This is a genomic window from Geodermatophilus sp. SYSU D00742, from assembly GCF_054049935.1.
On sequence record NZ_JBJGYJ010000007.1, the window covers coordinates 1 to 56,381 of the forward strand.

The window sequence follows — 56,381 nt, forward strand, 5'->3', positions numbered from 1 at the left end:
AGCACGCCGCCAGCGTTCGTCCTGAGCCAGGATCAAACTCTCCGTAGATGAATTTGCATCCATGGCCGAGAACCAAGAGCTAGCACTCTTGATGTCAATCAACCAAAGGAATCCCTCACCACACAAACCTGTGCAGTGCGGGGGAAATAAAACTTGGCACTGACTTTCGGCACGCTGTTGAGTTCTCAAGGAGCGGACGCGCAGGGAGTCGACCCTCGCGGGCTTCGTCCCTGGCGGCTTGTTCCTACCGTACGCCGTGCACGGCTCGCTGTCACACCCGGAGGTCTGACCGGCGGCTCCCGGGTCTCGGACCCGGTCTCGCTCGGCGCACAGAGAAAGTTACGCGGCCCGTGCGGCCGCGTCAAACCGCTCCAGGGGGCAACAGGGTCCGAAGACCCTTCCGCGCGGGACGTGGCGGGCAAACGCGCAGGTCAGCGTCGTTCGGGCGACGCGGTCTGCGACCGAGGTCACGGTTCGGATCGCCCCACCAGCCCCATGGGGACGTCCGGAACGTCGCGCGGGGCGCTCAGAGACCCAGGAGGCTCTCGATCCCGACGGTGAGACCGGGACGCCGGGCGATCTCCCGGACGGCCAGCAGGACGCCGGGCATGAAGCTCGCCCGGTCGTAGGAGTCGTGCCGCAGCGTGAGGGTCTCCCCGGGTGCGCCCATCAGCACCTCCTGGTGCGCGACCAGTCCGCTCAGACGGACGGCGTGGACCGCCACCCCCTCGACGTCCGCCCCCCGGGCTCCGGGCAGGGCGTCGGTGGTCGCGTCGGGCGAGGGCGGGAGGCCGGCGGCCCGCCGGGCGGCGGCGACCAGGCGGGCCGTGCGGACCGCCGTCCCGGACGGGGCGTCCACCTTGCCGGGGTGGTGCAGCTCGACCACCTCGGTCGAGGGGAAGAACCGCGCCGCCTCCTGGGCGAAGCGCATGAGCAGGATCGCCCCGATGCCGAAGTTCGGTGCGATCACGACGCCGACGTCCGGCTTGGGCTCCAGCCACTCCGCGACGGTGGCGAGCCGGGCCTCGTCGAAGCCGGTCGTGCCGACGACGCAGTGGATGTTGTTGTCGATGCAGAACCGGATGTTGTCCATGACGACGTCCGGTCGCGTGAAGTCGACGGCGACCTGCGCGCCGGTGTTGGCGAGGTCGAACAACCACTCCCCCGAGTCGACCATCGCCACGAGCTCGAGGTCGTCGGCGGCGTTGACCGCCTTGACCACCTCCGTGCCCATCCGCCCCCGGGCGCCGAGTACGCCGACCGGGATGAGCGGGGTCTCCCCCGTGGCAGAGGAGGATCCGTGCTGGTCGGAGGCGGGGGTACCGGGGGTCACGCGGTCAGGCTTCCCGGCGGGAGGCGGGGATGCAAGGCGGCCGCGCCGTCAGCCGGGGGTCCTCCGGAGCAGCCCGGCCGCCAGCAGCAGCCCGGCCCCGACCCCGACGACGTCGGCCACCCAGTCCGCCACCGACGCGGAGCGCTCCAGCGGGGACAGCCCCTGCACCACCTCGCTGACCGCCGCGTAGGCCACCAGCAGGGGTCCGAGGACGCGCGCCCGGATCCCGGCCCACCGTCCGCTGAGCGCCAGTGCGGCGAACAGCAGCAGGTGCACCAGCTTGTCCACGCCCGGCGGCGCCCAGGGGACGTCGTCCGCAGGGGCGAAGAGCACCGCGAGGGACACCAGGACGGCCACGGCGAAGACGCCGCGGGACAGCGCGCCGTGGACGGCCAGGGCGGGGTGCCGGGCGCTCACCAGAGCCGGTCGAGCTCGGACTCGCGGTAGGGCCCGACGACCGCCAGGCAGGTCTCGCGGGCCAGCAGGTCGGCCGCCACCGAACGGACGTCGTCCTCGCTGACGCCGTCCAGGCGGGCGAGTACCTCCTGCACCGGCAGATACTCCCCGTAGGACAGCTCGCTCTTACCGAGGCGGCTCATGCGGGAACCGGTGTCCTCGAGCCCCAGGACGAGGCCGCCCTTGAGCTGCCCGCGGCCACGGGCGACCTCCTCGGGCGTGAGCCCGTCGGCGGCGACCGTGGCCAGCTCCTCGCGGACCAGGCGCAGGACCTCGGGCACCCGCTTGGGCGAGCACCCGGCGTAGACCGAGAACGTCCCCGTGCCGGCGTAGTGGGTGAGCGCGGTGCCCACGCTGTAGACGAGGCCGCGCTTCTCCCGAATCTCCTGGAACAGCCGCGAGCTCATCCCCCCGCCGACGGCGGTCTCCACCACCGCCGCGGCGTAGCGCCGCTCGTCGAGCCGGCCCACCCCCACCGAGCCGAGCAGCAGGTGTGCCTGCTCGGTGGGCCGGTGGATCAGCCCCGCGCGGCGCGCAGGGCGGGTCGAGCCGCCCTCCTCCCCGCGCCGCAGCGGCGCCGGTCCGGCCGGCCCCGACAGACGCGGCCCGAACGCGGCGGCGACCAGGTCGAGCACCTGCCGGTGGTCCACCCGGCCGGCCGCGGTCACCACGATCGAGGGCAGGACGTAGCGCGACCGGTACCAGCCGTCGACGTCGTCCCGGGTCAGGGCCTCGATGGAGTCCACCGTGCCCAGGACCGAGCGGCCCAGCGCGGTGCCGCCGAAGAGCGTCTCGGCGAACAGGTCGTGCACGGCGTCGGCGGGCTCGTCGTCGCGCATGGCGATCTCCTCGAGCACCACCGTGCGCTCGGACTCGAGGTCCGCCGCGGTGTTCAGCGCGTCGGTGACGAGGTCACCGAGGAGGGTGACGGCCAGCGGCAGGTCGCTGGCGAGCACGTTGGCGTAGTAGCAGGTGTGCTCCTTGGCGGTGAAGGCGTTCATCTCACCGCCCACCGCGTCCATCGCCGTCGCGATCTCCAGCGCGCCACGGCTGCCGGTGCCCTTGAACAGCAGGTGCTCGAGGAAGTGCGAGGACCCGGCGACGTCGTCGGTCTCGTCCCGCGAGCCGACGCCGACCCAGATCCCGACCGTCGCCGACAGGACACCGGGCATGGTCTCGGTGAGGACCCGCAGGCCCCCGGGGAGTTCCGTGCGCTCCACCCGGCCGCCGAACTCGTCGACGTCGAGGACCACGGTCTCCCCGACACCGGCCGGGGCCGGGACGGGCGTCGCTGCGCCCGTGCCGGCCCCGGTCGTGAACTGCGTGGTGTCCGTGGTCACGCCTCCGCAGGCGCGGCCGCGTCGGCCGGGGCGTCGGAGGCGGCGGCGGCCTCACCCTCGGCGGCGACGGGGACCAGGCTGATCTTGCCGCGGGCGTCGATGTCGGTGATCTCCACCTGCAGCTTGTCGCCGACGTTCACGACGTCCTCGACCTTGGCGATCCGCTTGCCACCGCCGAGCTTGCTGATGTGGACCAGGCCGTCCTTGCCCGGGAGCAGCGAGACGAAGGCGCCGAACGGCGTGGTCTTGACGACCGTGCCGAGGAAGCGCTCGCCGACCTTCGGCATCTGCGGGTTGGCGATGGCGTTGATGCGGTCCACCGCGGCCTGGGCCGAGGGGCCGTCGGAGGCACCGACGTAGATCGTGCCGTCGTCCTCGATGGTGATGTCCGCGCCGGTCTCGTCCTGGATCGCGTTGATCATCTGACCCTTGGGGCCGATGACCGCGCCGATCTTGTCGACCGGGATGCGCACCGTGGTCACCCGCGGGGCGTAGGGGCTCATCTCGTCGGGGCCGTCGATGGCCTCGCCCATGACGTCGAGGATGTGCAGCCGGGCCGCGCGGGCCTGGGTCAGCGCCTGGGCGAGGACGTCGGAGGGGATGCCGTCGAGCTTCGTGTCCAGCTGGAGGGCCGTGACGAAGTCCTTGGTGCCGGCGACCTTGAAGTCCATGTCCCCGAACGCGTCCTCGGCACCGAGGATGTCGGTCAGCGCGACGTACTCCGTCTTGCCGTCGACCTCGTCGGACACCAGGCCCATCGCGATGCCGGCCACCGGGGCCTTCAGCGGGACACCGGCGTTGAGCAGCGCCAGCGTCGAGGCGCAGACCGAGCCCATGGACGTCGAGCCGTTGGAGCCCAGCGCCTCGGACACCTGCCGGATCGCGTAGGGGAACTCCTCGCGGTCGGGCAGGACCGGCAGGAGGGCCCGCTCGGCCAGCGCGCCGTGACCGATCTCGCGGCGCTTGGGCGAACCCACGCGGCCGGTCTCACCGGTGGAGTACGGCGGGAAGTTGTAGTTGTGCATGTACCGCTTGCGCGTCTCGGGCGAGAGCGTGTCGAGCTGCTGCTCCATGCGCAGCATGTTCAGCGTGGTGATGCCCAGGATCTGGGTCTCGCCACGCTCGAACAGCGCCGAGCCGTGCACCCGCGGGACGACCTCGACCTCGGCCGAGAGCGGCCGGATGTCGGTCAGGCCGCGGCCGTCGATGCGCACCTTGTCGCGCAGGATGCGCTGGCGGACGACCTTCTTGGTGACCGCCCGGAACGCACCGGAGATCTCCTTCTCGCGCCCCTCGAACTGGCCGGCCAGGGCGGCCTTGACCTCGTCCTTGAGGGCGTCGGTCGCCAGCTCGCGCTCCTGCTTGCCGGCGATGGCCTGCACCTCGGCGAGCCGGGCGGCGGCCTGCGCCTCGACGGCGGCGTAGACGTCGTCCTGGTAGTCCAGGAAGCGGGGGAACTCCGCGACCGGCTTGGCGGCCTTGTCGGCCAGCGCGCTCTGGGCCTCGCACAGCGCCTTGATGAACGGCTTGGCGGCCTCGAGGCCCTGGGCGACGACCTCCTCGGTCGGGGCGGGGGCACCGCCGGCGACCAGCTGGATCGTCTTCTCGGTGGCCTCGGCCTCGACCATCATGATCGCGACGTCGCCGTCCGGGAGGACGCGGCCGGCCACGACCATGTCGAAGACGGCGTCCTCGAGCTCGGCGTGGGTCGGGAAGCCGACCCACTGGCCGTTGATCAGCGCGACGCGGGTGCCGCCGACCGGGCCGGAGAACGGCAGGCCCGACAGCTGGGTGGACGCCGAGGCGCCGTTGATGGCCAGCACGTCGTAGAGGTGGTCGGGGTCCAGCGACAGGACGGTGATGACGACCTGGACCTCGTTGCGCAGGCCCTTGGCGAAGGTCGGGCGCAGCGGGCGGTCGATCAGCCGGCAGGTGAGGATCGCGTCCTCGGACGGCCGGCCCTCGCGGCGGAAGAACGAGCCGGGGATGCGCCCGGCGGCGTACATGCGCTCCTCGACGTCGACCGTCAGCGGGAAGAAGTCGAACTGCTCCTTCGGCTGGCGGCCGGCCGTGGTGGCCGACAGCAGCATGGTGTCGCCCATGGAGACGACCACGGAGCCGGCGGCCTGGCGGGCCAGCCGGCCGGTCTCGAAGGTGATGCTGCGGCTGCCGAAGCTGCCGTTGTCGATGACCGCGGTGGCGGTGGTGACCCCGTCCTCGGGGTCGAACTCGGCAGCGGTGCTGCTGCTCTGGGTGGTGGGTGCGGACACGTCGTCCTCTTCCTACGTCGCATGCGGCGACGTCCTCTTGTGGCGCCCTGCGCCGAACTGCGCCCGGGTGACCGGTCTTCGATCGAAGCCCTCGGGGTGGGTTCCCCCATCGGGGGACGTGCATGCCCGGGGGCCACTACCGAGGACCGACCAGTGCGGGGGTCCGGCGAGGGGCCGGGGGTCTCGTGGGCGGGTGCCGCACGAGAGAGGGGACCGTCCCGGCGGGACGGTCCCCTCGTGGCTCAGCGGCGCAGACCGAGCCGCTCGATGAGCGAGCGGTACCGGTTGATGTCCGTCTTCGCCAGGTAGTTCAGCAGCCGGCGACGCCGGCCGACCAGCAGGAGCAGGCCCCGCCGGCTGTGGTGGTCGTGCTTGTGCTGCTTGAGGTGCTCGGTCAGGTCGCTGATCCGGCGGGTCAGCATCGCGACCTGCACCTCGGGGGAGCCGGTGTCCTTCTCGACCGTCGCGTACTCGGTCATGATCTGCTGCTTCGTCGCGCTGTCGAGCGCCATGGACGGCCTCCTGGCCAGGTCACGTGTGGCCCCCGGTCTCGGTCACGGGGGCAGGCTGCACACACGTCGGGGTCACCGACGCCGTCGTCAAGGTTACACACCGGTGCGGAGTGGTCGGTGCGAGCGGGGGCCGGAGGTCCCCGAGCACGGACGGGGCCGGGCGGCTCGGCTCCCCAGGGGACGGCGCGTGGCCGTCGGCGCGGTCCGGAGGACCGCGGTGTCACAACCCCAGGACCGCGCGGGTCTGCGCGACGTCGCGGTCCATCGCCTCGACCAGCTCCCCGACGTCGGCGAAGGCGAGCATCGGGCGCAGCCGCTGCACGAACTCGACCCCGACGTGCTCGCCGTAGAGGTCGCCGTCGAAGTCGAGCAGGAACGCCTCCACGGTCCGCCGGCTGCCCTGGAACGTCGGGTTGGTGCCGACCGAGATCGCCGCCGGCGAGGTGCTGACGGTGACGCCGCTGCGGGGATCGCGGATGACCAGCGACCCGGCGTAGACGCCGTCGGCCGGGACGGCGGTGTAGGGCGGGGACTCCACGTTCGCCGTCGGGTAGCCGAGCTCGCGCCCCCGGCGGTCGCCCCGGACGACGACCCCCTCGATGCGGTGCGGCCGGCCCAGCGCGCGGGCGGCCGAGGTCATGTCGCCGGCGGCCACACAGGCACGGATGTAGGTCGAGGAGATCGTGATCTCGCCGGACCCGGGTGAGTCCGGGCCCATCGTGACGTTGGCCAGCGGCACGCCCTCCACCGCGAAGCCGAAGCGCCGCCCCTCCTGGGTCAGCGTCGCGACGGTGCCCGCCGCCCGGTGGCCGTAGGTGAAGTTCTGCCCCACCACCACCGAGGCGACGTGGAGGTGCTCGACCAGCACGGTGTGCGTGAAGGTCTCCGGCGACATGCGCATGAACTCCGGGGTGAACGGCAGCACGCACATGGCGTCGACCCCGAGGGCGGCCACCAGCTCGGCCTTGCGGTCCATCGAGGTGAGGATCGCCGGGTGCGAGCCCGGGCGCACGACCTCGGACGGGTGGGGGTCGAAGGTGAGCAGCAGGCACGGCCGCCCGATCGACCGGGCCCGCGCCACCGCGGTGCCGATGAGCTCCTGGTGCCCACGGTGGACACCGTCGTACATGCCGACGGTGACCACCGTGCGCCCGAGGTCACCAGGGATGGCCTCCAGCCCCCGCCAGCGGAGCAACGTCAGTCCCCGACCCGCCTCAGGCGACCCGGTGCAGCCAGCCGTGGGTGTCGGGCACCCGGCCGTGCTGGATGTCGAGCAGGTGCTCGCGCAGCTTCATGGTGAGGGGGCCGGGCCGGCCGTCGCCGACGGTGAAGTCGCCGGTGCGGGCCTTCACCTCGCCGACCGGGGTGATGACCGCCGCGGTGCCGCAGGCGAAGGTCTCGGTGACGGTGCCGTCGGCGACCCCCGTCCGCCACTCGTCCACGCTGAAGCGGCGCTCGGTGACGGTGTGGCCCATCTCCCGGGCGACGGTGATCAGCGAGTCGCGGGTGATGCCGGGGAGCAGGGTGCCGGTGAGCTCGGGGGTGACCAGCTCGGCGTCGTCCCCCTCGCCGAGGACGAAGAACAGGTTCATCCCGCCCATCTCCTCGACGTAGCGCTTCTCCACCGCGTCGAGCCAGACGACCTGGTCGCAGCCGGCGGCGATCGCCTGCTCCTGGGCGAGCAGGCTGGCGGCGTAGTTGCCGGCGCACTTGACGTCGCCGGTGCCCCCGGGCGCGGCCCGGATGTAGTCCTCCGACAGGTACACCGACACCGGGTGGACGCCGCGGGGGAAGTACGCACCGGCCGGGCTGGCGATCACCAGGAACAGGTACTCGTGGGCCGGCCGGACGCCGAGGAACGGCTCGGTCGCCAGCTGGTACGGGCGCAGGTACAGGGTCTGGTCCGGGCCGGTGGGCACCCAGTCGCGGTCGGCGTCGACCAGTGCGTCGACGGCGGCGAGGAAGGCCTCCTCCGGGACCGGCGGCATGGCCAGCCGCTTGGCCCCGCGCACGAAGCGGGCGGCATTGGCCTCGGGCCGGAAGGTCGCGACGCTGCCGTCGGGCTGGGCGTAGGCCTTGAGGCCCTCGAAGATCGACTGCGCGTAGTGCAGCGCCGCCGTGGCGGGGTCGACCTGCAGCGGGGCGTAGGAGGTCAGCCGGGCGTCGTACCAGCCCTCGCCCGCGCGGTAGCGGGCCACGAACATCGAGTCGGTGAAGTACCGGCCGAAGCCGGGGTCGGCCAGCAGTTCGGCGCGCTCGGCCGCGGGCCGCCGGCGCACGTCCTCCACGACCACCGGCACGCCCCCGGTGAACACCCGGGAGGAGGTACGGCTGTCGGCGAGCGTGTCGGTCATGGCTCCCACTTCGCGGCGTGCATGGATGGGCGAGCGGCACCCGGTGGACGGCCGGACCCGCCCGCCCACCCTAGCGCCGTCCCAGCGGGGGGCCGACGACGACCGTCACCGGCCCCTCCGCCGGTCAGACCTGGTTCTCCTGGTTCGCCTTCGGGCCCGCCGACTCGAGGACCTCGTAGCTCCACAGGTGGGCGGAGTGGGCCGCCGCCGGGGCGAGGGTGTCCCCGCCGCCGTCGTGGGCGCGGTCGAAGTCCTGGCCGGTCTGCCAGGCCTCGTAGGCCTCCTCGCTGCTCCACCGGGTGTAGACCAGGTACTGGTCGGTGCCCTCCTTGGGGCGCAGCAACTCGAACCACTCGAAGCCCGGGGTGTGCTCGACCGCGCCCGCCCGGCCGCGGAATCGCTCCTCGAAGCGCTCCTGCTTGTCCGGCGGGACCGTGATCGCGTTGATCTTCACGACGCTCATGGCCCTCCCCTTCCCGTGCCCGGCGACGGTCAATCCCGGGTGGGGCACGCTGACCGGGTGAGTTCCGAGCGCACGGCCGACCTGGGCTTCGCCCGCCTGGACCTGGACCGCGAGCGGCGCACCGGCACCCCGGAGGTGGTGTACGCCGCCGGGAAGACGCCGGAGCAGACCGTCGCCTGCCTGGCCGGCCTGCTCGACGGCGGCGCGGCCTGCGCCTGGGCCACGCGCGCCGACGCGGGGACCGTGGCCGCGGTGCTGCGGCGGTGGCCCGCCGCCACCGTCGACGAGCAGGCCCGCTGCGTGGCCGTCGGCGAGCTCCCGCAGCCCTCCGGTGAGGTCCTGGTGCTCACCGCGGGGACGTCGGACGGTCCGGTGGCCGCGGAGGTCGCCTTCACCCTGGCCGCCTCCGGGGTGGGCTGCCGGCGGGTGGACGACGTCGGCGTCGCGGGCGTCCACCGGGTGCTGGCCGTGGCCCCCGACCTCGCGGCGGCCGACGCGGTCGTGGTGGTCGCCGGCATGGACGGGGCGCTGCCGAGCGTGGTGGCCGGCCTCACCGACCGGCTGGTGGTGGCCGTGCCGACGTCGGTGGGCTACGGCGCGGCGTTCGAGGGGCTGGCCGCGCTGCTGACGATGCTCACCGCCTGCGCGCCCGGGGTGCTCGTGGTCAACATCGACAACGGGTTCGGCGCCGGGGTGGCCGCGGCGCGGATCGTGCGGTCCGGTCAGCGGTAGCGGACGGGGTCGGGCAGCAGCTCGTTCATCGACCCGGAACGGAAGCCCCGCGGATCGACGTCCACCCGGTCGAAGCCGGTGACCGCGGCCAGCACGTCCGGACGTGCGGTCAGCGCGGGGACGACGGCGGCGTCCACCTCGACCCGCGCGACGTCGTCGCCCATGTCGCGGACCCGCAGGTCGCGCACGGGCAGGCCGGCGTCGGCCAGCGCGGCGCGCAGCGCCGCCTCGGCGGCCTCGACGCGGGCCAGCCGGTGCGCCGACACCGGCACGCCGTAGGCGATCCGGCTGGCCAGGCAGGCCGCGGCGGGCTTGTCGGCCAGCGCCAGCCCCCACCGGCGGGCGGCGGCACGCACGTCGTCCTTGGTCATCCCGGCCCGGGCCAGCGGTGCCCAGGCGCCGCGCTCGGCCGCGGCACGGATACCGGGCCGGAACCCGGCCCGCAGGTCGTCGGCGTTGGTGCCGGTGACCACGTCGGAGATGCCCAGGCGCGCCCCCAACGGCAGGAGGACGTCGACCAGCTCGGTCTTGCAGAACGCGCAGCGGTCCCCGGCGTTGGCGACGTAGCCGGGGCGGGACAGCTCGTCGGTGCGCGGCAGCTCGTGGCGGACCCCCAGGGAGGCGGCGAAGGTGACCGCCCCCTCCCGCTCGGTGGCCGGCAGGCTGGGCGAGACCGCGGTGGCGGCCACGACCCGCCCGGCGCCCAGGGCCCGCACCGCGGCGGCCAGCAGCACCCCGGAGTCGACCCCGCCGGAGAAGGCGACCAGCAGGCCGGGGAGCGGGGTGAGCTGGGCCTCCAGGGCCCGCAGCCGGTCGTCCAGCACGGCTGCAGGCTGCCACAGGTCAGCCGGGCGGGAAGCCGACCACGACCCGGGCGGTGGCTCCGGCGTCCTCGACGAGGGCGACCAGCCGTCCGCCGCCGTCCACCGCGGCGTGCAACCCGGGTGCCCCGGTCGCGGGGACCCGCTGGCCGTGCCCCAGTGCCCGCGCCTCGTCGTCGGTGAGGACCCGCTCGGGGAAGACCGCGCGGGCGGCGTCGGTCAGGCCGAGGACGCCGGCTCCCCCACCGGCGGCCAGCGCGGCGCCGGCGTCCTCGACCGCGGCGGCGTCGGTGACCGCGAAGGGGCCGGAGGCGGTGCGCCGGAGGGCCGTGAGGTGGCCGCCCACACCCAGGGCCGCCCCGGCGTCGCGGGCGATGGCGCGGATGTAGGTGCCCGCGGTGCAGGACACGGTCACGTCGACGTCGACCAGCTCCGGCGTCGGCCGGGTGGTGCGGTGGACGTCGATGCGGTGGACGGTGACCGCCCGCGGCTCGAGGACGACCTCCTCGCCGGCGCGGACGCGCTCGTAGGAGCGCCGGCCGGCCACCTTGACCGCGCTGACGGACGAGGGCACCTGCAGGAGGGCCCCGGTCTGGGCGGCCAGCGCGGAGGCGACCGCGGTGTCGTCGAGGTGCGCCGCGGAGGTCGTGGCCAGCACCTCGCCCTCGCGGTCGTCGGTCACGGTCGACTGCCCGAGCCGGATGGTCGCCTCGTAGGTCTTGTCGTGCCCGCCGACGTACCCGAGCAGCCGGGTGGCCGAGCCCACGCCCAGCACCAGCAGGCCCGTGGCCATCGGGTCGAGGGTGCCGGCGTGGCCGACCCGGCGCACCGACAGCACCCGCCGGGCCCGGGCGACGACGTCGTGGGAGGTCATGCCACCGGGCTTGTCGACCAGCAGGAGGCCCGGAGGGACGTCGGCGTCGGGGCGTCGGCGGGAGCTCACACCGTCACCGTCCCAGGCGCGGTGAGCCACCGGTCCCCCGCCACCCGGACCAGGACGGCGACCAGCCGCAGGGAGATGAACAGCACCAGGCCGGTCCAGACACCGGCCAGCCCCCAGCCGAGCGGGACCGCCAGCAGCGACAGCGGCACGAAGCCGACCAGCGCCGCCCCGACGGTGACCGTGCGCAGGTACCCGACGTCACCGGCCCCCATGAGGACGCCGTCCAGCGCGAACACCACCCCCGCCAGCGGCTGCATGCCGGCGAGGAACCACCAGGCGACACCGGCCTGGGCGACCACCGCGGGGTCGTCGGTGAACAGCGGGGGCACCACCGGGCGCAGGGCGAGCAGCACCGCGGCGACGAGGGTCCCGGTGCCCAGGCCCCACACCGTGACGCGGCGTGCGGTGGCGCGGGCGTCGTCCGGCCGGCCGGCGCCGAGGGCCTGGCCGACGAGCGTCTGTGCCGCGATCGCGTAGGCGTCGAGGACCAGGGCGAGGAAGAAGAAGAGCTGGATCGCGATCTGGTGCGCACCGAGCTCGGCGGTGCCGGCCCGCGCCACCACGCCGGTCGCGACGAGGAAGGCGACCTGGAGGACGGCGGCCCGCAGGAGCAGGTCGCGGCCGATGACCAGCTGCGCCCGGACGGCGGCGGCGCGGGGCCGCCAGGGGACGCCCTCCCGCAGCAGCGCCCGGACGAACAGGCCCGCCGAGACCGCCTGTCCGATGACGTTGGCGACGGCCGAGCCGGGCAGTCCGAGCCCGGCCACGTGCACCAGCAGCGGGCAGAGCACGAGGCTGACCACGCTGCCGGCGAGCACGTACCGCATGGGCCGGCGCAGCTCCTGCACGCCGCGCAGCCAGCCGTTGCCGGCCAGCGAGACCAGCAGCAGCGGCGCGCCCAGGGCGGCGATGCGCAGCCACGTCTCCCCTGCCTCGGCGACCGGGCCGGCCCCACCCGCCAGGGTGCGGGTCAGCGGCTCGGCCAGGAGCTGGAAGGACACCAGCACGAGCAGGCCGAGGGCGAGGGCCAGCCAGGTGGCCTGCACGCCCTCGGCCACCGCGCCCGCACGGTCGCCGGCCCCCGCCCGGCGGGCCGCACGGGCGGTCGTGCCGTAGGCGAGGAAGTTGAGCAGCGCCGCGGCCCAGGCGAAGAGCCCGCCGCCGACGGCCAGCCCGCCGAGCGCGACGGTGCCGAGGTTGCCGACGACGGCGGTGTCGACCAGCAGGTACAGCGGCTCGGCCGCCAGCACGACCAACGCCGGCGCCGCCAGGGCCAGGACACCGGGGGCTCGCCCGGGCCGGACCCTCACCTTCGCAGCTGGGCGCGGATCCGGGCCACCGTGGACTCGCGGTCGTCGTGGGACGTGAACCCGGCCGCAGCCCGGTGACCGCCACCTCCCAGCGCCATGGCCACCCGCGCGACGTCGGTCGCGCCGCGGGAGCGCAGGGACACCGACCAGGACCCGTCGTCCTGCCCCTTGAGGACGCAGGCCACGTCGGCCTCCTCGGTGGTGCGGACCACGTCGACCAGCGCCTCGAGCTGCTCGCCCGCCAGCCCGTGCTCGGCGGCCTCGGCGGTGCTCGACCAGGTCCAGACCAACCCGGCGCCCACCCCGCACTCGAGGACGGCCCGGCCGGCGACGACCGACAGCAGGCCCAGCCAGCCGAACGGCGCGGTGTGGAACAGCCGCTGGCTGATGGCGGCGTGGTCGATGCCGGTGGCCAGCAGCCGCGCGGCGAGGTCGTGGGTGTCGGGCCGGGTGTTGCCGAACCGGAAGGAACCGGTGTCGGCGACCAGGCCCGCGTAGAGGCAGGTGGCCAGCCGCTCGTCGAGCGCCACACCGAGCCCGTCGAGCAGGTCGGCGACGAGCGCCACCGTCGCGGGCGCGGTCGGGTCGACCACCCGGACCGCACCGAAGCCGGGGTTGCTGGCGTGGTGGTCGACGACGACCGAGGTCCCCGCGCGCTCCAGCAGCACCGCCACCTCCCCGAGCCGACCGGGCGAGGCGGCGTCGAGGCTGACGAAGACGTCCGGGGACCCGGGGACGGCGCTGGAGGGCACCAGCCCCTCGGCGCCCGGCAGCCAGCCGAGGGAGGCCGGCAGCACGAACGGGTCGGGGAAGGTGGCCAGCACGCGCGCACCGCGACGGCGCAGCCCCTCGGCCAGGGCCAGCGTGGCGCCGAGGGCGTCGGCGTCGGGCTGCACGTGCCCGGACAGGACGACGGTCGCCCGGTCCGCGGCGGCCCCGGCGAGGACGGCGGCGGCGCGGGCGGTCAGGTCGGTGCCGGACGGGACCGAGATCGTCACCGGGCCTGCCCGCCGACGCTCGTCGGTCCCGCGCCGGGACGTGTCCTGCCGGGGCGTGACCTCGCGGGTCCGCTCACGTGTCCGGACCGGGGTCGGCGACCGGCGGGGCGTTCTGCTCCTCGGTCACGTCCCCCCCGCCGACCGGGAAGCCCGGCCCGCCGTCGTCCGGCTCGTCGGAGGTGATGCTCGGGGCGTCCCCGATCTGTCCGCGCTTGCCGCCGTCGGTCGGGTCCCCGGTGGTGGGCTCGGGGCGGCCACCGAGCTCGTTGCGGCCCGCGTCGGCCGGGTCCGGGTCCACTTCGCTCACGATGCGCTCCTGGTCTCGCTGGGGACGTCGGCTCCGTCATCGGCGGTGCCGACGACGTCCTCGCCCTCGCCGTCCTCGTCGTCCTCCGCCGGGCGGCGGTACGGGTCGGGCTCGCCGGCGTACTGGGCGCCCTCCCGCATGCGGGCGAGCTCGGCGTCGGCGTGCCGCACCCGCTCGAGGGCGGCATCGAGCTCGCGGGCGGTGTCGGGCACGTGGTCGGCCACGAACGTGAGCGTCGGCACGAACTTGATGCCGGTCTGCCTGCCCACGGTGGAGCGGAGCACGCCCGTCGCCGAGGTCAGCGCCCTGGCGGAGTCCTCGACCTGGGTGGTGTCGCCGTACACCGTGTAGAAGACCGTGGCCTCGCGCAGGTCGCTGGTCACACGGGCGTCGGTGACGGTCACCATGCCCAGTCGGGGGTCCTTGATCTGCGTCTCGATCGCGGCGGAGACGATCTGGCGGATGCGCACCGCCAGCTTGCGGGCGCGGGCCGGGTCGGCCATCGGACCTCCTGGTGCCGGGCGCCCCGGGGTGCGGGACGCGGGTCGTACGGGCATGCGCCCAGGGGCTGCGGGTGGGCTGGACTACTCGTCGGTGTCGGAGAACAGCTGCCGGTGCGTCGACAGCAGCGTCACCTCCGGCCGCTCGGCCAGCAACCGCTCACAGGCGTCGAGGACGTCGGTCACCTGGCCGGCGTCCGCGGCCACCGTGGCCACCCCGACCTGCACACGGCGGTGCAGGTCCTGGTCGCCGACCTCGGCGGCGGCGACGGCGAAGCGGCGCCGCAGCTCGGCCACGATGGGCCGGACCACGGCGCGCTTGCCCTTGAGCGAGTGGACGTCGCCCAGCAGCAGGTCAGCGGTCAGCGACCCGGTGAACACCGGCCGACCCCCGTCCTGCTGCTGGGCGAGCGGCCCCCGGCCCCCACCACGATCCTGCGGGTGGTGGGGCCGGGAGCCTTCCCGTCACTCGCGCGGCTTCTCGCGCAGCTCGAAGGTCTCGATCACGTCGTCGACCTTGATGTCGTTGAACGACCCGAGGCCGATACCGCACTCGTAACCCTCGCGGACCTCGGTCGCGTCGTCCTTGAACCGGCGGAGGGACTCCACCGTCAGGTTGTCGGCGACCACGGCACCGTCGCGGATGAGCCGGGCCTTGGAGTTGCGGACGATCGTGCCGCTGCGGACCAGCGAACCGGCGACGTTGCCGATCCGCGGCACCCGGAAGACCTCGCGGACCTCCGCCGTGCCGAGCTGGACCTCCTCGTACTCGGGCTTGAGCATGCCCTTGAGGGCGGCCTCGATCTCGTCGATGGCCTGGTAGATGACCGTGTAGTACCGGACGTCCACACCCTCGCGGTTGGCCAGCTCGGTGGCCTGCCCCTCGGCCCGGACGTTGAAGCCCAGGACGATGACGTCGTCGGCGAGCGCCAGGTCGATGTCGCTCTTGGTGATGCCACCGACGCCGCGGTGGATGACCCGCAGCGAGATGTCGTCGCTCACCTCGATCTTCATCAGCGCCTCTTCGAGCGCCTCGACGGTGCCCGAGTTGTCGCCCTTGATGATCAGGTTGAGCTGACGCGTCTCCTTGAGAGCGGCGTCGAGGTCCTCGAGGCTGATCCGCTTGCGCATGGAGGCGTTCTGCGCGTTGCGGATGCGGGCCTGGCGGCGGTCGGCGATCTGCCGGGCCACCCGGTCCTCCTCGACCACGAGGAAGGTGTCACCGGCACGGGGCACCGAGGTGAGACCCACGACCTGCACGGGGCGGGCCGGCAGGGCCTCCTTCAGCTTGTTGCCGTGCTCGTCGAGCAGCGACCGGACGCGGCCGTAGGCGTCGCCGGCCACGATCGAGTCGCCCTGACGCAGCGTGCCGCGCTGGACGAGCACCGTGGCGACGGGGCCGCGGCCCTTGTCCAGCTTGCCCTCGATGACCACACCCTGCGGGTCCTGCTCGGTGTTCGCGCGCAGGTCCAGCGAGGCGTCGGCGGTCAGCAGGATCGCCGCGAGGAGCTCGTCGAGACCCTGGCGGGTCACCGCGGAGACGTCGACGAACATCGTTTCGCCGCCGTACTCCTCGGCCACCAGGCCGTACTCGGTGAGCTGCTGGCGGATCTTGGCGGGGTTGGCCCCCTCCTTGTCCACCTTGTTCACCGCGACCACGATCGGCACCTCGGCGGCCTGGGCGTGGTTGAGCGCCTCGACCGTCTGCGGCATGACGCCGTCGTCGGCCGCCACCACCAGGACGACGATGTCGGTGGCCTTCGCACCGCGGGCACGCATCGCGGTGAACGACTCGTGACCCGGGGTGTCGATGAAGGTGATCGGCCGCTCGTCGCCCTCGAGCTCGGTGACGATCTGGTAGGCGCCGATGTGCTGGGTGATGCCGCCGGCCTCCCGCGCCACCACGTTGGTGTGGCGCAGGGCGTCGAGCAGCTTCGTCTTCCCGTGGTCGACGTGACCCATGACGGTGACGACCGGCGGGCGGGGCGACCAGTCCTCCTCGTCCCCCTCCTCGTCACCGAAGGTCAGGTCGAAGGTCTCGAGGAGCTCGCGGTCCTCGTCCTCCGGGCTGACGACCTGGATGTTCCAGCCGATCTCGGCACCGAGCAGCTGCAGCGTCTCGTCGTTGACCGACTGCGTCGCGGTCACCATCTCGCCCAGGTGGAACAGGGCGGTGACGAGCGCGGCCGGCTGGGCGCCGATGCGCTCGGCCAGGTCGGTCAGCGAGGCGCCACGGGGCAGACGGACGGTCTGCCCGTTGCCGCGGGGCAGCTGGACGCCGCCCATGCTGGGCGCCGCCATGGAGTCGAACTCCTGACGCCGCTGCTTCTTGCTCTTGCGGCCACGGACCGGACCGCGGCCACCGGGACGGCCGAAGGCACCGGCGGTACCGGCACCCGAGCCACCCCGGCCCCGGCCACGGCCACCGCCCCCGCCGCCACCACGGAAGCCACCACCGGCGGGAGCACCGGCGCCGCCACCGCCGCCGGGGCGGAAGCCACCGCCGCCACCGCCGCCTGGGGCGCCGCCGGGACGGCCACGGCCGCCACCGGGAGCACCGGGACGACCGGCACCGGCCGGGCGCGGCGGCATCATGCCGGGGCTGGGGCGCTGCGGCATCATGCCCGGGTTCGGACGCGGCCCACCGGGGCCGGCGGCCGGACGGGGACCACCCGCACCCGGAGCCGGACGGGGACCACCCGCACCGGGAGCCGGACGGGGACCACCCGCACCGGGAGCCGGACGGGGACCACCCGGGCCGGGCCGGGGCCCCGCGCCGGGGCCGGGCCGCGGCCCGGCGGCCGGCGCCGGCCGCGGCGCGCTGCTGAAGGGGTTGTTGCCGGGTCGCGGAGCCGGCCGGGGGCCGGGCCGCGGACCGGCGCCGGGCGCACCGGGACCACCCGGGCGCGGCGCGCCGGGGGTGGCACCGCCGGCCGGGGCAGGACGGGGGGCGCCCGCCGGACCCGGACGCGGACCGCTGGGCGCGGCCGGCGGCTGCTGGGTCGGCGCGCCGGCCGCGGGGGCCTGGGGTGCGGCCGGCCGGGGACCGGGGGTCGGGGCGCCCGGACGGACCGCGCCGGGCCGGGGACCCGGGGTGGGCCCACCGGGGGCACGCGTCGCCGGCGCCGAGGGCGCCTGCGGAGCAGGAGCAGCCGGTGCGGGAGCAGCCGGTGCGGGAGCAGCCGGTGCGGGAGCAGCCGGTGCGGGAGCAGCCGGTGCGGGAGCGGCCGGCGCGGCGGGGGCAGGAGCCGGGACCGCCGGCGCCGACGCGGCCGGAGCCTGCGGGGCAGGTGCGGGCGGACGCGGACCCGGCCGGGGACCGGGCTTGGGGACGGCGGACTGACCGCCGCCGTTGCCGCCGCCGGAACCGGCGACGAAGGCCTCCCGGAGCCGACGGGCCACGGGGGCCTCGACGGTGGAGGACGCGGACTTCACGAACTCGCCCTGCTCCTTGAGCTTGGCGAGCACGGTCTTGCTGTCGACACCGAACTCCTTGGCGAGTTCGTGTACGCGGGCTTTGCCTGGCACGGATCTCCTCTTTGTGAGGCCGGCGGCTGGCCCGCTCGACCTCGTCGTCAGTCCTGCATGGTCATCGTGGGGACTTCACGGCTTGCTCATCCGACGACGTCCTGCCCTCGACTGCGGACCGACCCGGTGCCGGTCCGTCTGTGTTCCTGCGGTCTGTCGTTCGTTCGTCGCCCGACCCCGGCCCCGCTCCCCCGGGCGCCGTGGACGGCGCACCGAGGACGTGGACCCGGAGCGGACCGGGCTCGACCGGGGAGCTGCTGCGCAGCGCCCGGACGAAGGCCCGGCGTCGCTCCGCTGCGCGCAGGCACTCCGGAGTGGGGTGCAACGACGCCCCCCGGCCGGGGAGCGTCCGCCGTGGGTCAGGGACCAGAGCCCCGTTCCGGGCGACGACACGCAGCAGATCGGTGACCGGAGCGCGTTTCCGGCAGCCCACACACGTGCGCACCGGGACAGACGATTCGGCCACCCTGCACTCTAGCGCGCGGAGCGCCCGGGTTGTTCCGCACTCCGGCCACCGGCCACCCGACCGGGACGTGATCCTCCACCCGGCCCGCCGCGACGGGCCCCCGGACCGGCGGTGCCGGCCGCCGGGGCCCCGGAACGCAGCGGCGCCCGGCCCACCCCGGGCGACGGCGAGGTGTCGTCGGCCTCGGCGTCGCTGCGGATGTCGATCCGGCACCCGGTCAGCCGCGCGGCCAGCCGCGCATTCTGGCCCTCCTTGCCGATCGCCAGCGACAGCTGGTAGTCGGGGACGACGACCCGGACGGCCTTGGCCTGGGGGTCGACGACCTGGGCGCTGCTCACCCGCGCCGGGCTCAGGGCCGAGGCGACGAAGGTGGCCGGGTCGTCGGACCAGTCCACGATGTCGATCTTCTCGCCGTGCAGCTCGCTCATGACGTTGCGCACCCGCTGACCCATGGGGCCGATGCAGGAGCCCTTGGCGTTGAGCCCCGGCACCTTGGTCCGGACGGCGATCTTGGAGCGGTGCCCGGCCTCGCGGGCCACCGCCACGATCTCGACGCTGCCGTCGGCGATCTCGGGGACCTCCAGCGCGAACAGCTTGCGCACCAGGTTGGGGTGGGTGCGGGAGACGGTGACCTGCGGGCCGCGGAAGGTGCGCGCGACCGACACGACGTAGGCCTTGATGCGGCTGCCGTGCGGATAGCTCTCGCCGGGCACCTGCTCGGTAGGCGGGAGCACCGCCTCCACCTTGCCGATGTCGACCAGCACGGTGCCCTGCACGTTGCGACGGTCGTGCGCCTGCACGATGCCGCTGACGATGTCGCCCTCCTTGCCGACGTACTCGCCGAAGGTCTGCTCGTGCTCGGCGTCGCGCAGGCGCTGCACGATCACCTGCTTGGCGGTGCTGGCCGCGATGCGGCCGAAGTCGCTCGGGGTGTCGTCCCACTCGCGGACGACCTCACCGTCGGGGCCCAGCTCCTGGGCCAGGACGGCGACCTCGCCGCTCTTGCGGTCCACGTGCACCCGCACGTGCTTGGCGGCGCCGTCGGCGTGCCGATAGGCGGTCACCAGCGCGGTCTCGATCGCCTCGATGACCGTGTCGGCCGGGATGCCCTTCTCCCGCTCGACCGCCTTGAGGGCGGTCACGTCGATGTTCACTGTCCTCCTCCGTCGTCGTCGTCCGCGGGATCCGGCTGCGCCTCTGGCTCGGGTCGGCCGAACTCCACCTGCACCCGGCCGGCGCCCAGCTCCGGCCACGCCACGTGCCGCTGGGTGGGCGGGCGCTTCTTCGCCCCTGGCTTGCCCTTCGCCTCCACCGCCAGGGAGACCCCGGTGTCGTCCACCGCGAGCACCCGGGCGGTCACCTGCTCGACCCCACCCTGCGGACCCACGCCCACGCTGACCAGGCGACCGGTGTTGCGCCGCCAGTGCCGCGGCTCGGTGAGCGGGCGGTCCACCCCGGGGCTGGTGACCTCGAGCACGTAGGGCACCCCGCCGAAGGCGTCGTCGCCCTCGTCGAGGGCCTCGGACACCGCCCTGCTGACCTCGGCGACGTCGTCGAGGGTGATGCCCTCGTCGCGGTCGACGACGACCCGGACGACGCTGCGGCGGCCGGCCGGGGTGACGACGAGCTCCTCCAGGTCGTACCCGGCGGCGTCAACGACCGGCCCGATCACACCGGCCAGCCGGGTGGCCACGGGGTCGGTGCGGGAAGCGGCGGACACGGGCTCCCTCTCTCTCCTGGGCTCGGCCGGGGCACGCGCGGGGCGGCTCCCGCCCGGTCTCGTGCCCCCGCGGGCGACGGCGGACACGCCGCCGGGCCCGGTACCGGGCGAAGAGCCAGGCTACCGCCCACCGGAGAGCCCCGAGACCGCGCGCCGGGAGCCGGCCCGGCCCGCCGTGTGCTGCCGCGGCGACGGGGCCGCGGCTGGAAGGATGGGGGGCGATGCTCCCCTCCCCCGCCCCCGTGTCCCGGGGGTTCTCGCGACGCGCCCTGCTGGCGGCCTCGGCCGGTCTGGCCCTCGCGGCCACCGGCTGCACCTCCGGCTCCTCCGGCGCGCCCGCGGTCAGCACCGCGGAGGCCGACCGGCTGGCCGGTCAGGTCGCCGTCCAGGAGGCGCTGGTCGCGGCGTACGCGTCCGCGGCGTCCACCGACCCCGCACTGGGCGCCGCGGTGGGCGAGCTGGCGGCGCAGGCCGCCACCCAGCTGGACCGGCTCCGGGAGGCCGCCCCGTCGACCGGGTCCGCCACCGCCTCCTCGGCGCCGGCCGCTGTCGCTCCGCCGGCCGGCGGTGACGTCAAGGGCTGGCTGCGCGGCCAGGTGGCGACCGCGGCCCGCTCCCACGCCGACGCCTGCGTGGACCAGACCGGCGCCCGGGCCGCGCTGCTCGGCTCGCTCGCCGCCGGGCTGCGGGGGCACGAGGCGGTGCTGGCATGACCGGCGGTTCCGCGAGGAGGTGGGCACGTGGCTGACGACGGCGTCCTGGACGAGGGCACCGAGACCACCGCGCTGCAGGAGGCGCTGGCCGCCGAGCACGCCGCCGTCTGGGGCTACGGCTCGGTCGGCGCCGCCCTGCCGCCAGGGTCGCGCCCGCAGGCGTCGGCGGCGGAGAACGCCCACCGCGACGTCCGGGACGGGCTGGCCGAGCTGCTCCAGCAGCGCGGCGACGACCCGGTACCGGCCGAGGCCGGCTACACCCTCCCCTTCCCCGTCCTCTCCGCCACGGACGCCGCGGCGCTCGCCGTGGTCCTGGAGGACGGCGTCGCGGCGGCGTGGGTGCGGGTGCTGGACCAGGCCGTGCAGTCGACGGTGCGCCGGCTCGCGGTCGACACGCTGGGGGGCGTCGAGGTGCGGGCCGTGGCCTGGCGGGGCGCGGCCGCGCGGACGCCGGTCACCTCCCCCTTCCCCGGACTGCCCGAGGGCTGACCGGGGGCGCGACCAGTCGGTCACAAGCGCGCTGCAAGCCGGGCCCCCGAAGGTGGCGGTCGCCGGAGCGAGGACGCCCGGCTCCGTCCACCCGCAGGAGAGACCCGCGATGAGCACGCCCACCGACGTCCGCCGCCAGCTGGACCTGCCCGGTCAGGCCGCCGCGGCCGAGGGCCCCCACGACCTCGGCGGCATGTACGTCATGCACCACGCCTTCCGCCGGGACCTGGACCGCTTCGCCACCGCCGTCCGGCGGACCCCGCTGGAGGACCGCGCCGCCTGGCGGGCGCTGGCCGCCCGCTGGGAGCGGTTCGGCACCACGCTGCACCACCACCACACGATCGAGGACACCGCCATCTGGCCGCAGCTGCTGGCGCACGTGGACGCGGCGGGCGACGCCGCCGGGCGCGCGACGCTGGCGGCCATGGAGGCCGAGCACGAGCTGATCGACCCGCTGCTCGAGTCGTGCGCGACCGGCTTGACCGCCATGGCCCACGCCCCGGACGCCGCCACCCGGGACCGGCTGGCCGACCGGGTGACCGCCGCCCGCGACTGCCTCGCCGAGCACCTCGCGCACGAGGAGACCGAGGCCCTCCCGCTGGCCCAGCGGCACCTGTCGGCCGGGGAGTGGGCCGCGGCCGAGCGCGCGGCGCAGTCCGGGCACGGCCTGCGCGAGATGCCGTTCCTGCTGCCCTGGGCTGCCTCCGGGCTCAGCGCCGAGCAGGTGGACGAGGTCTTCGGCGAGGGCGGCCGGGCCTTCCGGGTGCTGCTGCGCCTCACCCGCGGCCGGTTCGAGCGCCGGGAGCGGGCCGCCTTCCGCTACGCCTGACCGCTCAGCCGAGGGCGCCCAGGAAGGCGTCGGTCACGCCGACGGCCAGGCTGCTGGACTGGCCGCCCTCGACGAGCACGGCGAAGGCGAGGTCGCCCTGCGGGCCGCCCAGCCGGTAGCCCATGAACCAGCCGTGCGCGTCCGGCGGGGTGTTGCTGCCGTACTCGGCCGTGCCGGTCTTGCCGTAGACCTCGCCGCGGTCGGCCAGCGCGGTGGCGGTGCCGGACAGCACCACCTGGCGCATCATCGGCCGCAGCGCGTCGAGCACGGCGGGGTCCGGGCCCTGCGGCGTCGGCCCGGCGGGCTCGGCGCCCACGACCTCCACGGGCACCACCGGGGTGCCGCCGGCCACCCCGGCGGCGACGAGGGCCAGCTGGGCCGGGCTCATCAGCACCTGGCCCTGGCCGATGGCGTTGGCCGCCTTCGTCGTCCCGGTGCTGTCGGCGGGGACGCTGCCGCTGAACACGTCGACCGGCAGCTGCCAGTCGGTGCCCACCCCGTAGGAGGCGGCCGCGGCCGCCAGGGCGTCGTCGGGCAGCTGCAGGGACTGCTGCATGAACGTGGTGTTGCACGACTGCGCGAAGGCCTCGGTGAAGGGCACGGTGCCCAGGTCGAACTGGTCCTGGTTCTCGAACTCCCGACCGTCGACGACGAACGTGCCGGGGCAGGGCACCGGCGACTGCGGGGTGAGCGTGCCGGTGGCCAGCAGCGCCGTCGCGCTGATCGTCTTCATGCTCGACCCCGGCGGGTACTCGCCGGACAGGGCGTTGGCCGCGGCGGCGGCCTCGTTGGAGGAGACGGCGACGATCTCGCCGGTGCGGGGCCGGACCACCACCAGGTGGGTGGGCAGCGGCTGGCCGGCGACGGCGGCGTCGGCGGCGTTCTGGACCGCCGGCACCAGCGGCGTCTGCACCGGCTCACCCGGGACCGGCTCGACCGCGTCGACCTCGCGGCCGGCGTCGCCGGTGCCCTCGTCGGTGCTCACGACGCTGACGGTGAACCCCGGGGTACCGGTCAACTGCTCCTGGAGGGCCCGCTGCAGGCCGGACAGGCCCAGCTGGTCGCCGGCGGCGTAGGCCGGCTCGTCGTCGACCGTCGTCTCCTCCAGCACCTCCGCCGTCGCCGGGCCGACGCGGCCGAGCAGCGCCGAGGCGAACCGCGCGGTGGGGGCCAGCAGCCGGGTGTCGGTGGGGAACACCGCGCCGGGCAGGTCGAACACCTGCGCGCGGATCGCCTCGAAGTCGGGACGCCGCAGGGTGATCACGGGGACGAACTGGCCCGCGGGCGCAGCCTGGACGTCGGCGACGATCTCCTCGGCGGCGACCCCCGTGGCCGCCGAGAGGGCACCGGCGAGGGCCGGCAGGTCGGTGACCCGGGCCGGGTCGACGCCGACGTTGACCACCTCGGTGGGTGTGAACAGCGGCGCCCCGCTCGCGTCGGTGATCGCCGCCCGCTCGGGCAGCTCACGCGTGAGCTGCAGGTGCTGGCCCTCGCCGAGCTCGGGGTGCACGAGGGTGGGCTCGGCGACGACGTCCCAGCCCTCCTCGGCCTCGCGCAGCCGCAGCGTGGCGGGGTAGCTCCAGCCGGGGGCGGCGGCGAGGTCCCAGGTGGCGGTCCACTCGACGGTGGCGGTGCCGTCCTCGACCGCGACGGTGCCCAGCTCCGGGCTCAGCGTGGCGTCGGGCAGGTCGGTCGCCGCCTGCTCCAGCAGCGCGCCGGCGGCCTCCGGATCCGTGGTGGCGCCGGCCGCGGCCTCGACGTCGCCGGCGGCCCAGTCCTCGAGGAACGCCTCCGCCGCGGCCCGTACGTCGTCCGTCGGATCGCCCGAGCAGGCGGCCAGGGCCGGCGCAGCCAGCAGCACGAGCGTGGTTCCCAGGACCGTCCCCCGACGTGTGCGCACGAGGAGACAGCGTTCCAGACGAGGTCACCGTTCCGGTGGAGGCGGGCCCCTCCCCGGGCCGACCCGCCGGAGGACCGCCCGCCCCGGGCCTGCGAGGGCCGGGGGATGCGGTCCCGCTGCGCGGCGTGGGGGCCCTCGTCAGAAGAGGACGCTGGCGAACCGTCCCACCTCGCGGAACCCGACCCGTGCGTAGGACGCCCGGGCGGGGGTGTTGAAGTCGTTGACGTACAGGCTGACGACCGGCGCGATCGCGGCGCGGGCGTACTCGACGACGGCGGCGGTGCCGGCGGTGCCGATGCCGCGGCCGCGGTGGGCGGGGGCCACCCAGACCCCCTGCACCTGGCACACGGTCCGGGACGCCGCGCCGATCTCGGCCTTGAACAGCACCTCGCCGTCCTCGATCCAGGCCAGGGACTGGCCGGCGCGGACCAGGTCGGCGACCCGCGCGCGGTAGCCGGCGCCGCCGTCGACCCGCAGGGGGCTGACGCCGACCTCCTCGGTGAACATGGCCACCGCCGCGGGCAGCAGGACCTCCAGCTCCGCCGGCCGCACCGGCCGCACGCGCGGCTCGGGGGCCACCGCGGGCGGGCCCTCGATGGCCAGCAGCGGCTGGCGGGGGCGGTGGTCGCGGGCGGGGCCCCAGGAGGGCTCCAGCAGCTCCCACAGCGGCTCGACGGCGGCGGCCGGGCCGACGATCGTCGAGCAGCGCCGCCCGGCCCGCCGCGCCCGCTCGGCGAACGCGGTGGCCGCGGAGCGCTCGCTGCCGGGGGCGGCGAAGGGGATGAGGTTGGCCCCGGCCAGGCACACGGCGTCGAGGGAGCGGCCGCTGCCGATGCCCCACAGCGGGGCACCGAGGGCCCGCGCGGCGGTGCCCGCGGCCTCCACCCGCCCGGCGATGACGCACGCGGCCACGGGATCGGTGGCCAGCAGCCGGCGGACGGCCGGCTCGTCGCTGTCGTCGAGGACCCGGGCGGTCGGTGTGCGGAGCACCGGCCGGGTCAGCTGACGGTGACGACGGGCGCGCCGGAGGGGACCCCGGCGTCGGCCTGCTCGCCGGCCAGGCGCATGGCCTCCTCGATGAGCGTCTCGACGATCCGGGACTCGGGCACGGTCTTGACGACCTCGCCCTTGACGAAGATCTGCCCCTTGCCGTTGCCCGACGCCACACCCAGGTCGGCTTCCCGGGCCTCGCCGGGACCGTTGACGACACAGCCCATGACCGCGACCCGGAGCGGGACCTCCAGCCCGTCCAGGCCCGCGGTCACCTCGTCGGCCAGCCGGTAGACGTCGACCTGGGCCCGGCCGCAGGACGGGCAGCTGACGATCTCCAGCCCGCGCTGGCGCAGGTTGAGCGACTCGAGGATCTGGGTGCCGACCTTGACCTCCTCCACCGGCGGGGCGGAGAGGGAGACGCGGATCGTGTCGCCGATGCCCTGGGACAGCAGCGCCCCGAAGGCCACGGCGGACTTGATCGTGCCCTGGAAGGCGGGGCCGGCCTCGGTGACGCCGAGGTGCAGCGGGTAGTCGCACCGGGCCGCGAGCAGCTCGTAGGCCCGCACCATCACGACCGGGTCGTTGTGCTTGACCGAGATCTTGATGTCGCCGAAGCCGTGCTCCTCGAACAGCGAGCACTCCCACAGCGCCGACTCGACCAGCGCCTCGGGGGTGGCCTTGCCGTACTTGGCCAGCAGCCGCTTGTCGAGCGAGCCCGCGTTCACGCCGATGCGGATGGGGATGCCGGCGTCACCGGCGGCCTTGGCGATCTCGCCGACCTTGTCGTCGAACTTCTTGATGTTGCCGGGGTTCACGCGGACGGCGGCGCAGCCGGCGTCGATCGCGGCGAACACGTAGCGCGGCTGGAAGTGGATGTCGGCGATCACCGGGATCTGGGACTTCGCCGCGATCGCCGGCAGCGCCTCGGCGTCGTCGGTGTCGGGGACGGCGACCCGCACGATCTGGCAGCCGGCGGCGGTGAGCTCGGCGATCTGCTGGAGGGTGGCGTTGACGTCGGCGGTCTTGGTCGTCGTCATCGACTGCACGCTGACGGGCGAGTCGCTGCCCACCCCGACGCCGCCGACGTCGAGTTGGCGGGTCTTCCGGCGCGGGGCCAGGACGGGCGGGGGCGCAGCGGGCATGCCGAGACTGACGGGGGTCGCCATGACACCCAGTATCGCCCGGTGCGCACCCCGGTGCCGCCGCCGCGGCTGTGACCCCTGCCGACGCGGGCGCGGCGCACGCCCGGCACCGCGGCTACTGCAGGGTGATCGGGTTGACGATGTCGGCGACCAGCAGCAACCCGGACAGCAGGATGAACAACCCGGCGACGACGTAGGCCACCGGCATGAGGCGGGCGATGTCGAACGGTCCCGGGTCGGGGCGTCCCCGCAGCCGGGCGACCACCGAACGCGCCTTCTCGTACAGCGCACCGGCGACGTGCCCACCGTCGAGCGGGTAGACCGGCAGCAGGTTGAACAGGAACAGCACCAGGTTGACGCTGGCCAGCAGGCTCAGGAAGAAGCTGACCTTCTCCGCGGCGGTGAACTGCGGGATGGCGAAGACCTCACCGGAGATCCGGCCGACGCCGACCACGCCGATCGGGCCGTTCTCGTCCCGCTCCTCGCCCAGGAACGCGGCCCGGAACAGCTGCGGCACCTTCTCGGGGATCTCGACGAGGCGCTCGACGGAGTTGACCACGATCATCCCGAAGTAGCCGGGCAGGTCGGCCAGGGACTGGCGGGCCAGCTCGGGGGTCGGGGAGACACCCAGGTAGCCGGCGGTGGTGGTCTCGTCGCTGCCGGCCTCGACGTACACGGTGTTGGCGATCGGCGTGACGGTGAGGTTCCGCTCCTGCCCGTCGCGCTGGATCGTCAGCGACAGCGGCTCGCCGGGGCTGGTGCGGATCGCCTCCTGCACCGCCGTCCAGCTGTCGTAGGCGGTGCGGTCCAGCCGCTGTCCACCGATGGCCACGATCGTGTCGCCGGGGCGCAGCCCGGCGGCGGCGGCCGGGCTCTGCTGCGGGAGCCCGCAGCCGGCGGCGCCGGCCTCGCACCGCTCGCCCTCGGCGGTGATCGGTACCGAGCACGGGTCCTCGGCGGTGGCGCTGGCCGCTCCCGCGGGCAGGACGCAGGCGGGCACGTCGCGCACGGTGGTGGTGAGGACGCTGGTGCCGACGGCGGTGAGCGTGACCGCGAAGAACAGCACCGCGAGCACCAGGTTGTGGAAGGGGCCGGCGAACATCACGATGACCCGCTGCCACCAGGGCTTGGCGTAGAACACCCGACCGGCGTCACTGGGCCGGACGTCGTTGAGCGCCTGGCCGCGGACCTCGGCGATGAAGCTGCGCATCCGGGTGGCGCGCTTGCTCTCGCCCTCCTCGGCGGGCGGGATCATGCCGACGATCCGGATGTAGCCGCCCAGGGGCACGGCCTTGATGCCGTACTCGGTCTCGCCCTTGGTGCGCGACCACACCGTCGGGCCGAAGCCGACCATGAACTGGGGCACCCGCATGCCGAACTTCCGGGCCCAGTAGAAGTGACCGAACTCGTGGAAACCGATGGAGAACAGCAGGCCGACCGCGAAGGCGGCGATCCCGAGGACGGTCAGGAGGATCCCGCTCAGCTCAGCCTCCGGCGATGACTCCCCGGGCGTGCCCCCGGGCCCACTTCTCCGCCGCCAGCACGTCCTCGACGCAGGTGGGGGCGCCGAGGTCCGGCGCGTCGTCGAGGGTACGCGCGACGAGGTCGACGATGCCCCGGAACGGCAGCCGACCCGCCACGAACGCGGCCACCGCCTCCTCGTTGGCGGCGTTGAACATCGCCGGCACCACGCCCCCGGCCTCGCCGGCGGACCGGGCGAGCCGGACTGCGGGGAACGCCACCTCGTCGAGCGGGGCGAACTCCCACGTGCTGACCGCCGACCAGTCCAGCGCCGGCTGCACGTGCGGGAGGCGGTCGGGCCAGGCCAGCGCGAGCGCGATCGGCAGCCGCATGTCCGGCGGGCTGGCCTGGGCGATGGTGGCGCCGTCGGTGAAGGTGACCATCGAGTGCACGATCGACTGCGGGTGCACCACGACGTCGATGTCGGCATAGGGGACGCCGAAGAGCAGGTGCGCCTCGATGAGCTCCAGGCCCTTGTTGACCAGGGTGGCGGAGTTGATCGTCACCACCGGCCCCATGGCCCAGGTCGGGTGGGCCAGCGCCTGCTCGACGGTGACGTCGGCCAGCTCGTCGGCGCTGCGGCCGCGGAAGGGCCCCCCGCTGGCGGTGAGCACCAGCCGGGCCACCTCACCGCGGGCGCCGCCGCGGAGGCACTGGGCCAGCGCCGAGTGCTCGGAGTCCACCGGCACCAGCTGCCCCGGCGCGGCCGCCGCGGTGACCAGGTCGCCGCCGGCCACCAGTGACTCCTTGTTGGCCAGCGCGACGGTGCGGCCGGCACGGAGGGCGGCCAGCGTGGGCCCGAGCCCGATCGAGCCGGTGATCCCGTTGAGGACGACGTCGGCGGGGCGGGCGGCCAGCTCCTCGGCCGCCCGCGGCCCGGCGAGGATCTCCGGCAGCGCGTACTCCCCCTGTGCCCAGCCGCGCTGGGAGGCGGCCGCGTAGAACGCCAGCTGGAGGTCCTGCGCCGCGGTGGCGCGGGCGACGGCGACCGTGCGGACGCCGAGGGAGAGCGCCTGCTCGGCCAGCAGTGCGATGTCACCGCCCCCCGCGGCCAGGGCGGTGATCCGCAGCCGGTCGGGGTTCTGCTCGGCCACCGCGATCGCCTGCCTGCCGATCGAGCCGGTGGACCCGAGCACCGTCACCTCGCGCAGGTCGCTCACGGCGCCATCCTCCCCGACGGCCGAGCGGCCCGCGGCGCGCCGTCCTCACCTCGGTCGGTGGGCTCCGGGGCCTCCTGCCAGAATGGGCCGGAGGGCGAGCGAGCCCGAGGACACAGCCGCGTCGCGAAGGCGGACGGCGAGCGCCAGCGAGGAGAGCGCGTGAGCGAGCAGACCCACCGCGAGCGGATCGCGACGGACCACCCCGCGACCGAGCGGGTCAACCAGCCCGGCCGGGAGGAGGCGGTCGTCCGTCACGACGCCCACCCCGTCGAGCACGAGCGGCCCGAGGAGTGGGGCTGGCACGGTGAGACCGGCCGGGCCGGCCGGATCGCCTCCTGGATCGCGATCCTGTTCATGCTCGCCTACCTCGTCGGCAACCACGAGGGCCGCGTCGAGGACTACTGGGTCGGCTCGATCGTGCTGCTGATGGTCCTGCTGAAGGTCTACGACTACTTCCGGCGGAAGAACGCCTGGCGCAGCCAGTGACCGGCCGCTGACCAGAGGCCCGCTCCCCGAGGGAGCGGGCCTCTCGTCGTTCCGGGGCCGGTACCTCCCGGCCGCCTGCCTGCCGATCTGACGGGGAGCAGTCCGGGTCCCGGATCCCGACCCCAGGAAGCCGCCGATGTCCCGCACCACGCCCACCCGCGCCGCGCTGCGGATCACCCTGGTCGCGCTCGTGGCCGCCGTCGCGGTGCTCGGTGCGGACGCCGCCGTGCTCGTCACGCGCATCGACCGCGTGGCCGTCGACCTGCACCGGGGCAGCGAGCCGACGTGGGTGCTGCTCGGGCTGGACTCCCGGGCCGAGCTGCCGCAGGGCGCGTCGGCGGCGGAGTTCGGGACGCCCGAGGAGGTCCCCGGCAGCCGGGCCGACGTCGTCCTCGTCGTCCACGGGGGGAAGGTGCTCTCCGTCCCCCGCGACCTGGTCGTCCCGGGCGGGGACCGGCCCCGGCGGCTGGCCCTGACCCATCTGGAGGGCCCGCAGTCGACCGTGGACGCGCTCTGCGACCTCGGCATCCCGACCGACCACCTCGTGACCGTCGACCTGGCCGGCTTCGCCACCGTCGTCGACGCCGCCGGCGGTCTCCGGCTCGACGTCCCCCAGCCGGTGCGGGACCCGGCGGCGGGGCTGCTCGTCCCCGAGGCGGGCCCGCAGCACGTCGACGGCCGGACCGCCCTGGCGCTCGTGCGCTCCCGGCACCCCGAGCACCTGGTCGACGGGCAGTGGCAGCCGGCCGCGGTGGACCCCGACGGCCGGGCGTCGGCGGCGGCGACCGTGCTGAGCGCCCTGGTGGGTGCCGTCCGACGGGCCGGCCTGGAGCCGTGGCGGCTCCAGCGGGTCGGCTGGGCGGCCTCCGGCGCGCTGACCGTGGACGCCGGCACCTCGGCCACCGACCTGGTCTCGCTGGCGACGTCCGCTCCCCGGGACGTCGAGGTGCTGCCGGCCGGCGAGCCGAGCTCGCAGGTACCGGTGCGCTTCGTGACCGAGCAGACGACCGCAGCACTGGCCGCGGCGGAGCTCTCCTGCTCCCGCTGACCTGCACGTGAAGTTATCGACCGGTTATCCGGCGTTGCCCCACACCGCTACACCACGACCGCTCCGCTGCCGATACCAGGGACAGAGAAGTCCGGAGCACCGGACTCCTGACGAGCGGAGAGCCGCTGATGTCCCGCACCACGTCCCGTGTCGCCGCCCTGGCCGGCGTCACCGTCACGACGGCCGCCGCGAGCCTGCTGCTCGCCCCGGCCGCCCTGGCCGCACCGTCCACTCCCGTCGTGAACCCCACGGCGGTGAAGGCCGGGGAGGACTTCACCGTCTCCGGCGTCGGCTGCCAGCCGAGCACCGACCCGACCAACCCGATCGCGGCCGTGGCCTTCATCGACCTCGGCCCGGACGCGCAGATGGGCATCGGGGACGGCGGCGAGCCGGAGGCCGACGGGACCTGGTCGCTCACCCTCGGCGTCCCCGAGGGCTTCGCCCCGGGCTCCTACGACGTCATCTCCCTGTGCGCCTCCTACCTGGGCGATCTCGAGTTCGAGTACCCCGTCACGACGCTGACCGTCGTCGACCCCGCGGCGAAGCCCTCGACCCCGTCCACGAGCACGCCGGCCCCCAACGGGACCTCGACCTCGACCGCCACCCCGACCGCGACGGCGACCGGGAGCAGCGCCGGCCCGGCCACGGTGACCAAGGACGCCCAGGGCGTCGTCACCGTCACTGCCGCCCCCGGCCAGTCCCTGACCCCCTCGGGCCCGGTCGCGGTGGGCCAGAAGCAGATCCTGCGGCTCACCGGCTACACGCCCGGTGAGAAGGTCCGCCTGGTCCTGCACTCCACCCCGCGGGACCTGGGCACCGCCACCGCCGACGCCTCCGGCGTGGTCACCTTCACCTTCACCGCGCCCAGCGGCACCGAGCCCGGCGACCACCACGTGAGGGTCACGCGCGCCGACGGCAGTGTCGTCAGCTACCCGATCCGCATCGCCGCCGCCTCCGGCTCCCGCAGCGACGAGCTGGCCTACACCGGCGCCGACGTCACCGCCCCGCTCGTCGCCGGCACCGGCCTGGTCCTGCTCGGCGGCGCCACCGTGTTCGCCGCCCGCCGCCGCAAGGCAGCCACCCAGGGCTGAGCACGCCCGCACCACGTCGACGGACGCCGGTCAGGACTCCCCTGGCCGGCGTCCGTCGCGTCTGACACCGGGCCGGCCGCACCGCTGACCGACGCCTCACCGGGTGCGCGGAGCCGGCGCGCCACCGCCTGCTCCGCGCAGCGCCGGAGTCAGGTGACGCTGACCCCGATCGCCAGGCCGATCGCGAACGTGACGCCGGCCGCGATCCCGCCGAACAGCACCTGCCGGAGGGCGGCGTACCACCAGGGCCGCGGGGTGAACCGGGACGACAGCGCGCCGGCGACGGCCAGCCCGACCCCACCGCACAGCAGCGCGACCCACAGCAGCGAGGCGCCGAACAGGTACGGCAGCAGCGGGACGACCGCCCCGGTGGAGAAGGTCACGAACGAGGAGACCGCCGCGGTCACCGGCGACGGCTTGTCCTCGGGGTTGACCCCGAGCTCGGCGACGACGTGCAGCCGCAGGGCCGTGTCGGGGTCGCGGGACAGCTGCCGGGCGACCAGCGGGGCCAGCTCGTCGTCCACCCCGCGGACCCGCAGCATCTCCACCAGCTCGGCCAGCTCGCCGTGCGGGTTGCGCTCCAGCTCCCGGCGCTCCTTGGCGACCTCGAGGTCCAGCTGCTCGTTCTGGGTCTTGACCGAGGTGTACTCGCCCAGCGCCATCGAGATCGCGCCGGCGACCAGGCTGGCCACGCCGGACAGCACGATCGCCCGAGGCGCGGCGCCACCGCCCCCCACCCCGGCCACCAGGGCGGTGTTGGTGACCAGACCGTCCATCGCGCCGAAGACGGCGGCCCGCAGCCATCCGCCGGAGACGTCGGCGTGGCTGTGCTCGTGCGCCTCCGCCGGCGACTCGCCGGTGGGGGTCACTCGTCGGCCTCGCCGCCCAGCTCGACCGACGGCTCCAGGGACGGTGTCGGCACGGCCACGCTGGGGACGCCCTCCACCCGGTCGGCCGCGGCCAGCTGACCGCAGGCGCCGTCGATGTCCTGCCCGCGGGTGTCCCGGACCGTCGTCGGCACCCCGGCCGCGCGCAGCCGCGCCACGAACTCGCGCTGCGCCGGCAGCGGACTGGCGTCCCACGGGCTGCCCGGCGTCGGGTTGAGCGGGATGAGGTTCACGTGCGCCCGGTGCCCGGCCAGCAGCCGGCCGAGCAGCTCGGCGCGCTCGGGCTGGTCGTTGACGTCGCGGATGAGCGCGTACTCGACCGAGTACCGGCGGCCGGTGCGCTCCGCGTAGGCGTCGGCGGCGGCGACGACCTCGGCGACCTTCCAGCGGGTGTTGACCGGCACCAGGGTGTCGCGCAGCTCGTCGTCGGGGGCGTGCAGGCTGACCGCGAGGGTGACACCCAGCCCCTCCTCGGTGAGCCGCCGGATCGCCGGGACCACGCCGACGGTGGAGACGGTGATCGACCGCTGCGACAGACCCAGCCCGTGCGGGGTGGGCGTGACCAGCGCGTCGAGGGTCTTGCGGACCCGCGCGTAGTTGGCCAGCGGCTCGCCCATCCCCATGAAGACGACGTTGGACAGCCGGCCCGGACCGCCGGGGATCTCCCCGCCCGCCATCGCCGCGGCGGCCGCGACCGCCTGGCCGATGATCTCCGCTGCGGACAGGTTGCGGGTCAGCCCGCCCTGCCCGGTCGCGCAGAACGGGCAGGCCATCCCGCAGCCGGCCTGGCTGGAGATGCAGACGGTCGCGCGGTCGGGGTAGCGCATCAGCACGCTCTCGACCAGGGCGCCGTCGTACAGCCGCCACAGCGTCTTGCGGGTGCGCCCGCCGTCGGCGGACTGGTGCCGCACCGGCGTCAGCAGGCCCGGCAGCAGCGCGCCGGTGAGGGTCTCGCGGACGGCGGCCGGCAGGTCGGTCATCTGCGCCGGGTCGGTGACGCCGCGGTAGAAGTGCCGGGCGAGCTGGTCGGCGCGGAAGGCCGGCTGACCGAGCTCGGCGACCGCCGCGCGGGCCTCCTCGCGGGTGAGGTCGGCGAGGTGGCGCGGGGGCTTGCCGCGGCGGGGGGCGTCGAAGACCAGGGGCAGGGCAGTCATGGCCCCTCCCATGCTCCCACTAGCCTCCGGCGGGTGACGGACGCCGAGAGGGAACTCACCCTCGCCGACCCCGTGCTCGACACCGTGGGGGTCGGCCCGTGGGAGGGGCCCTGGCCCGAGGACCCCCGCTACGACCCCGAGCTGCTGGCCACCGGCGACCGCCGCAACGTCGTCGACCGCTACCGGTACTGGACCGTCGAGGCGATCGTCGCCGACCTCGACACCCACCGGCACCCCTTCCACGTCGCCATCGAGAACTGGCGCCACGACCTCAACATCGGCACGGTCGTGCGCACCGCCAACGCGTTCCTGGCCTCCGCCGTGCACGTGGTGGGCCGGAAGCGGTGGAACCGGCGCGGCGCGATGGTCACCGACCGCTACCAGCACGTGCGTCACCACCCCGACGTCGGCACGCTGGCCGCCTGGGCGCGGGCGGAGGGGCTGCCGCTGCTCGCCGTGGACAACCTGCCGGGCGCGCGGCCGCTGGAGACCGAGCCCCTCCCCCGCGCCTGCGTGCTGCTGTTCGGCCAGGAGGGCAGCGGGCTGACCGCGGCGGCCCGGGAGGCCGCGGACGGCGTCCTCTCCATCGCCCAGTTCGGCTCCACCCGGTCGATCAACGCCGGGGTGGCCGCGGGCATCGCCATGCACGCCTGGGTCCGGCAGCACGCGACCGCATCGTCGTCCCCGGGATGACACCGCGGTCACGCGCCGCCCTCCGCCACCGCTGAGCCCCTCGGGTCCCCGTCGGCGGCCCTCCGGGCTGCACGACCGGCCCGCGCCCTCGGTCGTGTGGTCCGACGGGCCTGTTTGGGCCAGGCTTCCCCGTCATGAGTCGTCTGTCCGAGGTCGACCTCGGTGCGCGCCTGTCGAAGTCCGACGCCCGGAAGCAGCTGGCCGAGGCCCAGCGCCGGCTGGTGCACCTGCGCCTCCTGCTCGGTGGTCAGCTCGGGACCGGCGAGCTCGGGCCGCCGCTGTGCGTGCTCTTCGAGGGCTGGGACGCCTCGGGCAAGGGCGGGGCCATCAAACGACTGGTCGAGCAGATCGACCCCCGCCACGTGCGGGTCGCCCAGTTCGCCGCACCCACCCGCGACGAGAAGCGGCACCACTTCCTGTGGCGGTTCTGGCCGGTGCTGCCGGGCTGGGGCGGCATGGCCGTCCTGGACCGCACCTGGTACGGCCGGGTGCTGGTCGAGCGGGTCGAGGGCTTCGCCACCGAGGAGGCCTGGCAGCGCGCCTACGCGGAGATCGTCGACCTGGAGACCACCCTGGCCGCCGAGGGGATGGTGCTGGTCAAGTTCTGGATGCACGTCTCCCCCGAGGAGCAGCTGCGCCGCTTCGAGTCCCGCCGGGACGACCCCTACCGGGCCTGGAAGCTCACCGACGAGGACTGGCGCAACCGCGAGAAGCGGGACGCCTACGAGGCCGCCGTCGAGGACATGCTGGAGCGCACCGACCACGAGGGCGGGCGCTGGCACGTCGTCGCCGGCGACGACAAGCGGTGGGCCCGCGTCCAGGTGGTCCGCACCGTCTGCGAGCAGGTCGAGGCCGCGCTGGTCGCCGCCGGCATCGACCCCGACCCGCCGCTGGCCGGGGCCGCCCCATGACGACCCCGCGGGTGCTCCTGCACCTGGTCGAACCCCTCGCCTGGCGAGCTGCCCTCACCGAGGGCGCGCTGCGCCCGGCCTCGCCGGCCGCCGCCGGCTTCGTGCACCTGTCCACCCCCGAGCAGGTGCACCTGCCCGCCGGCCGGCTGTCCGCCGGGCGCCGCGACCTCGTGCTGCTCGTCGTCGACCCCACCCGGCTGGCCGACCCGGTGCGCTGGGAACCCGGCGCTCCCGACGACCCACCCGGCCTGCGCTTCCCGCACCTGTACGGCCCGCTGCCCACCTCCGCCGTCATCGCGGTGGTGCCGTGGCGGCCACCGGTGCCGCCGACCCTCCCGGCTCCGGACGACGTGCTGGCCCGCGCGCAGGCGCTGCAGACCTCCCTGCAGGTGCGGCGGGCCGCCGAGGTGCGCGACGTGCCCGGGGGCGTGGCGGTCGCCGACCCGCGCTTCCCCCACTCCCGCGACGACAACACCGTCGTCCTCACCTCCCCCACCGACGCGGCCACCGTGGCACGGACGGCGTCCGCCGCGGCCGCCGAGCTGGGCTGGCCGGTGACCGCCGCGGTGCTGCGCTGGCCCGGGGCGGGGCCGGTGGCGGCGGAGCTCGCCGCCACCGGCTGGGACACCACGGAGCTGGTCGTGATGGCCCGCGAGGCGGTGCCGCTCCCCGGCGGGGACGCCGCGGAGGTGGTCGAGCAGCGGGAGCTGCACACGCTGTGGGACCACTCCTGGCGCCGCGGGCTGCCGCCCCTCCCCGAGCTGGACGAGGTGGTGGCCCAGCTGATCGGCCGCGAGCACCGCACCGCCGAGGTCGTCACCGTCCACGACGTCGCCGTCCGCGTGGCCGGCCGCCCGGTCGCCGCCGGCCAGCTCCGGGTGGACGGCGCCACCGCGATCGTCGAGTCGGTGATGACCGAGCCCGCCGCGCGTGGGCGCGGGCACGCCGACGCCGTCCTCGCGCGACTGGTCACGCTCGCCGCCGAGGCCGGCTGCGACCTCGTGGCCCTCGAGGCGCACGCCGAGGACTGGCCGCGGCACTGGTACGCCTGCCGCGGCTTCCGGGTGGTCGGGTCGGTGTGGGAGGCGACCCGCGCCTGACCTCCTGCCGCGTCCGGGCGGCCGCGCTCAGGCCGGGGCGACCCAGGACAGGAGCAGGTACGCGACGGCCGCCGACGGCAGCAGCGAGTCAAGCCGGTCCATGATCCCGCCGTGGCCGGGCAGCAGGTTGCCCATGTCCTTGATGCCGAGGTCCCGCTTGATGAGCGACTCCCCGAGGTCGCCGACGGTGGCGGAGACGGCGAGTGCCGCTCCGAAGAGCACCCCGCCCCACCACGGACCGCCGAGTGCGAGGGTGACGACGGGAGTGGCGACGAGGACGCAGGCCAGGACCGATCCCGCCATCCCCTCCCACGACTTCTTCGGGCTGACCGACGGCGCCATGGGGTGCTTGCCGAACAGGACGCCGGCGGCGAAGCCCCCGACGTCGTTGCCCACGACGGTGGCGATGAACAGCAGCACCCGGGCGACGCCGTCGTCGGGCACGAGGAGCAGGACGGCGAAGCCGGCCAGCAGCGGCACGTAGGCGACGACGAGGACGCCGGCCGAGGCGTCGCGGAGGTAGCCCTGCGGGCCGTCGCCGAGCCGCCACAGCAGGACCGCCAGCACGGTGAGCAGGAAGCCCACGACCAGGCCGGAGGTGCCGCGGGTCCACGCCAGGCCCAGCATCGCGACCGCGCCGACCAGGACCGGCGCCAGGGGTGGACGGGCCCCACCGGCCTCCAGGGCGCGGCAGAGCTCGACGACACCGACGAGGATCGCGGCGACGAGGACCAGGAGGAACGCCGGCCGGTAGACCAGCAGCGACACGACGATGACCGCGCCGAGGCCGACTCCCACGCCGATGGCCGCCACCATGTCCCGGCCGGCGCGGCTCGGCTTCTTCGCGCCGGGGACGAGCGTGGGGCCGATCGACTCGGTGGTGGACACGGGGGCGGCGGCAGCCACCGTCGTCGCCTCGACCGTCGCCGGCTCCCCGGGGGCTTCCGTCGTGCCCGGCTCGGCGGCCGGGAGCTCCGTCGTGCGGGGCTCGGCCGCGGGCCGGGTGGGCGCGGGTGGGGGCGGTGCGGGGCGCCGGCCGACGAGAGGGATCGGCCCGGTGTCGGGATCGGATGTCATGAGCGGTGGAGCGACGGGGCGGCTCAGACCTCGAGCAGCTCGGTCTCCTTGTTCTTGACCGCCTCGTCGATGCCGTGGACGTGCCTGGCGGTGAGGTCGTCGAGCTCCTTCTCGGCGCGGCGCACGTCGTCCTCGCCGGCCTCGCCGTCCTTGGCGATGCGGTCCAGCTCCTCCTTGGCCCGGCGTCGCACGTTGCGGATCGCGACCTTGGCGTCCTCGCCCTTGGACCGCGCCACCTTGACCAGGTCGCGGCGGCGCTCCTCGGTCAGCTGGGGGAACACCACGCGGATGATCTGGCCGTCGTTGGTCGGGTTGACGCCGAGGTCGCTGTCGCGGATGGCCTTCTCGATGGCCGACAGCTGCCCGTTGTCGTAGGGCTTGATGACCGCCATGCGCGCCTCGGGCACCGTGATCGAGGACATCTGCGGCACCGGTGTGGGTGTGCCGTAGTAGTCGACCAGGATCTTGTTGAACATCGAGGGCGCGGCCCGCCCGGTGCGCACCGAGCCGAGGTCCTCCCGCGCGACCGACAGGGCCTTGTCCATCCGCTCCTCGGCGTCGAGCAGGGTGTCGTCGATCACGGGTCTCTCCTCCTGGGGCGGCGGAGCGTCTCCGCCGCGGGTGTCGCGGGTCTGCGGGTGGCGCCCGCCGGGTCAGGCCGGGTCGCTGATCAGCGTCCCGATCTTCTCACCTGCCACCGCCCGAGCGATGTTGCCGTCACGCAGCAGGTTGAAGACGACGATCGGCATCCGGTTGTCCATGCAGAGGCTGATGGCGGTCGCGTCGGCCACCTTGAGCTGCTTGGCGAGCACGGTCGCGTAGTCCAGGTCGTCGTACATGACGGCGTCCGCGTTGTGCCGCGGGTCGTCGTCGTAGACGCCGTCCACCCCGTTCTTCCCCATGAGCAGCACCTGGCACTCGATCTCCAGCGCGCGCTGCGCGGCCACCGTGTCGGTGGAGAAGTACGGCATGCCGGCACCGGCGCCGAAGATCACCAGTCGGCCCTTCTCCAGGTGCCGGATGGCCTTGCGCGGGATGTAGGGCTCGGCGACCTGGCCCATGGTGATCGCCGACTGCACGCGGGTCTCGAGGCCGGCCTTCTCGCAGAAGTCCTGCAGCGCCAGGCAGTTCATGACCGTGCCCAGCATGCCCATGTAGTCGGCCTTGGTGCGGTCCATGCCGGCCTGGGACAGCTCCGCCCCGCGGAAGAAGTTGCCCCCACCCATGACGACGGCGACCTGGGCGCCCTTGCCGACGACCTCGGCCAACTGCGTGGCGATCCCCCGGACGATGTCGGCGTCGACCCCCACCCTGCCGCCGCCGAAGGTCTCCCCCGACAGTTTGAGCAGGACCCGCTTGTAGCCGGCGCGGTCGGCCGGCTGGAAGGCGGTGGGTGCGGACAGGGGCACGGCGGCGGTGTCGGTCAAGGTCATTCCCTCGCTCGGTGGCGGTTCCCCTGATCCTGCCGCATCGGGTGCGACAGCTCTCCGCGGGCGGGTACCCGCGGACGGGGCCGGACAGGCCACCGGCCCCGTCCCGGGGAGCGGGACGGGGCCGGTGGTCGGCGTTCTCAGTGGTGCGCGGGCCGGTCGGTGGGCCTCAGGCCTGGCCGACCTCGAAACGGACGAACCGCTCCACGGTCAGGCCGGCCTCGTCGAGGATCTGCTTGACCGTGCGCTTGGGCTCGGTGATCGACGGCTGCTCGAGCAGGACGAAGTCCTTGTAGTAGGCGTTGACCCGACCCTCGACGATCTTCACGATCGCCTGCTCGGGCTTGCCCTCCTCCTTGGCGGTCTGCTCGGCCACGCGGCGCTCGGTCTCGACGACCTCGGCCGGGACCTCGTCGCGGGTCAGGTACCGCGGGCGGGCGGCGGCGATGTGCATCGCCAGGCTGCGGGCGGCCTCCTCGTTGCCACCGCTGTACTGGACGGCGACACCGATGGCCGGGGGCAGGTCGGTGGCCCGCTTGTGCAGGTAGGTGGAGGTGGTGCCCTCGAAGACGGCGAACCGGGAGATCACGAGCTTCTCGCCGATGCGGGCCGACTCGGCCTCGACCAGCGAGGCCACGGTCTGACCGTCGACCTCGGCGGCCAGCAGCGCCTCGACGTCGGCCGGCTTCTGCTCCAGCACGACGTCGAGCAGCCGCTCGGCCAGCTTGACGAAGTCGGCGTTCTTGGCGACGAAGTCGGTCTCGCAGTCCAGCTCCAGCAGCGCGCCGTCCTTGTTGACGACGACGCCGTTGGTCGTGGAGCGCTCGAGGCGCTTGCCGACGTCCTTGGCGCCCTTGATGCGCAGCAGCTCGACGGCCTTGTCGTAGTCGCCGTCGGCCTCGGTGAGGGCCTTCTTGCAGTCCATCATCCCGGCGCCGGTGGCGTCGCGGAGACGCTTGACGTCGGCAGCGGTGAAGCCAGCCATGTCACTTCCTTCTCAGATGTGGTGGGGCGGGGCGCACGGCCTCGCGGAGTGCGGTGGGAGGTGGCCCCGTCCTCCTCAGCCCGGGTGTACAGGGGTGAGGAGGACGGGCCCTCCCTCAGCCGTTCTGGGCGCCCTGGGTGCCGGTCGCGGTGTCGCCGGTGGCGGGGACACCCTCGACCGGGGCGACCTCGTTCGCGGTGACCTGCGGCGCCTCGGCCGGGGTCTCCGGGAGCGGGGTGGCGCCAGCGTCGGCCTGCTGGCCGGTGAGCAGCTCGCGCTCCCAGTCGGCCAGCGGCTCGTCGCCACCGATGGCCGGCTGCTCGCCGTCCTCGCGACCGGCGTTGGCCTGCGCGGCCGAGCGGGCCATGAGGCCCTCGGCCACCGCGTCGGCGATCACGCGGGTGAGCAGGGCGGCGCTGCGGATGGCGTCGTCGTTGCCCGGGATCTTGTAGTCGACCTCGTCGGGGTCGCAGTTGGTGTCGAGGATCGCGACGACCGGGATGCCCAGCTTGCGGGCCTCGCCGACGGCGATGTGCTCCTTCTTGGTGTCCACGATCCAGACGGCGCTGGGCACCTTCTGCATGTCGCGGATACCGCCGAGGCTGCGCTCGAGCTTGGCCTTCTCGCGGCTGAGGACCAGCTGCTCCTTCTTGGACAGGCTGACCAGCACGCCGGTCTGCTCCATGTCCTCGAGCTCCTTGAGTCGCTGGAGCCGCTTGTGCACGGTCTGGAAGTTGGTGAGCATGCCGCCCAGCCAGCGCTGGTTGACGTAGGGCATGCCGACCCGCTGCGCCTGCTCGGCGATGACCTCCTGCGCCTGGCGCTTGGTCCCGATGAACAGGATCGAGCCACCGTGGGCGACGGTCTGCTTGACGAACTCGTACGCGTTGTCGATGTACCCGAGCGTCTGCTGCAGGTCGATGATGTAGATGCCGTTGCGCTCGGTGAAGATGAAGCGCTTCATCTTCGGGTTCCAGCGACGGGTCTGGTGCCCGAAGTGCACGCCGCTGTCGAGCAGCTGCTTCATGCTGACGACTGCCATGGCCGCAGCCTTCCTGTGTGCGCGCGGCCGCCGGGCGGCCGCGCTCCTCGGTTGTCGCGGGCACCGGGTGGTGCTCCGCCCTGGCGTCCGGGCGCCACACCACCCCGCGGGAGGACCGTGGGGACCGAGGTGGCGACCGCCCCGCCGTCGTGCGGCGGGAGTGAGGACGCGCGAAGTCGACCCGCACGAGACGGGTCGCACCGAGCAGCATACGCCCCACTCGGCCGTCCCCCTCCCCAGAGGCCGGGCGCATCCACAGCCCGCCGGTCCCCGCCCGCTGCCGCCCCGGCCCGCGGCAGGGTCCTCCCGTGCGTGTCCTGACCGTCGCCCTCCTCGCCGCCGCCTGGCTACTGGCGCCGGCGCCCGCCCTCGCCGAGCCCGGGGCGCCGTCCGCCGCCGCACTCTGGGTGCGGCCGCTGGAGGGCGCGGTGACCCGGTTCTTCGACCCCCCGCCGGACCGCTACGGCTCCGGCCACCGGGGCGTGGACCTGGCGGGCTCCCCCGGGGCGGTGGTCCTGGCGGCCGGGGACGGCGTCGTCGCCTTCGCCGGGTCGGTGGCCGGGCGGCCGGTGGTCAGCGTCGACCACCCCGGTGGCCTGCGCACCACCTACGAGCCGGTCACGCCGGGCGTGGGCGCGGGGCAGGCCGTGACGCGGGGCTCGCCCATCGGCACCCTGGCCGAGGGGCACGCCGGGTGCCCGGCGGCGGCGTGCCTGCACTGGGGGCTGCGCCGCGGCGAGGCCTACCTCGACCCGCTGTCGCTCCTGCGTCCGCCGGAGGTGCGGCTGCTGCCGATGGGGTGAGCGCCGCCGGCGCCGGTGAGGCGGTACGAGCGCGCGACCCGGTGGGCTCCTGGCCGCTCCGTCGTCAGGCGGCGGGGGCTCGCCGTCGGGGGTCGGGGTGGCGGGACGCCGACTCCTGCCCCGGTCTGACCGGCAGCGGGGCGTGCCGGAGGACCACGGCGACCGTGCCGGCCGTCAGCCGGTGTGGGCGGGTGGTCGTCAGGCGATGTCGGCGAGCTTGGTGCGCAGGTGCAGGACGGCCTTGGTGTGCAGCTGGCAGATCCGGCTCTCGGTCACGCCGAGCACGCGCCCGATGTCGGCGAGGGTGAGGCCCTCGAAGTAGTAGAGGCTGACGACGACCTTCTCCCGCTCGGGCAGCTGCTCGACGGCGCGGGCCAGGAGCTGGCGGGCCTCCCCGTGCTCGGCCATCGCCTGCGGGTCCAGGGCGCTGGTGTCCTGCAGGGTGTCGACCAGCCGGGGTGCGCCGCCCTCGTCGTCGGAGAGCAGCTCGTCGAGGGCGACGACGTTGACCAGGGAGAGCTGGCCGAGGAACTTGCGCACGTCCTCGACGTCCATGTCCATCTCCGCGGCCACCTCCTCGTCGGTGGGGCTGCGGCGCAGCCGGCTCTCGAGGGTGGCCACGGTCCGCTCGAACTGGCGGGCCTTCATCCGGACCGAGCGCGGGATCCAGTCGGTGCTGCGCAACTCGTCGATGATCGCGCCGCGGATGCGCGCCATCGCGTAGCTCTCGAACTTCACCTCGCGGGAGGGCTGGTACCGGGTGATCGCGTCGATCAGCCCGAACGTCCCGTAGGAGACGAGGTCGGCCTGCTCGACGTGTGCGGGCAGGCCGCTGCCCACGCGGCCGGCGACGTACTTCACCAGCGGGGCGTAGTGCAGGATGAGCCGGTCCCGCAGCCCGGGGTCGCGGTCGGCCACGTAGTACGCCCACAGCTCGGCCAGCGCTGCGTCGGCGTCGCCGTGGGTCTCGTCACGCCGGTGGATGGTGGCCTCGGGCACGGTCGCTCTCCCGACTGGTCGGAGGCCTGCCGTCGGCGGCCTCGGGGTGGGCACTGCGGTGTGGGGCGACTCGATCGAGCGCACCTCAACTGTGTCAGACACGGGGAGCACTCCGCTCAGGCGCGCGGGTGCGCCTGGGCGTGGACGGCACGCAGGCGCTCAACCGTCACGTGCGTGTAGATCTGGGTGGTCGCGAGGCTGGCGTGACCCAGCAGTTCCTGCACCGACCGCAGGTCCGCGCCACCCTCGAGCACGTGAGTGGCGGCGGAGTGCCGCAGGCCGTGCGGCCCGATGTCGGGGGCACCCGGCACGGCGGCCATCGCGGCGTGCACCACGCGGCGCGCCTCGCGGGGGTCCAGCCGCCGTCCGCGGCGGCCGAGCAGCAGTGCCGGCCCCGACTCGGCGGTGGCCAGGGCGGGTCGCCCGCGGGTGAGCCAGGCGTCGAGCGCGCGCTCCGCAGGGACGCCGTAGGGGACGCTGCGCTCCTTGCGGCCCTTGCCCAGCACCCGGAGCAGGCGGCGCCCACGGTCGACGTCGTCGACGTCCAGGCCGACCAGCTCGCTGACCCGGATGCCGCTGGCGTAGAGCAGCTCGAGCACCAGGGCGTCCCGCAGTCCGACCGGTTCCTCGGCCCCCTGGGCGGACTCCAGCGCGGTGCGCGCCTGGTCCGGCGCCAGGACGTCGGGCAGCGCGCGGTGGGCCTTGGGGCTGACCAGCCGCAGGCCGACGTCCTCGGGGGTCAGGCCGGCGCGCCGCAGCCATCCGGTGAACGAGCGGGCCGCAGCGGCCCGCCGCGCGGTGGTGGCGCGGCCGGCGCCGCGCGTGCGGCCCTGGGCCAGCCAGCTGCGCAGGGCGGTGAGGTCGAGGTCGTCGACGCGGGTGCCGCCGCGGCGGGCGAGGTGGTCCAACAGCCAGACCGCGTCACCGACGTAACCGCGCACGGTGTGGTCGGACAGGTCCCGCTGGGTGCGCAGGTGCTCCTCGTACCCGGACAGCGCCTCCGCGAGCGCCGGCGGCAGGGCTGCGCGCGCGTCGACGGTCCGGGCGCTCACCCCGGAACCGTCCGTCGCCGCCCGCCGGGGGTCAAGCCGCCGCGCCGACCCCGGTCCCCGCCCGCTGCGTCACCGGGTGTCGAGGCCCTCCTCCGGTCGGGCCAGCCGCCAGCCGGTGCCGGTCCACTCCACCAGGTCGGCCAGCTCCAGGGCGGGCAGCACCCGCAGGACGTCGAGGACGTCGCACCCGGCGACGGCGGCCAGGCGCTCGGGGCTGACCCCGGCCCGGACCGGACAGGCGTCGAGGACCCGTACCGCGACGTCGGAGAGCCCGTCGCGTCGGTCGGCCGGCCGCGCCGGGAGCTCGGCGAGGTCCTCCCCCAGCCGGCCGACCGCCTCGACGACGTGGCCGGCATCGCCCACCAGCACCGCGTCCAGCTCGGCGTCGCGCAGCAGGTCGTGGCACCCCACCGACATCGCCGAGGTGACCGGACCGGGCACCACCATCACCGGCCGGCCCAGCCGGTGGGCCCGGCGCGCGGTCGCCTGCGCACCGGACCGGGCGGCGGCCTCGACGACGACGGTGCCGCGGGTGAGGCCGGCGATCAGCCGGTTGCGCACCAGGAAGCGGTGCTTGTGCGGAGCCGCGCCCGGCGGCCACTCGCTGACCAGCAGTCCCTCCTCCGCGATGCGGTGGAACAGGGCGCCGTGCGCCGCGGGGTAGACCCGGTCGATCCCACAGGCCAGGACGGCGATCGTCGGGGCCCCGGTGGCCAGCGCACCCCGGTGTGCCGCGGCGTCGATCCCGAAGGCGCCCCCGGAGACCACCGTCCAGCCGCGCTCCCCCAGCTGGTGCCCGAGCTCGCCGGCCACGTGCTCGCCGTAGGCGGTCGACGCCCGGGAGCCGACGACCGCCACCGACCGGTCGACCAGTGCGTCGAGCCGGGCCGGCCCGCGCACCCACAGGGCGAGCGGTGGCACGGGTGCGGTGGTGCGGGGTGACTGCCGGCGGGGGTCGGCGGACTCCTCGCTGGTGGCGACGGTGAGCGCGTGCAGCAGCAGACCGGGCCACTCGTCGTCCTCCGGGACCACGAGGCGCGCTCCGCACCGCTGGGCCCGCAGCAGGTCGGCCGCGGTCGTGTCCTGGTCCACCCGCGCGCCCACGAGCGCCCGGACGGCGTCGGGGGCGCGGCCACTGCGCAGTCGCCGCACCGCCTCCACCGGCCCGGCGTCCTCGACGAACCGCCAGAAGACGACGCTGCCCGGTTCGGCCGCCCGGCTGAGCCACGCCCGGGCGCGCCGCACGGCCGGCGGAGCGTCCCCGTCACCCCCGAGCGGCTCGACGAGCCCCCGCTCCATGTCCTCGTCCAGGCCGGGCACGGCGCTCATGCCGCCACCCGCTGCAGCCGCATGCCGAGGGCCTCGGCCACGTCGTCGGCGCCGGGGACCGCCCGGCCCGCCAGGTCGGCGAGGGTCCAGGCCACGCGCAGCACCCGGTCGTGGCCACGCACCGACAACGCCCCGCGCTCCAGCGCCCGCTCGACCAGGTGCAGCGCCGACCGCGGCGGTGACCAGCGGTCGCGCAGCAGCCGACCAGGGACGTGGCTGTTGAGGGTCAGCCCCGTGCCGTGCAGCCGTGCCGCGGCCGCTGCGCGCGCCTCCTGCACCCGCCCGGCCACCACGGCCGTCGGCTCCGGCGCCGAGCCGGCCTCCAGCCAGGCGGCGCGGGTGACCGCCGGGAGGTCCACCCGCAGGTCGATGCGGTCCAGCAGTGGCCCCGACAGGCGGGACCGGTACCGCCGGCGCTCCAGGGCGCTGCAGGTGCAGGCGGCGTCCCCGGCCGCGCTCGCGCAGGGACACGGGTTGGCGGCCAGCACCAGCTGGGTGCGGCACGGGAACGTCGCGGCACCGCTGGCCCGCGAGATCGTCACCTGGCCCCGCTCGAGCGGCTGGCGCAACGTGTCGAGCACGGCCCGCGGGAACTCCGGCGCCTCGTCGAGGAACAGGACGCCACGGTGGGCGCGGCACAGCGCCCCGGGACGGATCACCCCGGAGCCCCCTCCGACGAGCGCGGCCATCGTCGCCGAGTGGTGCGGCGCCTCGAACGTGGGACGGGTGACCAGCGGTGCGTCCGGCGGCAGCGTGCCCGCCACGGAGTGGATCGCGGTGACCTCGAGGGCCGCCTGCTCGTCGAGCTCCGGCAGCAGGCCGGGCAGCCGCTCGGCGAGCATCGTCTTCCCCGCACCCGGGGGCCCCGTCAGGAACAGGTGGTGCCCGCCCGCCGCCGCGACCTCCACCGCCCGGCGGCCGACGGCCTGGCCGACGACGTCCCCGAGGTCGGGCCCGGGTGGGGGCGGCGCGAGCGGACGGCGGGTGTGCCGGGGCAGCGCGCAGACACCCTTCGCGTGGGCGACGAGGTCGGCGAGGGTGCCGACGGCGAGCACCTCGACGCTGTCGACCAGGGCCGCCTCCTCGGCGTTCCCGGCCGGCACCACGACGGTCCGGTGGCCCGCCCGGGCCGCGGCCAGGACGGCCGGCAACACGCCCCGGACCGCACGCACCGAGCCGTCGAGCCCCAGCTCACCGAGGAGCACCAGGCCGCCGACGGCCTCGGCGGGGACCGCGCCGTCGGCGGCGAGCACCGCCATGGCGAGGGCGAGGTCGAACCCGCTGCCCTGTTTGGGCATCGACGCCGGCGACAGGCCGATCGTGATCCGCCGCAGGGGCCACCGCCCGCCGGTGTTCACCACGGCCGCCCGCACGCGGTCCACCGACTGACGGACCACGGCGTCGGGCAGGCCGACGAGGACGACGCCGGGGACGCCGGCCGACATGTCGACCTCGACCTCGACCACGGCCCCGTGCACGCCGGTCAGGCCGACGGACCACGTGCGCGCCAGCGTCACGAGAACGCCGCCCGCAGGTGCGTGACCACCGCGGGTACCGCCGGCCGGACGAGCACGCCGACCACGTCGAAGCGCAGTTCGGGCGCGTGCTCGTCGTGGGCGGCCAGCCACCGCTGGGCGAGGGTCCGGAGCCGGCGCTGCTTGACCGCCCCCACCGCCTCCACCGGGTGCCCGAACCCGACCGCCCGGCGGGTCTTCACCTCGCAGAAGACGAGGGCGTCGCCCTCGCGGGCGACGATGTCGAGCTCACCGTCCCGGCAGCGCCAGTTCCGGTCGAGGACCCGCAGCCCCCTGTCCGTGAGGTACGCGGCGGCGATGCGCTCGCCGTGGGCGCCGAGATCCGATGTCGTTCGCACCCGCCGACCGTCGGCCGCGGGCGATCCCGCCACCACCCTCGCGACCGGTCTGTGGACAGCCGCGGGGCTGTGGATCCGCCGCGACCGCGATCAGCCGGGCACGGGCACCCTCCGAGGGGTGTCAGGTCAGGCGTGGTCCCTCGGGCAGCTCGAGGTCGGGCTTGTCCAGCTCCTCGACGTTGACGTCCTTGAACGTCAGCACCCGCACGTTGCGCACGAACCGCGCCGGGCGGTACATGTCCCAGACCCAGGCGTCGGAGAGCTTCAGCTCGAAGTACACCTCGCCCCCCGCCTCCCGCACCTGCAGGTCGACGGCGTTGGCCAGGTAGAAGCGCCGCTCGGTCTCCACCACGTAGGTGAACTGCCGGACGATGTCCCGGTACTCGCGATAGAGCTGCAGCTCCATCTCGGTCTCGTACTTCTCCAGGTCCTCGGTGCTCATCGTGGCTCTCCGGACACATGGCGCATGGGTCCATCATCGACCATGTCGGCCGAGCCGGTCAGCTGGGATGCCCGTTCGGCGTGTGCGGCTCGGGCGCGGGCCACGTTGACGAAGCGCATCCGGTGCTCGGGGCAGGGGCCGTGACGGTCCAGGGCGGCGCTGTGCACGTCGGTGATGTAGCCCTTGTGGCCGGCGAAGTCGTACTCGGGCCAGCGCTCGTGCAGGTCCAGCATGATGCGGTCCCGGGTCACCTTCGCCAGCACCGACGCCGCCGCCACGCAGGCCGCCACCCGGTCGCCCTTCCAGACCGCGAGCGTCGGCCGGGCCAGCCCGGGGACGGGGAACCCGTCGGTGAGGACGTAGTCCGCGCCCGGGTCGAGGTTCCACACCGCCCGGCGCAGCGCCTCGATGTTGGTGACGTGCATGCCGCGGGCGTCGAGGTCGGCCACCGGGATGACGACGACCGACCAGGCGACGGCGCGGTCGAGGATCTCGTCGTGGACCCGCTCCCGCGTCGCCGGGGAGAGCAGCTTGGAGTCGGCGAGCCCCGGCACCCGCCCGCGGCGACCGGGGGGCAGCACGCAGGCCGCGGCGACCAGGGGGCCGGCGCAGGCGCCGCGGCCCGCCTCGTCGGCACCGGCGACGGAGGCGAAGCCGCGGCGGCGCAGGGACCGCTCCATCTCCCAGAGGGCATCGGGGCGGTCGTCGACCGGCGCCGCCCTCCGGACGCGCGCGCCGGGAGCGGCGGGAGCTGGGGTGGGACTCAGGACCATCGCGGTCCGACAGTACGACCCGGGAGCGACGGGACGGCGCCTCCCCCGGCGCCGCCGGACCGGTCGTGGGCGGCGGCGCCGGGGGACCGGCCGCGTACCCCACCGAGCGGCGGGCGCGGTGGACACGAACCCGACGGTGGAGGTGCGCTCAGCCGTTCCGCATCGGGAGACGCCACGGGCCGGCCCCCGGGGTCGCGGGGAGCCGGCCCGTGGACGGTCGGGCCGCCGGGCGGCCCGGTCGACGCCCGGCGGACCGCCGAGGAGGCGGACGGTCCGGACGGGCGTCCCGGTGTCCTCGCCGGTGGCAGCACACCACGGGCGGAACCCGGAGTCGGGGGATCAGACCTCGGCCGGGGCGGCCGGCGCGAGGCTGTGGGCGCCGCAGGTGCACCCACCGTTGCGGGAGGAGAGCACCAGGGAGACCGCGTGGGCCCGGTCGCGGGCACCGAGCTTGCGCAGGATGGCCTTGACGTGGGACTTGACGGTGTCCTCGCTGATGAACAGGTTGCGGCCGATCTGCCGGTTCGACTGGCCCTGGATCAGCTCGTCGAGGACGTCGGACTCACGCCGGGTCAGCGGCACCTCCGGCGCGAAGGGCTTGGCCGCGGGGGTGGCGGAGGGCTCGACGCGGCGGATCTGCGGGTCCACCACGGTGCGGCCGGCCCGCGCGGCCAGGATCGCCCAGCCCAGCAGCGTCGGCGAGGTGTTGATCATGAGGTAGCCGCGGACGCCGGCGGCCAGCGCCTCGTTCACCACGGCGGGGTCCTCGGAGGTGCCGACGGCGACGATCGTCACCCGCGGGTTCCGGCGGCGCAGGTCCCGGCAGGCGTTGAGCGTGGCGGCACGGCCCTGGCCGAGCTCGACGACGACGGCGTCGGGGCGGGCGGTCTCGAACAGGGTCAGCGCGCGACGCAGTTCCCCCGGCGTCCCGACCGACTGCATGCCGGCGGTCTCGTTGATCATGCTCACCAGGCCCCGGCGCAGGACGGGGGCGTCGGCGAGGATGAGCACGCGGGTGACGCCGCGGGCGGTGCTACCCAGGGGTGCGGACACAACTGACTCCGTTTCACACAATCGGGAACTCTCACCACATCCATCGGACGGGTGAGGCCGCTGCTTGAACCCTTTTCCGAGAATTCTCGGGAGAATTCGGAACGGACTCCCCGGACCCCTTCCTCCGTAGTCGCAGTCACACCGGTAACGCGGCAAATGGTGACCGGTTAATGGATGTCGACATGCCGATGCCATTCTCGGGGCGGGATCGGACGCGCCCGCAGCCGACGAGACCCGCCGTCCCGGGTCGGGAGGGCGGGTCTCGGACCTGCGGGAGCGGGTCAGCCGCGGCGGGCTCGCCGGCGTCGCCGCCAGGCGGTCAGGGGGACGGCCCCGACCAGCCCCAGGGCGTAGGGAGCGGCGAGTGCGGTCGCACCGGACTCCGGCACCGCCGACCCCGCACCGGACGCGGACGCCTCCGAGCCCTGGATGTCGGGTGAGTCGAGGGTGTCGAAGCGCTCCAGCGGCCACACGATCAGGGCGGCCTTGCCGATGACGTCGTCCACGCCGACCGTGCCGGCGTACTGGTCGCCGACGTGGACGCGGGAGTCCGCCGACGCCGACCGGTGGTCGCCCATGACCCACAGCCGGCCCTCGGGCACCGTGACGGGGCCGAACGCCCGGCTCTCCGGCGGGGTGTCCTGGTAGATGTAGGGCTCGTCGAGCGGCTCGCCGTCCACGGTGACCCGGCCCTCGGCGTCGCAGCACTGCACGGTCTGCCCCTCGGTGGCGATGACCCGCTTGACGAAGTCGTCCTCGCTGGGCGGGGCCACGCCCACCGCCCGCCCGAGCCACAGGAGCGCACCGGAGAGCCAGTTGCCGGGCTCGGCGACGTCCACCTCCGGCGACCAGGTGTCCGGCCCCTCGAAGACGACGATGTCGCCGGGCTCCGGCTCGCCGAACCAGTAGGGCACCTTGTTGACCAGCACCCGGTCACCGGTGCAGCCGGGGCACCCGTGCAGCGTGCGCTCCATCGACCCGGAGGGGATGAAGAAGGCCTGGACGAGGAAGGTCTTCACCAGGAGGGCGAGGACGAAGGCCACGAGCAGCAGCACGGGCAGTTCCCGCAGCAGCGAGCCCTTCTGCGCCTGCTGACGCTCACGTCGCCGCAGCCGGCGGGGAACGCGGCCCACCGGCCCGGTCACCTCGCCGACGCGGCCCCCGCCGGCTGCCTCGGCGGCTCCGGCCCCGCGGGGCTCCTCGCCCTCCGGAACGACGTCGGCGGGCCTCCCGGGCCGGTCACTGCTCATCGAGAGCAGCGTACGGCCGCGGGAGACCCGCCGTACTGAGCCGGGGAACCCGGCCGGGAGCGTGTCAGCGAGAGACGGTCTCGCGCTTCTCCTTGATCTTGGCGGCCTTGCCGCGCAGCTCGCGGAGGTAGTACAGCTTGGCGCGGCGGACGTCACCGCGGGTCAGCACCTCGATCTTCTCGACGACCGGGGTGTGCACCGGGAAGGTGCGCTCCACGCCGACACCGAAGCTGACCTTGCGGACGGTGAAGGTCTCGCGGATGCCACCGCCCTGACGGCGGATGACCACACCCTGGAAGACCTGGATGCGCGAGCGGTTGCCCTCGATGACGCGCACGTGCACCTTGACGGTGTCGCCCGGGCGGAACTCGGGGATGTCGTCGCGCAGCGAGTCGGCGTCGAGTACGTCCAGGGTGTTCATCGCGGCAGTCCTGTCCTAGCGGTTACGTCTTCTGCGGTGCGGACAGCGAGCGGCCCCGGCTGTCCGATCCGGGGAGCTGCGCTCCGGGAGGAGGTCGGAGTCGAGGAGCCGACGGTCCGCAGCAGCTCTCTACTGTGCCACATCTTCAGCCGACGAAGCGCGGCGGCCCCGCCCACGGGCCCGCCAGCAGTTCCGGCAGCAGCGTCGCCAGCTCCCGTGGGGCCATGGGGACCGGGCTCGCGGCGACCTCCGCGGCGGTCCACCAGCGGTGCGGCTCCTCCCCCAGCAGTTCCAGCTCGGTGCGGCCGCTCGGGTCGACGTCGTGGACGACGTCGCGCAGGACGAAGAAGGTCTCGCGCGAGTCGATCTGCACCCCGGCGAACGGGCCGACGTGTCGCCGGAACCACACCGGGCCCTCCAGGTCGTCGGGCTCGACGACCAGTCCGATCTCCTCGGCCAGCTCCCGGACGGCGGCCGCGCGCACGCTCTCGCCGTCCTCCACGCCCCCGCCGGGGGTGTACCAGAACAGCACCTCGCCCGGCGGGACGGCGGGGTCGGTCAGCCGGGCGCCGAGCAGCAGGACCCGCCCGGCGGGGTCCAGGACGACGACCCGGGCCGTCGGACGCACCCACGCGCGGTCGCTCACGGCCCCTCGAGCGCCGCCCGGTCGGCAGGCGTGAGCGCGTCCTCGGGCAGGGCGGCCAGCAGGTCGGGACGGCGGGCCGCCGTCCGGCGCAGGGACTCCGCGCGCCGCCAGCGGGCGATCGCGGCGTGGTCGCCGGAGAGCAGCACCGGGGGCACGTCGTGGCCCCGCCACGAGGCCGGACGGGTGTAGGACGGCCCCTCGAGCAGGCCGTCGGCGTGCGAGTCGAGCTCCACCGACTCCCGGTTGCCCACCACGCCGGGCAGGAGGCGGGTGACCGCCTCGACCATGACCAGCACGGCGGACTCGCCGCCGGCGAGCACGTAGTCGCCGATCGAGACCTCCGACACCGGGCCCGCGTCGGCCGCCCAGTCGGCGACCCTCTGGTCGATGCCCTCGTAGCGGCCGCAGGCGAAGACCAGGCCCGGCTCGGCGGCCCACTGCGCCGCCGTGGCCTGGGTGAACGGGCGTCCGGCGGGCGTGGGCACGACCAGCCGGGTGCCGGGCCGTCGGACCGCGTCCAGCGCCCGCCCCCACGGCTCGGGGCGCATGACCATGCCGGGGCCGCCGCCGTAGGGGGCGTCGTCGACGGTGCGGTGCAGGTCGTCGGTCCACTGCCGCAGGTCGTGCACGCCGATGCTCACCAGGCCGCGCTCGGCGGCCTTGCCCAGCAGTGACTGGCGCAGCGGCGCGAGGTACTCGGGGAAGATCGTGACGACGTCGATCCGGTAGCCGGCCACGTCGGGATGGTCCTGCGCCTGTCCGTTCACAGGTCCAGCAGGCCCTCGGGCGGGTCCACGACGCAGAACCCGCCGGCCAGGTCGACGGTGGGGACGATCGCCGTCACGAAGGGGACGAGCAGCTGGCCGCCCCCGGCCCGGCGGACGACGAGCAGGTCGGCGCCCTCGTGACGTACTGCAACGACCTCCCCGAGCACGGTGCCGTCGGGGAGGCGGGCGTCGAGGCCGACCAGCTGGTGGTCGTAGAAGGCGTCCGGGTCGTCGAGCTCGGGGAGGTCGGCGACCGGGACGTGCAGCTCGGTGTCGCGGTACTCCTCGGCCACCTCACGGCTGTCCACCGCGCGGCCGCCGGGGCCCTCGAACTGCAGGAGGAGCACCTCGCGGTGCCAGCGCCGTCCCGTGACGGTCAGCGGCCCGCGGTCGGCGGGGTCGGTCCGGAGGACCGCCCCGGGGGCGAACCGGAGGTCGGGGTCGTCGGTGCGGACCTCGACGGTCACCTCACCACGGACACCGTGGGGCCGGCCGATGCGGCCGACCACCACGGTGTCGGTGGGGTTGCTGGCGTCTGCGCTCAACGAGGAGAGGACTCAGCGCCCGTCGGTGTCGACGACGTCGACCCGCAGGCCGCGCCCCCCGACGCCGGTCATCACGGTGCGCAGCGCCTTGGCGGTGCGGCCTCCGCGGCCGATGACCTTGCCGAGGTCGTCGGGGTGCACCCGGACCTCGAGGGTCTTGCCGCGACGGTTGCTGAGCAGGTCGACCGTGACGTCCTCGGGGTGGTCGACGATGCCCTTGACCAGGTGCTCGAGCGCCTCTTCGAGCACGTCTTACTCGGCGGGCGTCTCGGCGGCGTCAGCCGCGTCGTCGGCCTTGGGCGCGGCCTTCTTCTTGGGCGTGGTGGCGCCGGCGGCCGGCTCCTCACCACCGGCGTTGCGGACGGCCTCCTCGTAGAGCGCCTTCTTGTCCGGCTTCGGGGCGGCGACCTTCATGGGCGGCGGGGCGGGCTCGCCCTTGAACTTCTGCCAGTCACCGGTGACCCGGAAGATGGCGGCGACGGCCTCGGTCGGCTGGGCGCCGACACCGAGCCAGTACTGCGCGCGCTCGGAGTCGACCTCGATGTAGGAGGGGTCCTCCTTCGGGTGGTACTTGCCGATCGTCTCGATCGAGCGACCGTCCCGCTTGGTGCGGGCGTCGGCGACGACGATGCGGTAGTACGGGGCGCGCATCTTGCCCAGGCGCATGAGCTTGATCTTGGTGGCCACGGTGTGTGGTGTTCTCCTCGAACGCAGGTCGTGTGCCCGCCCGTGCGGCGCGTGGGGGTACGCCGGGGGCGGTGCGGCTGGACACGGCCGGCAACGGTGAGAGGGCCGCCCACCGCCGTGTTCGACCGTCCATTGTGCCAGACGGCCGAGGGGATCCCGTCCGCCGGCGGACGGCCCCCTCCGGAGGCTCCCGTCGAGCCCGCGAGCCGTGCGGAGGACGGGGCCCTCCCTCAGGCCGGCTGCACCTCCACCAGGTTGTCGGAGAACGTCGGCGCCCGGCCCAGGTCGGCGAAGACCGAGGGGCTCAGCGCGTTCACCGTGGCGCCGCCGGCGTGCTTGCGCCAGCCGCCCATCGGGGAGACCACCACGCCCGGCGCGACGTCGTCGGTCACCTGCAGCCGCGCGGCGAACCGGCCCCGGTCGTTGACGACGTGGACCGGCGCGCCGTCGGCCAGCCCCCGGGTCGCGGCGTCCCGCGGGTGCATGTGGACGACGGTGTCGCCGCCCTGCACCCGCTGCTGCCCCGGCCGGTCGGCGAAGCTGGAGTTGAGGTAGGCGTGCGACTTCGGCGACAGCAGGGTCAGCGGGAACGGCCCGCTGCCGGGCGCCTCCCGGGGCGGGACGTAGTGCGGCAACGGGTCGACCGGCTCCCCCGACTGGTGCTCGGTGGAGCCCTGCCGGAACAGCGGCAGGACGAAGTTCCCGCCTGCGGCGGCCGAGGAGAGGAACTCGACCTTCCCCGACGGCGTCGGGAAGCCGCCCTCGGCGTGCGGCGCGTACTCGTCCGGGCCGGGCAGCCGCAGGCGGGCCCAGCCGTCACGCTCGAGCGTCTCGGGCGTGATGCCCTCCAGCACCGGCGACGACCAGTCGAACGCGACCTCGATCATCTCCTCGTCGGTGCGCGTGAAGACCGGCTCGGTGAACCCCATCCGCGCGGCCAGGCGGCGGAACAGCTCGGTGTTGGACACCGCCTCCCCCAGCGGCGCGATGGCCGGGGTGTTCATGGTCACGTAGAGGTGGCCCCACGAGAACATCAGGTCACGCTGTTCCAGTTGGGTGGTGGCGGGCAGCACGATGTCGGCGAAGTCGGCGGTGTCGGTCATGAAGTGCTCGCTGACGACGGTGAACAGGTCCTCCCGCGACAGCCCGGCGACCATCTCGTCCTGCTCGGGGCAGACCACCACCGGGTTGCTGTTGTAGACCATCAGCGCCCGGATCGGCGGGTCGAGCGCGAGCCTCCCGGTCAGCGCCCGGCCGAGCAGCCACTGGTTCACCACCCGGGTGCCGGGGCGGATGAACTCCGCGCCGAGGAAGGCCGGGAAGTTGACGGGGAACGCCCACAGGGGGAGCTGCAGCAGGCCGCCGCCGGGCCTGCGCCACGCGCCGGTGAGCGCCGGCAGGCAGGAGATGGCCCGCACGGTCTGCCCGCCGCCGGCGTGCCGCTCGATCGCCACCCCGATGCGGATCACCGACGGGCTGGCCGCCGCGTACTCACGGGCCAGCGTCCGGATGTCGTCGGCCGGGATGCCGGTCTCGCCGCTGGCCCATTCCGGCGTGTACTGCCGGACCCGCTCGGCGAGCTCCTCGTACCCCACCGTGTACCGGGCCACGTAGTCCTCGTCGGTCAGCCCCTCGCCGATGATCACGTGCATCATGGCCAGTGCCAGCGCACCGTCGGTGCCGGGGCGGATGGGGATGTACCAGTCCGCGTGTCGCGCCGTCCGGTGCCGGACCGGGTCGATGACGACGACCTTGGCGCCCCGGCGCTGCGCCTCGGCCACGAACGGCCACAGGTGCAGGTTGGTGCTGAGCATGTTGTTCGCCCAGATGACGATGTAGCGGGCGTGCACGAACGACTCCGGGTCGACGCCGGCGGTCGGGCCCACCGTCATCGCGTACGCGGTGCACGAACCCGAGTCGCAGTAGGTGCGCTCGCTGATGGTGGCGCCGAGCCGGTTGAAGAACGGGTCGCCGACGTTGAGCCCGTTGAGGATCCCCTGCGTGCCCAGGTAGCTCACCGGCATGATCGCCTCCGGGCCGGAGGTCTCCGCGATCTCGGTGAAGCGGGCGGCGATCTCGTCGAGCGCGGCGTCCCAGGAGATCCGCTCGAACCGGCCGCTGCCCTTGGGGCCGGTCCGCCGCATCGGGTACAGCACGCGGTCGGAGCTGTAGACGGTCCGCTCGTAGTCGTTCATCTTCACGCACAGCCCACCGCGGGTGAACGGGTGCGAGCGGTCGCCCCGCAGGCGGGTGGCGACGCCGTCCACGACGGTCACCTCGAACGCGCAGGTGTCCGGGCAGTCGCACGGGCAGGCGCCGTGCACCGTGGCCGTCCCCGGCATCGGTAGGTCGGTCAGCGTCATGGGGCCCTCCTCGCTCGGGGCCGGTCCGCGCCGGCGTCCGGTGCCGCCGATCGTGGCGCGCCCCCGCGGCACGGACTCGACGCCGCGTGCCAGGCCCTCGACGACCAGCGCCGGACCGTCGGGTGGCAGCCGCGCCTTCCACCCGGCCGTGGCGCGTGGCAGCCTCCCTCCCGGACCGTCGTCCCCCTGGTCCGCATCGGTGCCGCGCAGGCGCGCGGCCGACCGTCAGCGAGGCCCGCCATGCCGACACCGACGACCGCACGCTCCGCCGGGCTGCGGTCCTGGCGGGACCTGCTGGGTGAGCACTTCGTGGACCTCGACGTCTCCCCCGCCACCGACGGCGCGCTCGCCGGTGAGGTGCGCAGCCGGGCCGTGGGCTCGCTGCAGCTGTCCCGGGTGCGGTCGGTGGACCAGCTGGCCCGCCGGACCGCGGGCCTGGCGCGGGCCGACCGCCGGCACTTCGTGCAGGTCGGGCTCCTCGAGCAGGGCGCGGCACGGCTGCAGCAGGACGGGCGGGACTGCCGGCTCGACCCCGGCGACTACGCCGTCTACGTCACCGACCGGCCGTTCGCGTGGGAGCTGCGGGCCGGTCCCGGCGCGCCCGCGTGGTCGCTGCTGGTGCTCACGTGGTGTCGGCCCGACCCGGCGGCGCCCGCGCACGGGCTCACCGCCCG

59 protein-coding genes and 1 pseudogene (1 of these 60 running past the window's edge) are annotated in these 56,381 nt (G+C 74.8%); 12 read left to right on the forward strand and 48 right to left on the reverse strand.

Features of this window, described 5'->3' with window-relative positions:
• Positions 1-526 precede the first annotated feature (526 nt).
• The 8 genes from dapB to ACI78V_RS06745 all read right to left on the reverse strand — a co-directional run bounded on the left by dapB (position 527) and on the right by ACI78V_RS06745 (position 8,728).
• Positions 527-1,333 carry a 4-hydroxy-tetrahydrodipicolinate reductase gene (dapB, locus tag ACI78V_RS06710; RefSeq protein ID WP_456850058.1) on the reverse strand — a complete coding sequence of 269 codons (807 nt, stop codon included), beginning with the start codon at positions 1,331-1,333 and terminating at the stop codon, positions 527-529.
• Positions 1,334-1,381: 48 nt separating this feature from the next.
• Entirely contained in the window at positions 1,382-1,750 is a 369-nt protein-coding gene (locus ACI78V_RS06715; RefSeq protein ID WP_456850059.1) for a VanZ family protein, read from the reverse strand.
• A complete protein-coding gene (locus ACI78V_RS06720) occupies positions 1,747-3,129 on the reverse strand; it encodes a M16 family metallopeptidase (RefSeq protein WP_456850060.1) in 1,383 nt (460 codons plus the stop codon). Before ACI78V_RS06720 ends, ACI78V_RS06715 begins: the two co-directional genes overlap by 4 nt.
• Positions 3,126-5,399, reverse strand: coding sequence for a polyribonucleotide nucleotidyltransferase (locus ACI78V_RS06725; protein ID WP_456850061.1), 2,274 nt, complete (start codon positions 5,397-5,399; stop codon positions 3,126-3,128). Before ACI78V_RS06725 ends, ACI78V_RS06720 begins: the two co-directional genes overlap by 4 nt.
• Positions 5,400-5,641: 242 nt before the next feature.
• Complete coding sequence (gene rpsO, locus ACI78V_RS06730) at positions 5,642-5,911, reverse strand: 30S ribosomal protein S15 (RefSeq protein WP_072920360.1); 270 nt, start codon at positions 5,909-5,911, stop codon at positions 5,642-5,644.
• A gap of 220 nt (positions 5,912-6,131) precedes the next feature.
• A complete protein-coding gene (locus tag ACI78V_RS06735; RefSeq protein ID WP_456850062.1) occupies positions 6,132-7,106 on the reverse strand; it encodes a bifunctional riboflavin kinase/FAD synthetase in 975 nt (324 codons plus the stop codon).
• Positions 7,107-7,125: 19 nt separating this feature from the next.
• Positions 7,126-8,265 carry a branched-chain amino acid aminotransferase gene (locus tag ACI78V_RS06740; RefSeq protein WP_456850063.1) on the reverse strand — a complete coding sequence of 380 codons (1,140 nt, stop codon included), beginning with the start codon at positions 8,263-8,265 and terminating at the stop codon, positions 7,126-7,128.
• A gap of 124 nt (positions 8,266-8,389) precedes the next feature.
• On the reverse strand, positions 8,390-8,728 hold the full coding sequence (locus ACI78V_RS06745; RefSeq protein WP_456850064.1) for an antibiotic biosynthesis monooxygenase family protein: 339 nt from the start codon (positions 8,726-8,728) through the stop codon (positions 8,390-8,392).
• 57 nt (positions 8,729-8,785) lie between these two features.
• On the opposite strand from ACI78V_RS06745, the gene larB reads away from it, so the two are divergent.
• Complete coding sequence (gene larB, locus ACI78V_RS06750; protein ID WP_456850065.1) at positions 8,786-9,460, forward strand: nickel pincer cofactor biosynthesis protein LarB; 675 nt, start codon at positions 8,786-8,788, stop codon at positions 9,458-9,460.
• On the opposite strand, the gene larE is transcribed toward larB, so the two are convergent.
• The 12 genes and pseudogenes from larE to rimP all read right to left on the reverse strand — a co-directional run bounded on the left by larE (position 9,451) and on the right by rimP (position 20,053).
• Positions 9,451-10,284, reverse strand: a complete 834-nt coding sequence (gene larE, locus ACI78V_RS06755; RefSeq protein ID WP_456850066.1) for an ATP-dependent sacrificial sulfur transferase LarE — start codon at positions 10,282-10,284, stop codon at positions 9,451-9,453. The two genes, larB and larE, sit on opposite strands and share 10 nt — an antisense overlap.
• Before the next feature lie 19 nt (positions 10,285-10,303).
• Positions 10,304-11,224, reverse strand: coding sequence for a tRNA pseudouridine(55) synthase TruB (gene truB, locus ACI78V_RS06760; RefSeq protein ID WP_456850067.1), 921 nt, complete (start codon positions 11,222-11,224; stop codon positions 10,304-10,306).
• Positions 11,221-12,534 (reverse strand): MATE family efflux transporter, encoded by a 1,314-nt coding sequence (locus tag ACI78V_RS06765; RefSeq protein WP_456850068.1) that lies wholly within the window; start codon positions 12,532-12,534, stop codon positions 11,221-11,223. The genes truB and ACI78V_RS06765 overlap by 4 nt, the downstream gene beginning before the upstream one ends.
• On the reverse strand, positions 12,531-13,532 hold the full coding sequence (locus tag ACI78V_RS06770; protein ID WP_456850069.1) for a DHH family phosphoesterase: 1,002 nt from the start codon (positions 13,530-13,532) through the stop codon (positions 12,531-12,533). The genes ACI78V_RS06765 and ACI78V_RS06770 overlap by 4 nt, the downstream gene beginning before the upstream one ends.
• Before the next feature lie 73 nt (positions 13,533-13,605).
• A complete protein-coding gene (locus ACI78V_RS06775) occupies positions 13,606-13,839 on the reverse strand; it encodes a hypothetical protein (protein ID WP_456850070.1) in 234 nt (77 codons plus the stop codon).
• The gene (gene rbfA, locus ACI78V_RS06780; protein WP_456850071.1) at positions 13,836-14,342 is read right to left on the reverse strand and encodes a 30S ribosome-binding factor RbfA; all 507 of its coding nucleotides are present in this window, start codon (positions 14,340-14,342) and stop codon (positions 13,836-13,838) included. The genes ACI78V_RS06775 and rbfA overlap by 4 nt, the downstream gene beginning before the upstream one ends.
• Positions 14,343-14,423: 81 nt before the next feature.
• A complete protein-coding gene (locus ACI78V_RS06785) occupies positions 14,424-14,720 on the reverse strand; it encodes a DUF503 domain-containing protein (protein WP_456850072.1) in 297 nt (98 codons plus the stop codon).
• 84 nt (positions 14,721-14,804) lie between these two features.
• On the reverse strand, positions 14,805-16,640 hold the full coding sequence (infB, locus tag ACI78V_RS06790) for a translation initiation factor IF-2 (RefSeq protein ID WP_456850218.1): 1,836 nt from the start codon (positions 16,638-16,640) through the stop codon (positions 14,805-14,807).
• A gap of 1,086 nt (positions 16,641-17,726) precedes the next feature.
• A pseudogene (locus ACI78V_RS06795) lies at positions 17,727-17,867 on the reverse strand (translation initiation factor IF-2 N-terminal domain-containing protein); the annotation flags it as partial.
• Between the two features lie 61 nt (positions 17,868-17,928).
• Entirely contained in the window at positions 17,929-18,333 is a 405-nt protein-coding gene (locus ACI78V_RS06800) for a YlxR family protein (protein WP_456850073.1), read from the reverse strand.
• An 8-nt stretch (positions 18,334-18,341) separates the two neighbouring features.
• On the reverse strand, positions 18,342-19,487 hold the full coding sequence (gene nusA / locus ACI78V_RS06805; protein ID WP_456850074.1) for a transcription termination factor NusA: 1,146 nt from the start codon (positions 19,485-19,487) through the stop codon (positions 18,342-18,344).
• The gene (gene rimP, locus ACI78V_RS06810; RefSeq protein ID WP_456850075.1) at positions 19,484-20,053 is read right to left on the reverse strand and encodes a ribosome maturation factor RimP; all 570 of its coding nucleotides are present in this window, start codon (positions 20,051-20,053) and stop codon (positions 19,484-19,486) included. Before rimP ends, nusA begins: the two co-directional genes overlap by 4 nt.
• Positions 20,054-20,274: 221 nt before the next feature.
• Between rimP and ACI78V_RS06815 the strand changes: the two genes are divergently transcribed.
• From ACI78V_RS06815 to ACI78V_RS06825, 3 genes are all read left to right on the forward strand, one after another.
• Positions 20,275-20,766, forward strand: coding sequence for a hypothetical protein (locus ACI78V_RS06815; protein WP_456850076.1), 492 nt, complete (start codon positions 20,275-20,277; stop codon positions 20,764-20,766).
• A 27-nt stretch (positions 20,767-20,793) separates the two neighbouring features.
• Complete coding sequence (locus ACI78V_RS06820; protein WP_456850077.1) at positions 20,794-21,255, forward strand: ferritin-like domain-containing protein; 462 nt, start codon at positions 20,794-20,796, stop codon at positions 21,253-21,255.
• Between the two features lie 109 nt (positions 21,256-21,364).
• The gene (locus tag ACI78V_RS06825; RefSeq protein WP_456850078.1) at positions 21,365-22,084 is read left to right on the forward strand and encodes a hemerythrin domain-containing protein; all 720 of its coding nucleotides are present in this window, start codon (positions 21,365-21,367) and stop codon (positions 22,082-22,084) included.
• 4 nt (positions 22,085-22,088) lie between these two features.
• Here the strand turns inward: ACI78V_RS06825 and ACI78V_RS06830 are convergent, their stop codons facing one another.
• From ACI78V_RS06830 to dxr, 5 genes are all read right to left on the reverse strand, one after another.
• A complete protein-coding gene (locus tag ACI78V_RS06830) occupies positions 22,089-23,984 on the reverse strand; it encodes a penicillin-binding transpeptidase domain-containing protein (RefSeq protein ID WP_456850079.1) in 1,896 nt (631 codons plus the stop codon).
• 138 nt (positions 23,985-24,122) lie between these two features.
• Entirely contained in the window at positions 24,123-24,974 is an 852-nt protein-coding gene (locus ACI78V_RS06835; RefSeq protein ID WP_456850080.1) for a GNAT family N-acetyltransferase, read from the reverse strand.
• Positions 24,975-24,982: 8 nt separating this feature from the next.
• The gene (ispG, locus tag ACI78V_RS06840; protein ID WP_456850081.1) at positions 24,983-26,143 is read right to left on the reverse strand and encodes a flavodoxin-dependent (E)-4-hydroxy-3-methylbut-2-enyl-diphosphate synthase; all 1,161 of its coding nucleotides are present in this window, start codon (positions 26,141-26,143) and stop codon (positions 24,983-24,985) included.
• A 91-nt stretch (positions 26,144-26,234) separates the two neighbouring features.
• A complete protein-coding gene (locus ACI78V_RS06845; protein WP_456850219.1) occupies positions 26,235-27,602 on the reverse strand; it encodes a M50 family metallopeptidase in 1,368 nt (455 codons plus the stop codon).
• Position 27,603: 1 nt separating this feature from the next.
• The gene (gene dxr / locus ACI78V_RS06850; protein WP_456850082.1) at positions 27,604-28,800 is read right to left on the reverse strand and encodes a 1-deoxy-D-xylulose-5-phosphate reductoisomerase; all 1,197 of its coding nucleotides are present in this window, start codon (positions 28,798-28,800) and stop codon (positions 27,604-27,606) included.
• A gap of 159 nt (positions 28,801-28,959) precedes the next feature.
• On the opposite strand from dxr, the gene ACI78V_RS06855 reads away from it, so the two are divergent.
• From ACI78V_RS06855 to ACI78V_RS06865, 3 genes are all read left to right on the forward strand, one after another.
• Positions 28,960-29,286, forward strand: coding sequence for a DUF2631 domain-containing protein (locus ACI78V_RS06855; RefSeq protein WP_456850083.1), 327 nt, complete (start codon positions 28,960-28,962; stop codon positions 29,284-29,286).
• Between the two features lie 136 nt (positions 29,287-29,422).
• Positions 29,423-30,334, forward strand: a complete 912-nt coding sequence (locus tag ACI78V_RS06860) for an LCP family protein (protein WP_456850084.1) — start codon at positions 29,423-29,425, stop codon at positions 30,332-30,334.
• A gap of 128 nt (positions 30,335-30,462) precedes the next feature.
• Positions 30,463-31,425 carry an LPXTG cell wall anchor domain-containing protein gene (locus ACI78V_RS06865; RefSeq protein WP_456850085.1) on the forward strand — a complete coding sequence of 321 codons (963 nt, stop codon included), beginning with the start codon at positions 30,463-30,465 and terminating at the stop codon, positions 31,423-31,425.
• Between the two features lie 149 nt (positions 31,426-31,574).
• Here ACI78V_RS06865 and ACI78V_RS06870 read toward each other — a convergent pair whose 3' ends face one another.
• Together ACI78V_RS06870 and rlmN are read right to left on the reverse strand one after the other, a co-directional pair.
• A complete protein-coding gene (locus ACI78V_RS06870; RefSeq protein ID WP_456850086.1) occupies positions 31,575-32,294 on the reverse strand; it encodes a VIT1/CCC1 transporter family protein in 720 nt (239 codons plus the stop codon).
• Positions 32,291-33,466 (reverse strand): 23S rRNA (adenine(2503)-C(2))-methyltransferase RlmN, encoded by a 1,176-nt coding sequence (gene rlmN / locus ACI78V_RS06875; protein WP_456850087.1) that lies wholly within the window; start codon positions 33,464-33,466, stop codon positions 32,291-32,293. The genes ACI78V_RS06870 and rlmN overlap by 4 nt, the downstream gene beginning before the upstream one ends.
• 33 nt (positions 33,467-33,499) lie before the next feature.
• Here rlmN and ACI78V_RS06880 point away from each other — a divergent pair, with 33 nt between their 5' ends.
• The 3 genes from ACI78V_RS06880 (at position 33,500) to ACI78V_RS06890 (ending at position 36,170) form a co-directional block, all read left to right on the forward strand.
• Entirely contained in the window at positions 33,500-34,159 is a 660-nt protein-coding gene (locus ACI78V_RS06880) for a TrmH family RNA methyltransferase (protein ID WP_456850088.1), read from the forward strand.
• Positions 34,160-34,293: 134 nt separating this feature from the next.
• A complete protein-coding gene (locus ACI78V_RS06885) occupies positions 34,294-35,070 on the forward strand; it encodes a polyphosphate kinase 2 family protein (protein ID WP_456850089.1) in 777 nt (258 codons plus the stop codon).
• Complete coding sequence (locus tag ACI78V_RS06890) at positions 35,067-36,170, forward strand: GNAT family N-acetyltransferase (protein WP_456850090.1); 1,104 nt, start codon at positions 35,067-35,069, stop codon at positions 36,168-36,170. Before ACI78V_RS06885 ends, ACI78V_RS06890 begins: the two co-directional genes overlap by 4 nt.
• Before the next feature lie 27 nt (positions 36,171-36,197).
• Here ACI78V_RS06890 and ACI78V_RS06895 read toward each other — a convergent pair whose 3' ends face one another.
• The 5 genes from ACI78V_RS06895 to rpsB form a co-directional block, all read right to left on the reverse strand.
• Positions 36,198-37,076 carry a phosphatidate cytidylyltransferase gene (locus tag ACI78V_RS06895; RefSeq protein WP_456850091.1) on the reverse strand — a complete coding sequence of 293 codons (879 nt, stop codon included), beginning with the start codon at positions 37,074-37,076 and terminating at the stop codon, positions 36,198-36,200.
• A gap of 194 nt (positions 37,077-37,270) precedes the next feature.
• The gene (frr, locus tag ACI78V_RS06900; protein ID WP_456850092.1) at positions 37,271-37,828 is read right to left on the reverse strand and encodes a ribosome recycling factor; all 558 of its coding nucleotides are present in this window, start codon (positions 37,826-37,828) and stop codon (positions 37,271-37,273) included.
• 72 nt (positions 37,829-37,900) lie between these two features.
• Positions 37,901-38,680 (reverse strand): UMP kinase, encoded by a 780-nt coding sequence (gene pyrH / locus ACI78V_RS06905; protein WP_456850093.1) that lies wholly within the window; start codon positions 38,678-38,680, stop codon positions 37,901-37,903.
• Positions 38,681-38,846: 166 nt separating this feature from the next.
• On the reverse strand, positions 38,847-39,662 hold the full coding sequence (gene tsf, locus ACI78V_RS06910) for a translation elongation factor Ts (RefSeq protein WP_456850094.1): 816 nt from the start codon (positions 39,660-39,662) through the stop codon (positions 38,847-38,849).
• 115 nt (positions 39,663-39,777) lie between these two features.
• Positions 39,778-40,704, reverse strand: coding sequence for a 30S ribosomal protein S2 (gene rpsB / locus ACI78V_RS06915; protein ID WP_456850095.1), 927 nt, complete (start codon positions 40,702-40,704; stop codon positions 39,778-39,780).
• Positions 40,705-41,012: 308 nt separating this feature from the next.
• Here rpsB and ACI78V_RS06920 point away from each other — a divergent pair, with 308 nt between their 5' ends.
• Complete coding sequence (locus ACI78V_RS06920; protein ID WP_456850096.1) at positions 41,013-41,507, forward strand: murein hydrolase activator EnvC family protein; 495 nt, start codon at positions 41,013-41,015, stop codon at positions 41,505-41,507.
• Between the two features lie 198 nt (positions 41,508-41,705).
• Here the strand turns inward: ACI78V_RS06920 and whiG are convergent, their stop codons facing one another.
• The 16 genes from whiG to ACI78V_RS07000 all read right to left on the reverse strand — a co-directional run bounded on the left by whiG (position 41,706) and on the right by ACI78V_RS07000 (position 55,707).
• On the reverse strand, positions 41,706-42,506 hold the full coding sequence (gene whiG, locus ACI78V_RS06925) for an RNA polymerase sigma factor WhiG (protein WP_456850097.1): 801 nt from the start codon (positions 42,504-42,506) through the stop codon (positions 41,706-41,708).
• A 116-nt stretch (positions 42,507-42,622) separates the two neighbouring features.
• Positions 42,623-43,558 (reverse strand): tyrosine recombinase XerC, encoded by a 936-nt coding sequence (locus tag ACI78V_RS06930; RefSeq protein WP_456850098.1) that lies wholly within the window; start codon positions 43,556-43,558, stop codon positions 42,623-42,625.
• A gap of 69 nt (positions 43,559-43,627) precedes the next feature.
• Positions 43,628-44,887 carry a DNA-processing protein DprA gene (gene dprA / locus ACI78V_RS06935; protein ID WP_456850099.1) on the reverse strand — a complete coding sequence of 420 codons (1,260 nt, stop codon included), beginning with the start codon at positions 44,885-44,887 and terminating at the stop codon, positions 43,628-43,630.
• Positions 44,884-46,404 carry a YifB family Mg chelatase-like AAA ATPase gene (locus ACI78V_RS06940; RefSeq protein WP_456850100.1) on the reverse strand — a complete coding sequence of 507 codons (1,521 nt, stop codon included), beginning with the start codon at positions 46,402-46,404 and terminating at the stop codon, positions 44,884-44,886. Before ACI78V_RS06940 ends, dprA begins: the two co-directional genes overlap by 4 nt.
• The gene (locus ACI78V_RS06945) at positions 46,401-46,760 is read right to left on the reverse strand and encodes a YraN family protein (protein WP_456850101.1); all 360 of its coding nucleotides are present in this window, start codon (positions 46,758-46,760) and stop codon (positions 46,401-46,403) included. Before ACI78V_RS06945 ends, ACI78V_RS06940 begins: the two co-directional genes overlap by 4 nt.
• Positions 46,761-46,881: 121 nt before the next feature.
• A complete protein-coding gene (locus ACI78V_RS06950) occupies positions 46,882-47,202 on the reverse strand; it encodes a DUF2469 domain-containing protein (RefSeq protein WP_097208899.1) in 321 nt (106 codons plus the stop codon).
• On the reverse strand, positions 47,199-47,882 hold the full coding sequence (locus ACI78V_RS06955) for a ribonuclease HII (RefSeq protein WP_456850102.1): 684 nt from the start codon (positions 47,880-47,882) through the stop codon (positions 47,199-47,201). Before ACI78V_RS06955 ends, ACI78V_RS06950 begins: the two co-directional genes overlap by 4 nt.
• A gap of 432 nt (positions 47,883-48,314) precedes the next feature.
• Positions 48,315-49,028, reverse strand: a complete 714-nt coding sequence (locus ACI78V_RS06960; RefSeq protein ID WP_456850103.1) for a LuxR C-terminal-related transcriptional regulator — start codon at positions 49,026-49,028, stop codon at positions 48,315-48,317.
• A 281-nt stretch (positions 49,029-49,309) separates the two neighbouring features.
• Positions 49,310-50,278, reverse strand: coding sequence for a signal peptidase I (lepB, locus tag ACI78V_RS06965; RefSeq protein ID WP_456850104.1), 969 nt, complete (start codon positions 50,276-50,278; stop codon positions 49,310-49,312).
• Between the two features lie 64 nt (positions 50,279-50,342).
• Positions 50,343-50,699, reverse strand: a complete 357-nt coding sequence (gene rplS / locus ACI78V_RS06970) for a 50S ribosomal protein L19 (protein ID WP_012949994.1) — start codon at positions 50,697-50,699, stop codon at positions 50,343-50,345.
• Between the two features lie 145 nt (positions 50,700-50,844).
• Positions 50,845-51,345: an NUDIX hydrolase gene (locus tag ACI78V_RS06975; protein WP_456850105.1), complete on the reverse strand. Its 501-nt coding sequence runs from the start codon at positions 51,343-51,345 to the stop codon at positions 50,845-50,847.
• Complete coding sequence (trmD, locus tag ACI78V_RS06980; protein WP_456850106.1) at positions 51,342-52,082, reverse strand: tRNA (guanosine(37)-N1)-methyltransferase TrmD; 741 nt, start codon at positions 52,080-52,082, stop codon at positions 51,342-51,344. The genes ACI78V_RS06975 and trmD overlap by 4 nt, the downstream gene beginning before the upstream one ends.
• Before the next feature lie 26 nt (positions 52,083-52,108).
• Positions 52,109-52,657 carry a ribosome maturation factor RimM gene (gene rimM, locus ACI78V_RS06985; RefSeq protein WP_456850107.1) on the reverse strand — a complete coding sequence of 183 codons (549 nt, stop codon included), beginning with the start codon at positions 52,655-52,657 and terminating at the stop codon, positions 52,109-52,111.
• Positions 52,658-52,669: 12 nt separating this feature from the next.
• Positions 52,670-52,906, reverse strand: coding sequence for an RNA-binding protein (locus ACI78V_RS06990; protein ID WP_012949998.1), 237 nt, complete (start codon positions 52,904-52,906; stop codon positions 52,670-52,672).
• 3 nt (positions 52,907-52,909) lie between these two features.
• Complete coding sequence (rpsP, locus tag ACI78V_RS06995) at positions 52,910-53,344, reverse strand: 30S ribosomal protein S16 (protein WP_456850108.1); 435 nt, start codon at positions 53,342-53,344, stop codon at positions 52,910-52,912.
• Positions 53,345-53,574: 230 nt separating this feature from the next.
• Positions 53,575-55,707, reverse strand: a complete 2,133-nt coding sequence (locus ACI78V_RS07000) for a molybdopterin-containing oxidoreductase family protein (protein WP_456850109.1) — start codon at positions 55,705-55,707, stop codon at positions 53,575-53,577.
• Between the two features lie 240 nt (positions 55,708-55,947).
• Here ACI78V_RS07000 and ACI78V_RS07005 point away from each other — a divergent pair, with 240 nt between their 5' ends.
• A protein-coding gene (locus ACI78V_RS07005; protein ID WP_456850110.1) for a helix-turn-helix domain-containing protein crosses the window boundary here: on the forward strand, positions 55,948-56,381 show its beginning. 508 nt of this gene lie beyond the right edge of the window; only the first 434 of its 942 coding nucleotides appear in the window; the start codon lies at positions 55,948-55,950; its stop codon lies off the right edge, out of view.

Coding starts and splice junctions, on each gene's coding strand:
- ACI78V_RS06745 (WP_456850064.1), bottom strand. CDS start 8,728: ATGAGCGTCGTGAAGATCAACGCGATCACGGTCCCGCCGGACAAGCAG.
- ACI78V_RS06860 (WP_456850084.1), top strand. CDS start 29,423: ATGTCCCGCACCACGCCCACCCGCGCCGCGCTGCGGATCACCCTGGTC.
- ACI78V_RS06815 (WP_456850076.1), top strand. CDS start 20,275: ATGCTCCCCTCCCCCGCCCCCGTGTCCCGGGGGTTCTCGCGACGCGCC.
- ACI78V_RS06950 (WP_097208899.1), bottom strand. CDS start 47,202: ATGAGCACCGAGGACCTGGAGAAGTACGAGACCGAGATGGAGCTGCAG.
- ACI78V_RS06825 (WP_456850078.1), top strand. CDS start 21,365: ATGAGCACGCCCACCGACGTCCGCCGCCAGCTGGACCTGCCCGGTCAG.
- dprA (WP_456850099.1), bottom strand. CDS start 44,887: ATGAGCGCCGTGCCCGGCCTGGACGAGGACATGGAGCGGGGGCTCGTC.
- rbfA (WP_456850071.1), bottom strand. CDS start 14,342: ATGGCCGACCCGGCCCGCGCCCGCAAGCTGGCGGTGCGCATCCGCCAG.
- ACI78V_RS07000 (WP_456850109.1), bottom strand. CDS start 55,707: ATGACGCTGACCGACCTACCGATGCCGGGGACGGCCACGGTGCACGGC.
- rlmN (WP_456850087.1), bottom strand. CDS start 33,466: ATGACTGCCCTGCCCCTGGTCTTCGACGCCCCCCGCCGCGGCAAGCCC.
- rplS (WP_012949994.1), bottom strand. CDS start 50,699: ATGAACACCCTGGACGTACTCGACGCCGACTCGCTGCGCGACGACATC.
- rpsO (WP_072920360.1), bottom strand. CDS start 5,911: ATGGCGCTCGACAGCGCGACGAAGCAGCAGATCATGACCGAGTACGCG.
- ispG (WP_456850081.1), bottom strand. CDS start 26,143: ATGGCGACCCCCGTCAGTCTCGGCATGCCCGCTGCGCCCCCGCCCGTC.
- infB (WP_456850218.1), bottom strand. CDS start 16,640: ATGGCGGCGCCCAGCATGGGCGGCGTCCAGCTGCCCCGCGGCAACGGG.
- pyrH (WP_456850093.1), bottom strand. CDS start 38,680: ATGACCTTGACCGACACCGCCGCCGTGCCCCTGTCCGCACCCACCGCC.
- ACI78V_RS06885 (WP_456850089.1), top strand. CDS start 34,294: ATGAGTCGTCTGTCCGAGGTCGACCTCGGTGCGCGCCTGTCGAAGTCC.
- ACI78V_RS06890 (WP_456850090.1), top strand. CDS start 35,067: ATGACGACCCCGCGGGTGCTCCTGCACCTGGTCGAACCCCTCGCCTGG.
- ACI78V_RS06955 (WP_456850102.1), bottom strand. CDS start 47,882: ATGGAGCGGTCCCTGCGCCGCCGCGGCTTCGCCTCCGTCGCCGGTGCC.
- ACI78V_RS06740 (WP_456850063.1), bottom strand. CDS start 8,265: ATGACCGACACGCTCGCCGACAGCCGTACCTCCTCCCGGGTGTTCACC.
- rpsB (WP_456850095.1), bottom strand. CDS start 40,704: ATGGCAGTCGTCAGCATGAAGCAGCTGCTCGACAGCGGCGTGCACTTC.
- lepB (WP_456850104.1), bottom strand. CDS start 50,278: ATGAGCAGTGACCGGCCCGGGAGGCCCGCCGACGTCGTTCCGGAGGGC.
- tsf (WP_456850094.1), bottom strand. CDS start 39,662: ATGGCTGGCTTCACCGCTGCCGACGTCAAGCGTCTCCGCGACGCCACC.
- ACI78V_RS06865 (WP_456850085.1), top strand. CDS start 30,463: ATGTCCCGCACCACGTCCCGTGTCGCCGCCCTGGCCGGCGTCACCGTC.